The organism is Paludibacter sp. 221, from assembly GCF_010501035.1.
Taxonomy (GTDB): Bacteria; Bacteroidota; Bacteroidia; order Bacteroidales; family Paludibacteraceae; genus QVMH01.
Genome location: NZ_QVMH01000012.1, coordinates 1 through 47,308, shown reverse-complemented (window position 1 = coordinate 47,308; position 47,308 = coordinate 1). Strand labels below are relative to the sequence as shown.

34 protein-coding genes and 1 pseudogene are annotated in these 47,308 nt (G+C 38.2%); 24 read left to right on the top strand and 11 right to left on the bottom strand.

Translation table 11 applies throughout. The annotated features are described in order from the left end of the window. Positions 1-73 precede the first annotated feature (73 nt). Positions 74-883 carry a glucosamine-6-phosphate deaminase gene (nagB, locus tag D0T49_RS04645; RefSeq protein ID WP_163629423.1) on the bottom strand — a complete coding sequence of 270 codons (810 nt, stop codon included), beginning with the start codon at positions 881-883 and terminating at the stop codon, positions 74-76. Positions 884-1,110: 227 nt separating this feature from the next. Here nagB and D0T49_RS04640 point away from each other — a divergent pair, with 227 nt between their 5' ends. From D0T49_RS04640 to D0T49_RS04630, 3 genes are all read left to right on the top strand, one after another. Continuing rightward, positions 1,111-1,596, top strand: coding sequence for a pyridoxamine 5'-phosphate oxidase family protein (locus D0T49_RS04640; RefSeq protein WP_163629422.1), 486 nt, complete (start codon positions 1,111-1,113; stop codon positions 1,594-1,596). 176 nt (positions 1,597-1,772) lie between these two features. Then, complete coding sequence (lon, locus tag D0T49_RS04635; protein ID WP_163629421.1) at positions 1,773-4,199, top strand: endopeptidase La; 2,427 nt, start codon at positions 1,773-1,775, stop codon at positions 4,197-4,199. A 344-nt stretch (positions 4,200-4,543) separates the two neighbouring features. Beyond that, positions 4,544-5,821, top strand: coding sequence for a phage integrase SAM-like domain-containing protein (locus D0T49_RS04630; RefSeq protein ID WP_163629420.1), 1,278 nt, complete (start codon positions 4,544-4,546; stop codon positions 5,819-5,821). A gap of 269 nt (positions 5,822-6,090) precedes the next feature. Here D0T49_RS04630 and D0T49_RS04625 read toward each other — a convergent pair whose 3' ends face one another. From D0T49_RS04625 to D0T49_RS04610, 4 genes are read right to left on the bottom strand one after another with little or no spacing between them, the layout of a single operon-like run. After that, a complete protein-coding gene (locus D0T49_RS04625; protein WP_163629419.1) occupies positions 6,091-7,224 on the bottom strand; it encodes a Wadjet anti-phage system protein JetD domain-containing protein in 1,134 nt (377 codons plus the stop codon). Further along, positions 7,221-10,637: an ATP-binding protein gene (locus D0T49_RS04620; RefSeq protein WP_163629418.1), complete on the bottom strand. Its 3,417-nt coding sequence runs from the start codon at positions 10,635-10,637 to the stop codon at positions 7,221-7,223. The genes D0T49_RS04625 and D0T49_RS04620 overlap by 4 nt, the downstream gene beginning before the upstream one ends. Further along, positions 10,630-11,199, bottom strand: coding sequence for a DUF4194 domain-containing protein (locus D0T49_RS04615; protein ID WP_163629417.1), 570 nt, complete (start codon positions 11,197-11,199; stop codon positions 10,630-10,632). The genes D0T49_RS04620 and D0T49_RS04615 overlap by 8 nt, the downstream gene beginning before the upstream one ends. Continuing rightward, entirely contained in the window at positions 11,196-12,653 is a 1,458-nt protein-coding gene (locus D0T49_RS04610) for a DUF3375 domain-containing protein (RefSeq protein WP_163629416.1), read from the bottom strand. Before D0T49_RS04610 ends, D0T49_RS04615 begins: the two co-directional genes overlap by 4 nt. A 362-nt stretch (positions 12,654-13,015) precedes the next feature. Here D0T49_RS04610 and D0T49_RS04605 point away from each other — a divergent pair, with 362 nt between their 5' ends. The 3 genes from D0T49_RS04605 to D0T49_RS04595 all read left to right on the top strand — a co-directional run bounded on the left by D0T49_RS04605 (position 13,016) and on the right by D0T49_RS04595 (position 21,254). After that, positions 13,016-14,185, top strand: a complete 1,170-nt coding sequence (locus tag D0T49_RS04605) for an ATP-binding protein (protein ID WP_163629415.1) — start codon at positions 13,016-13,018, stop codon at positions 14,183-14,185. Between the two features lie 652 nt (positions 14,186-14,837). Beyond that, entirely contained in the window at positions 14,838-20,639 is a 5,802-nt protein-coding gene (locus D0T49_RS04600; RefSeq protein ID WP_163629414.1) for a hypothetical protein, read from the top strand. Positions 20,640-20,714: 75 nt separating this feature from the next. Then, entirely contained in the window at positions 20,715-21,254 is a 540-nt protein-coding gene (locus tag D0T49_RS04595) for a hypothetical protein (RefSeq protein ID WP_163629413.1), read from the top strand. A gap of 84 nt (positions 21,255-21,338) precedes the next feature. Here the strand turns inward: D0T49_RS04595 and D0T49_RS13050 are convergent, their stop codons facing one another. From D0T49_RS13050 to D0T49_RS04580, 4 genes and pseudogenes are all read right to left on the bottom strand, one after another. Beyond that, positions 21,339-22,130, bottom strand: coding sequence for a shikimate dehydrogenase (locus D0T49_RS13050; RefSeq protein ID WP_239057003.1), 792 nt, complete (start codon positions 22,128-22,130; stop codon positions 21,339-21,341). Positions 22,131-22,220: 90 nt separating this feature from the next. After that, positions 22,221-22,637 (bottom strand): annotated as a pseudogene (locus tag D0T49_RS13045) (DedA family protein); the annotation flags it as partial. A gap of 187 nt (positions 22,638-22,824) precedes the next feature. Then, on the bottom strand, positions 22,825-23,463 hold the full coding sequence (locus D0T49_RS04585) for a DedA family protein (protein ID WP_163629424.1): 639 nt from the start codon (positions 23,461-23,463) through the stop codon (positions 22,825-22,827). A gap of 183 nt (positions 23,464-23,646) precedes the next feature. Then, entirely contained in the window at positions 23,647-25,044 is a 1,398-nt protein-coding gene (locus tag D0T49_RS04580; protein ID WP_163629411.1) for a tetratricopeptide repeat protein, read from the bottom strand. Positions 25,045-25,306: 262 nt separating this feature from the next. On the opposite strand from D0T49_RS04580, the gene D0T49_RS04575 reads away from it, so the two are divergent. The 5 genes from D0T49_RS04575 to D0T49_RS04555 all read left to right on the top strand — a co-directional run bounded on the left by D0T49_RS04575 (position 25,307) and on the right by D0T49_RS04555 (position 33,246). Beyond that, a complete protein-coding gene (locus D0T49_RS04575; RefSeq protein WP_163629410.1) occupies positions 25,307-25,834 on the top strand; it encodes an NUDIX domain-containing protein in 528 nt (175 codons plus the stop codon). 972 nt (positions 25,835-26,806) lie between these two features. Further along, positions 26,807-29,842 (top strand): tetratricopeptide repeat protein, encoded by a 3,036-nt coding sequence (locus D0T49_RS04570; protein ID WP_163629409.1) that lies wholly within the window; start codon positions 26,807-26,809, stop codon positions 29,840-29,842. A 121-nt stretch (positions 29,843-29,963) separates the two neighbouring features. Beyond that, the gene (locus tag D0T49_RS04565) at positions 29,964-31,769 is read left to right on the top strand and encodes a TonB-dependent receptor (protein WP_163629408.1); all 1,806 of its coding nucleotides are present in this window, start codon (positions 29,964-29,966) and stop codon (positions 31,767-31,769) included. A 95-nt stretch (positions 31,770-31,864) separates the two neighbouring features. Continuing rightward, positions 31,865-32,458: a bifunctional phosphoribosyl-AMP cyclohydrolase/phosphoribosyl-ATP diphosphatase HisIE gene (gene hisIE, locus D0T49_RS04560; protein ID WP_163629407.1), complete on the top strand. Its 594-nt coding sequence runs from the start codon at positions 31,865-31,867 to the stop codon at positions 32,456-32,458. 74 nt (positions 32,459-32,532) lie between these two features. Next, positions 32,533-33,246: a cell division ATP-binding protein FtsE gene (locus D0T49_RS04555; RefSeq protein ID WP_163629406.1), complete on the top strand. Its 714-nt coding sequence runs from the start codon at positions 32,533-32,535 to the stop codon at positions 33,244-33,246. 22 nt (positions 33,247-33,268) lie between these two features. Here the strand turns inward: D0T49_RS04555 and queC are convergent, their stop codons facing one another. Beyond that, a complete protein-coding gene (gene queC / locus D0T49_RS04550) occupies positions 33,269-33,913 on the bottom strand; it encodes a 7-cyano-7-deazaguanine synthase QueC (protein WP_163629405.1) in 645 nt (214 codons plus the stop codon). Positions 33,914-34,288: 375 nt separating this feature from the next. Here queC and D0T49_RS04545 point away from each other — a divergent pair, with 375 nt between their 5' ends. From D0T49_RS04545 to tpiA, 13 genes are all read left to right on the top strand, one after another. Continuing rightward, positions 34,289-34,858 (top strand): serine protease, encoded by a 570-nt coding sequence (locus D0T49_RS04545; protein ID WP_163629404.1) that lies wholly within the window; start codon positions 34,289-34,291, stop codon positions 34,856-34,858. 19 nt (positions 34,859-34,877) lie between these two features. Beyond that, positions 34,878-36,398, top strand: coding sequence for a flotillin family protein (locus D0T49_RS04540; protein ID WP_163629403.1), 1,521 nt, complete (start codon positions 34,878-34,880; stop codon positions 36,396-36,398). Positions 36,399-36,551: 153 nt separating this feature from the next. Further along, positions 36,552-37,145, top strand: coding sequence for a flavin reductase family protein (locus D0T49_RS04535; protein WP_163629402.1), 594 nt, complete (start codon positions 36,552-36,554; stop codon positions 37,143-37,145). Positions 37,146-37,326: 181 nt separating this feature from the next. Beyond that, complete coding sequence (locus D0T49_RS04530; RefSeq protein ID WP_163629401.1) at positions 37,327-37,836, top strand: hypothetical protein; 510 nt, start codon at positions 37,327-37,329, stop codon at positions 37,834-37,836. Positions 37,837-37,878: 42 nt separating this feature from the next. Then, positions 37,879-38,733, top strand: coding sequence for a CPBP family intramembrane glutamic endopeptidase (locus D0T49_RS04525; protein ID WP_163629400.1), 855 nt, complete (start codon positions 37,879-37,881; stop codon positions 38,731-38,733). Between the two features lie 18 nt (positions 38,734-38,751). Beyond that, positions 38,752-40,032 carry a serine hydroxymethyltransferase gene (gene glyA / locus D0T49_RS04520; RefSeq protein WP_163629399.1) on the top strand — a complete coding sequence of 427 codons (1,281 nt, stop codon included), beginning with the start codon at positions 38,752-38,754 and terminating at the stop codon, positions 40,030-40,032. Between the two features lie 48 nt (positions 40,033-40,080). Beyond that, positions 40,081-40,449 carry a four helix bundle protein gene (locus tag D0T49_RS04515; RefSeq protein WP_163629398.1) on the top strand — a complete coding sequence of 123 codons (369 nt, stop codon included), beginning with the start codon at positions 40,081-40,083 and terminating at the stop codon, positions 40,447-40,449. 51 nt (positions 40,450-40,500) lie between these two features. Continuing rightward, complete coding sequence (locus D0T49_RS04510; protein WP_163629397.1) at positions 40,501-41,475, top strand: PhoH family protein; 975 nt, start codon at positions 40,501-40,503, stop codon at positions 41,473-41,475. A gap of 6 nt (positions 41,476-41,481) precedes the next feature. After that, complete coding sequence (locus D0T49_RS04505; protein ID WP_163629396.1) at positions 41,482-42,432, top strand: phosphoribosylaminoimidazolesuccinocarboxamide synthase; 951 nt, start codon at positions 41,482-41,484, stop codon at positions 42,430-42,432. A 221-nt stretch (positions 42,433-42,653) separates the two neighbouring features. Further along, positions 42,654-43,670, top strand: coding sequence for a phenylalanine--tRNA ligase subunit alpha (gene pheS / locus D0T49_RS04500; protein WP_163629395.1), 1,017 nt, complete (start codon positions 42,654-42,656; stop codon positions 43,668-43,670). Positions 43,671-43,892: 222 nt separating this feature from the next. Next, positions 43,893-44,444, top strand: a complete 552-nt coding sequence (locus D0T49_RS04495; protein ID WP_163629394.1) for a DUF1599 domain-containing protein — start codon at positions 43,893-43,895, stop codon at positions 44,442-44,444. A gap of 3 nt (positions 44,445-44,447) precedes the next feature. After that, a complete protein-coding gene (locus D0T49_RS04490) occupies positions 44,448-45,626 on the top strand; it encodes a BT_3928 family protein (RefSeq protein WP_163629393.1) in 1,179 nt (392 codons plus the stop codon). 59 nt (positions 45,627-45,685) lie between these two features. Continuing rightward, positions 45,686-46,441 (top strand): triose-phosphate isomerase, encoded by a 756-nt coding sequence (gene tpiA / locus D0T49_RS04485; protein ID WP_163629392.1) that lies wholly within the window; start codon positions 45,686-45,688, stop codon positions 46,439-46,441. A gap of 81 nt (positions 46,442-46,522) precedes the next feature. Here tpiA and D0T49_RS04480 read toward each other — a convergent pair. Continuing rightward, a partial coding sequence (locus D0T49_RS04480; protein ID WP_163629391.1) for a hypothetical protein occupies positions 46,523-47,308 on the bottom strand: 786 nt, incomplete at its 5' end.

The following is a 47,308-nucleotide window of genomic DNA, read 5'->3' as shown; positions in this document are numbered from 1 at the left end:
AAATTATTAATACTTTTGTCTAATCAAACCTGTAACGGTTTTTTAGGACTAGTCAAATAATATATGAGAGAATTTACAGTAAAGAATCTGGATTCAAAGTGTCTTTTTCAATGTCCAGAAAGTATTTGTAAGTTCCTACTTTCAGTTCGGCGCAAGCATCGTAATCACATACGATGATTCCTTTTTTGTGCATTTGCAGCGCGCTGATAGTCCACATGTGGTTTATAGGTTCTTCTACAACGTGGCGCAAAGCACGGGCTTTATTGTGTCCGTTTGCAATGATTAGCACTTCTTTAGCATCCATCACAGTGCCTACTCCAACAGTCAACGCTGTTTTTGGCACTTGGTTTACATCATTATTAAAGAAGCGTGAATTTGCTATAATAGTGTCGGTAGTTAATGTTTTCTGGCGTGTACGCGATGTTAAAGAAGATGCCGGTTCGTTGAACGCGATATGCCCATCGGGGCCTATGCCACCAAGAAACAGGTCGATACCGCCTACCTCTTTCATTTTAGCTTCGTATGCTGCACATTCTTTTTCCACATCTTTTGCATTTCCGTCCAGTAGGTGGGTATTTTCGGCCTTAATATCAATATGGCTAAAAAAGTTGTTCCACATAAAAGAGTAATAGCTTTCTTTATGGTCGCGTGGCAGTCCTACATACTCGTCCATATTGAAAGTAATCACGTTCTGAAAAGAAATGATTCCGCTTTTATTCAATTTTATCAATTCGCGATACATGCCCATAGGAGACGACCCTGTAGGAAGTCCTAAAACAAAAGGTTTTTCCGCTGTTGGTTTTGCCTGATTTATTTTTGCAGCCACATAATTTGCCGCCCACTTGGATACGTTTTCGTAATCGGGTTGAATGATAAGTCTCATAAGTGATATTTTTTAGTTTTAAAACCGCAAATGTACTATTTTTATTTCATTCAGGCTACATTATCTCAGGCAAGTTCTTCTAACGCTAAAATGTTACGTTTATTAGGTGTTTATGTTTTTTACTTTGTACAATTCGTTTTTATACCCGTAAAGCCATTTGTGATTGCTATCTGTTTATGTTGGCGTTTTTTTGTACCTTTGTGCTTCCAAAATTTAAGAGTTTGTCAATGAGAACATCTTTTGTTAACAATAGAGACGAAATAGATCAAATAATAGCTTCTTGCGATGTTTGTTTTGTAGGGATGGTAGATATTGACGGGATGCCATACGTTATCCCGATGAATTTTGGTTATGACGGAGAGAATATTATACTTCACTCAGGACCCGAAGGTAAGTATCTGGATTTATTAGGCAAAGATAACCGCGTTTGTATTACTTTCTGCTCGCAACGCGAACTTCGTTGCCAGCATCCTGATGTTGCTTGTAGTTACAGCATGGAGTCGAAAAGCGTTGTGTGCAAAGGGATGGTCTTTTTTATTGATGATAACGACCTTGTAACGAAAGAAAGGTATATGAATATAATCATGAAGAATTATTCGGAAAGGGAGTTCAAATATTCAGAACCCGCATTGCGAAATGTAAAAGTGTGGAAAGTAAGAATTGATAGCATTACCGGAAAAGCGTTTGGTCAAAACTTTAAATCTACATTCTAATTAAATTTCACTACGATAATTCCCTATTCTTTTGGCATAAGAATTGAATAAAAAAGAGCTTATTTTTCGGATTTTATTTAATCGTCTGAAAGGCAATGCTTTAAATGTATTTTGAAAATATCTGTATTACCGGTTTATGTCATTGTGGCATGAATGTAAAATAATAGAATGACAATATGAGCAAATCTTTTAATAAAATATTTCTTGAAGGTAGTGATGATTCGGAATTATATCCGATAATTTCGTTGGACGACCGTCCGGGTGAGGAGGAGATTGACTTGAAATCGGGCGAAGTGTTACCTATTTTGTCGTTGCGGAATATGGTTATTTTTCCTGGGGTGCTTTCGCCTGTGTCAGTGGCACGTCCTAAATCGATGAAGCTGATACGTGAAGCGCAGGAAAATGAATCGCTGATAGGTGTTTGTACCCAAATTGACACACGGATAGACGACCCTACTTACGAACAGCTTTACCCGCTGGGCACGATAGCGCAAATTGTGCGCATACTGGAAATGCCTGATGGTACTACTACGGTTATATTGGAGGGTAAAAAGCGTTTTCGTTTAGGTACGGTTGTAACCGAGAAACCCTATATAAAAGCACATGTCAATTTGTTTGATGATGTTAAGATTGATACAAAAGATAAGGTGTTTCAGGCTTTGGTATCGTCAATAAAGGATTTGACTATAAATATAGTATCCAAATCGGGGACTATGCCTCCCGAAACGGCTTTTGCTATCCGCAATATTGAAAATCCCGTGTTCATGATTAATTATATCTGCACTAATATGGGATTTGATGTGAAGGATAAACAGCGTTTACTCGAAATAGATAATCCGAGCGACCGTGGTTACAAACTGCTGGAACTGTTGGACAAGGAGTCGCAGTTGATTGATTTAAAATTGAGTATTCAAAATAAGGCTAAAGAGGGAATTGACCAGCAACAGCGCGAATACTTTCTTCAGCAACAAATGAGGACTATCCAAAGCGAGCTTGGCGATTTGTCGCCTGAGCAGGATTTGGATGAGTTGAGAGAACGTGCCGACAGCAAAAAATGGAGTGAGGCGGTAGCTAAAACATTCTATAAAGAGCTGAAAAAGCTGGAACGGATGCACCCTCATTCTCCGGATTATTCTACGCAGCTGAATTATATCGAAACTATGCTCGACCTGCCTTGGAATGAATATACCAAGGATAATTTTAACCTGAGAAATGCTAAAAAGGTGCTGGATAAAGACCATTTTGGCATGGATACGGTGAAAGAGCGTATATTGGAGCACCTTGCGGTGCTTAAACTGAAAGGTGATATGAAATCGCCTATTATATGCTTGTATGGCCCTCCGGGGGTGGGTAAAACATCGTTAGGACGCTCGATAGCTACTGCGCTTAACCGCAAGTATGTGCGTGTGTCGCTGGGTGGATTGCACGATGAAGCTGAGATACGCGGTCATCGCCGTACTTATATAGGTGCGCTTCCGGGGCGTATTATACAGAATGTTTTGAAGGCAGAATCGGCAAATCCGGTTTTTGTGCTCGACGAGATAGATAAAATCACTGCCGATTATAAAGGCGACCCGTCGTCGGCTTTGCTCGAGGTGCTGGACCCGGAGCAAAATATGGCATTCCACGACAACTATCTGGATGTTGATTTTGATTTGTCGAAGGTGATGTTTATCGCTACTGCCAATAACCTGAATACAATTCCGCGTCCGTTGTTAGACCGTATGGAATTGATAGAGGTAAGCGGCTATACGCAGGAAGAAAAAATAGAGATAGCATACCGCCATTTGGTACCGAAAGAACTTGAGAACCATGGGTTGAAAAGCGACGACTTTGTACTTACAAAACCTATAATACAACAGCTGATAGAAAAATATACCCGCGAATCGGGTGTACGTAGCCTCAACAGACAGATAGCTTCCCTGATGCGTAAGGTAGCCAAAAAGGTTGCATCGGGCGAGAAATACAATGTGGAACTGACCGAAGACGATTTGACGGAATACTTGGGTGCATCCCGCTATAGTTCGGATAAATATGAAGGCAACGAGTATGCCGGAGTCGTTACAGGCTTGGCATGGACGCAGGTAGGAGGAGAGATTTTATTTATAGAATCGAGCATTAGTAAAAGTAAGGCTCCTAAATTGACTTTAACGGGAAATTTGGGCGATGTGATGAAAGAATCGGCTGTTCTTGCGTTGGAATACATAAAATCGCATGCTGATAAGTTGGGGATAAGTAATGAGCAGCTTGATGAAAACAGCGTACATATACATGTGCCCGAAGGAGCTATCCCTAAAGACGGGCCTTCGGCGGGTATTACTATGGTAACGGCTTTGGTGTCGGCTTTCACCGGACGTAAAGTGAGAAAGAATATCGCCATGACGGGTGAAATTACGTTGCGCGGCAAGGTACTCCCTGTAGGAGGTATCAAAGAAAAGATATTAGCTGCAAAAAGAGCCGGTATTACAGATATTATACTATGTGCTGAAAACAAAAAGGATATCGACGAGATAAAGAAAGTTTACCTCAAAGGCTTGAAATTTCATTTCGTAACAGATATTATGGAGGTTGTTGATTTTGCATTGCTAAAGCAAAAGGCATAAGGATATTTTTGGTATTTAAATATTTGTTAAAAACAAGAAAAACTTCAAAAAAATGTTGTACAACATAAAATAGTACCTTATATTTGCACTGTGTTTTTCATGGTATTAGATTTAAGGTTAACAAGAAAGATTGGGTTGTCGTGATGACAACCTTTCTTTTTTTTGTATATATAGGGTTTAACAATATAATCTACTGATTATTTGTGTTTTACAAAAACTCAAAAACACAGTGAATTTGTTTTTTCACCCCGTTTTAACCCTAAAATAGTCAGATTTCCTATTCTTATGTACAGTCTGATATACACTAAATCAGAGTACATAATGGCAGTTAATAGGAATCTAACATGTATTCAATCAACTTCAAAGGGGTGCCAAATCCCAAAGACAAAAAGCTTGTAAAACTTACCGCAGTGTTCTTCCAAACGGGTTACAGTCGTGTAAAACGAATCATTGACGTAACCGGCGCTTACAAAGATTGGGACCTGGACAAGCAAAGTTTCAAAACAAAAAAATCCGAAAATCAAGTCAAAAACATCCTGCTTTCAGACTTAAAACTGAAATATTTGACCGTTGCCGACAAATGGGAATTGGACGGAAAGAATTGGTGTCCGACGGAATGGGCAGATTATTTTGAAGAAAAAGTACATACTCCGGAAAAAGTAAAAATAATGACCGTTTCGCAGGTTATTGATTATCAGATTGACTTTTTCGAAAAGAAAGAGCGCTTTAAAAACGGCAATGTCGTTTCAAGTTTTTCGAACATCAGGGAATATGGTTTCCTGAAATCTTCGCTGAATGCTTTTACCAAGCGGAAATACCACAAAGCTTTCTCCGGCTTTTATTTCAAAGACATCAACGAGCAGTTTCTGAATGATTATGCTTTGTTTCTACAACTCAGAGGAGCCGAAAACGGAAACAAAGGAGCTGTTGTTGCGCGGTTGAAAAAACTGCGTGCAGTCTGCAATCCTGCTTTCAAATTAAATATTCCTGAAGTTAATATCAGCGCTTTCAGATGCGTAGAATTGAAAATGAAGCAGAATAAATTCGTTCCGAAAACAATTCCGCACGAAACGATAAAGAAAATTGAAAGTATGGATCGTTCAGGGTTCACGAAAACAGAACAATTTCATATTGATATGTTTCTTTTTTGCTTTTATGCCGGTGGCATGGCAAATATTGACGCGATTTATCTTCGAAAAGAATCAATCAAAAAGAAAATGATTGTGTACGAAAGAATGAAAGTGTGCAAAGAAGCGAAAGTCCCGCTGATAAACAAGGCGGAGGAAATAATCAATAAATACAAAGACAAAAGCTACGGCGATTTTGTGTTTCCTGTTTTCACACACAAACACACGACCGAAGAAAAACGGAGAATCCGTCTGGAGCGTTTCAACTGGAAAGTGAACAAAACCCTCGAAAAAGTAAGAACGAAAATCCGCTACAAAGAAAAAATCACGTGGTATTCAGCGCGTGGTTCCTTTATCACGAAAATGATTAACGATGGATATAATCCTGCTCTTGTTGTGGAACAAGCTGGTAACAGTCCGAATATCATTTTTAAGCATTATTATAAGACAGTTAATTCGGAGGAATTGAGGAAGAATATGAATAAGGCGTTTTGAGAAAGTTAGAGTTTTTTTTCATTTTTTATTTGATAAATTTGAAAGTTTTTGTATCTTTACCATATCTTTTAGAGTGGATTTACCCCGATTTTGGCCACGAAACCTTTTTATCGGAGTTTTTTCTAAAGATAAAAAAATCCCAACTAATTAGCAATAATTTAGTTGGGATTAATTGTTTGATTTAGGAATAGGCCTAAAAAAACATTGAGTATATTGAGGACATATCTAAAACGACTAAAATCCACTGGAGAGTTTGAGTTGCTGACAAATTAAGGTCTAATTATTTTACTGACATATTCCAAAGGTACTTTCTCCTGTTCTAAACGCAAATTATTTTCTTTCAACAATTCATACAATTCTTGCTCTTCGATTGTCAGATTTAATTCTACCGAATTTGTGTTTGGTGTTCCTTTATCATCGTCATAATATTTGTCAAATGTCAATTTATCCATCAAAATGCTTTTTACATTTGGAAAATATCCTCTGAATTGTGACAAAATTTCAAAACCTTGTGCGTCTATATCTCCCCAATAATACAATTCCGTATGTTTTAACCATTCTACGTTTTTTAGTATTTCAACACCAAATCCACAGCCAAAAATAATAAGACTTTTTTCAATCAGCGGAAAAGTGAATATATTCATTTTGTTTTCAGCAACAAAGACTTTTTTTATCGGCAAATACAATTTTTCAAATTGACAAATTGGAATATTCAAGTCATTTATTTCTGAAAAATAATGCGAACTTATATTTTTATCCAATATACGAAAACGCACAGTTGACTCTGCATATTTCAAATTAAAGCGTTTTTCGAAATTTGTTTCGTTTTTGTCTATATATCCCGAAATCAAAATATCTAATAATTCCTTGATAATACCTTTATTCTTTTCAATAAATTTTGTGTGAATTTGTATCGGTAATTCACGAATATACAAATTCGGCTTGGGATTCTTTGTGAAATAATCACAGACTTTTAATAAATCATTCCATTGTAAATGATTTTCGATAATTTTCTTTGGATATTTGATTATCCATTCTTTCAATTCAGAAAATCTTGACAAAATCAATCTGTAATCAGTACGGAACTCTGCAACTTCTTTTTCTTTGTGTAAAAATTTCAAAAAGTCACTTTCTGTCTGAAAAGATATTTCGGACGGAATATCTTGCTTCCCGATTTCTTTTTTACTGATTGTGTGAAACTTAATTATATAACCATATCCTTTTTTCTCTTTTGATTGAGAAAGTAAAGCGGTAATTTCAGTTTGATATTCGGCGAGATTTCGGCTTGGTTTTTTATCGCCAAGTATAATGATTTTGTCAAAAGGAATATCCATTACAATGGATTGTAAATATGCCGAATATTTCTTTTCTGCTTTGAATTTTATTTCGGTAGGTGTAATCATTCGCTTACAAATTTTTCTCGTTCAGACTTAAATTGTTCTATAGGCATATCATAAAGCACTGATTCATTTCCTTTGCGTTCAACATAATGAACAAATGAAATGTCGTTTTCTACAATATGCACATCGTTACTCGGAGTAACCACTAAAAGTTGTAAATGAAGTTGTTTGCATAACGAAATAAGATAACGTGCTTTTTCCTCATCCTGTGCTTTAAATGCTTCATCAATAGCAATGAAACGGAATGATTTAGATTGCAAGCCATCTTTTGTTAGACCAAATTGATAAGCAATTGCTGAACCTAAAATTGTGTAGGTCAACTGGGCTTTTTCTCCACCCGATAGCTGTCCCATGCTTTCGTAAGTCTGTTTTTTTGCGTTGGTTTCTTTGTAAAACTCTTCGGCTTTATAGATAAACCACGCTCTGACTTCCATTACTTTTTTACGCCATTGTTCATTTTTTAGTTTTTCGATAAGAGGTTCAATATGATTGGTAAAATGATTTTTCCGACCTTCTATTGTAGCATCAACCTCTCGTATATTCGGAATAGCTTTATCCAATAAATTTCTGAAATCATTAGCCTCATCGCTCAATTTTTTCGGCGCAACGAGCTTAATGTAAGTTGTTGGATTATTATTGAAATCAATGCCTTTCAACGATTCGTTTAAGTGCCGAATATTTTCAGTTATAGAATCTTCCCAATTCTTAAAAAACATTCTGAAAGCACTGACTTTATTGGTAATGGTTTCACGAAGATAATTGTTGAATTTCTTCTCAAAACGAATTAAATCTTCTTCTATTAGCTTTTTGTAAAACGATTGGTATTCGGCAACCAACTCTAAATGTTCTGAATCAGGTAATTTGTTGACATCGGAACGCCAATCTCGATATTTTTCTGTAATTTCTTGCGAAGGGTTTTTAAACTGATTAATTAGACGAGTAATTTTCAGTTTATTCTCATTTTGTTGTATTTCTTGTTCGCCTGTTTCATTCTTGTTTTTTGTTTGAAACTCAGACAGTTTTATTTCAATATTTTCATAAGATAGATTTTGAAATTCGGCATTTCCCGTTTCAAAATTTGTTACATCAATTTCGCCAAGTTGTTCAAGTAAAATGGAGTTTTCGGAAAAGGCTTTGTTAATATTAATTAATTCATTTTTTTCTATTTGAAAAATCTCTCCATCTTTATTTTTTATTGTAACGTCGGTCAGGGTTTTCAACTCACTTTGAACTTGAGCTAACTGTTCTTGAAGTTTTTTTACCTTGTCGTTTGTTTTTCCTAATTCGTTTTTTTGTTCCTTTTTTTCTTGAATTGTATTAGCGTATGACTGCCAATCAATATCATCGTATTTGGTGTAAATTTTAAATAAATCGGATAAATCATCTTTTAGCGTATTTGTATCTTTTATCGTTTTTTCAATTATGCGAATTTGTTGAACAATTTGCTTTTGCTCTTCTTGCAATTTCAAAACTTCGTTTTTGATTAAAGCAATTTTCTCTTTATTGTCCCAACCAAGCACATAATTTTCTTTTTGCGAAATATGCGGACGATCGTCTTTTTCGTGCTTCCCTTTTACTGATTTTATCAATCCTTCCTGCGTTACGGCTCTCTCTTCGTAACGACTAAATTCATACAAATCATTCACACAAGCATAATTATATTGATTGTAGATTACATCTTCCAACCAATCTACATAAGTGTTTTTAGGTTTAAATTCAATCTTATTCAACAAACTGTTTGGCGAAATTTCTCGGTGTTCGAGTGTTTTCAACGAAGTAAAATCTCGATAACGTTGATACACAATGCGCCCTCTCAAATTATTTGCATTCACAAATTCGTTAACTTTCGTATAGTATTTTTCGGGAACAATCAATCGCAAAGCAAAATTATGAAGAATTTTTTCTATCGAAGACTCCCAATCTTTTTCGCTATCTCGTATTCGCATCAATTCGCCAATAAATGGAATTTCTTCTGCAGTTGCATCAACAGCAATTAAAATATCATTTCTGATTTCAGCAACTCGTCCCGAAATATTGTTTTTATTCTTTTGTAAGGATTGAATCGTTTCAATATTTATATCAATATTTTTTTGAATTTCATCTTCCTTATTCTTTTTTTGTCTTAATTCTTCGGCTTTCTTTTCAAGTAAAATTACTAATTCGCCTTTTTTCTCACTTGCCTTTTCCCTATTTTCTTTAAATGTTTCTTCAGTCGGATTTTCAGAAAAACCTACTTTTTGAGTGATTTTATTGTAATTATCTAGTTTGTCGCTTCGATTTTTTTTACTCGTTTCAAGTCGCCCTATTTCAGTTTTTAATTTTTCTATCTGATTCCCGACTGCATCGGTTTTTATCTGAACGGTTAAATCAGTTTCCTGATTCTTTAGCTCTTTTTCTTTTTCTTTCAATTTTGCCAAATCTTCTTTCAAAATTTCCAATTTAGCATTACATTTATCAAATTCTTTTTTGGCTAATTCTACTTTCTTTTTGGCAAAGAAATACACCGCCATTTCTTTCGAATGTTGCAATTTTCCTAATTCTGCTTGAATTTCGGTTAGTTTATCAGCTATTTCATCTATGGGTTGCAATAGTTTTATTTGCTCTTTTGTTTTGTCGATATTAATCTTAGCACTCATCAATTCATCAAAATTCTTGATTAAATCAATGTATTGGTCTTCTGCGTTTTTCTCCTCTTTATCTTTATATTCTTCGAGCATTTTATGACGAACGAAACCATCTAAATCGTCCAATACTTTCACACCTACAATCTGATTGAAAAGCCCTAACGCATTTATATCGCGCATGCCGAACAATCCGACAATTCTTTTCGCATATTCTGTCGGTCCATTAAAAAATTCTATGCGTTTTTTTGTTGCGTTTGCATTGTATTTCTTGTCCAACAATCTCTTCCACGCACCTTTTGGGTCAAAATTTGAAAAATCATTTTGTATGGTCAGTTGCTCTCTCGAAAGCCCAAATGCTGTTTTCAGTTCATTGTTTGCAAACCATCTAATCTGAAATAGCGTAACAATCCGTTGGTCGGAATTGAAGAAAGAGGTCAAAATGACTGAGTATGTTTTTTTATCTCTCAATTGCAGTTTGGTAGTATTTTTTTCTCCCTCTTGTTGTTGATTAGCGTAATTCCCAAGTACGTATGTTGTTTCATTGCGGTCGCCTTTTTTTTCTACACCCGAAGATTGATTGTAGAATCTGTCTTTGTGCAAAGGAACAAGCAAAGTAAGCAAAGCATCAATTAAAGTGCTTTTTCCCGACGCGTTGGCGCCCGTCAGAAGAGAATTATTACCTTGTGGATTTATTCGGACTATTTTTTTGTCAAAAGTACCCCAATTGTAAATTTCCATATAATGCAATCGAAAACCTGCTGTATCTGAACTCGTTGTAAATAAACTATACATATTCCTGCAGTTTGTTTTTGAACTCTTGTAAATCGTTCAACGTGATTTTTTCTTTGATAATTCGGTGAATTTGATATCTTGTTTCATTCTCCATTTTTTTGATCTCTTTCAAGAAACCTAATTTTTCCGCATTATTAATATAACTATCCAATTCTTTAATAAACTTCACTTTATTGTATTTTTCGGGCAAAAACAATTCTACTTCTTCTTTAATTTCCGTGTTGGTAATAAACTTTTCGAATGATTGCGTTTCAGTAGGATTGCTATCAAACTCTTCCAAAATCTGACGCAAAACCACTAAAACAATAGAAGTTTCAAAACCAATTTGTCGTCTCGAAACCAAGTTTAGCGTCATGCCATCTTCTTGCTCTACTTGTTTTACAAAAGCAAAACCTTCGTCTTTTTTTATTATTAACTCAAGTCCAACAATGCTGATATAATCCTGTATTTCATCTTGATACGTAATAACGTCAGCCCAAACAGGATTACTTCGTCCCACCGTACCTTTCAGCAAACGAACAATGGCTTTTGAATAGGTTTTTATATTATTATTTTCATTCATTTTGTCAATATTATTTCTGGAATTTGAATGGATTTTTTGTTTACCTCGTCAAACAAAATGGATTGTGTTTTATTGGTATTTACAGTATGCTTAAATTCTCTTGCCAAAGAAACATAACCAAATAGTTCGGGAAGTCCTTTGGACAGACCACCTTTATCTTCTATGATTTCATGGATAGTTGCTTGTGATTTTTTGTTCAAGACCTCTTTAATGTGCTTTCGCAATATTTTTTTATCTACAACGTAAGGATTAAACAATTTATGAAGGCTATCAAAATCTGTAATGTTCGCTTCTGCTAATAGTGGTTTATCCTTATAAACAATTTCTTCTGATTGTTCGTAAGTCAGTTTCCGTTCAAAAGGCAGACTGATTTCCATCTCTTCAATTTCAAGGGAAATATCAGGATTCTTTTTTGTTTTTGTTTTGCTTGTTTCAAGTAACAATTTTTTAATTTCTTGAATAAGATTTTTGGTAACTTCCGTTTTTGAAACTTCTGTTTCTCGAATAATCCGGCTCAATTTTTCTGCCATTTTATCATTCGTTTTGTAAACTTTCTGTCCCGAATCGAACAAATGGCGCTTCATGTCTTTCAAAAAAACATCACTAATTTCAATGTTTTTTTCGTCAAGCATTTGATACAATGTTTGTGTCAATTCGTCCCACTCTTGTTGTAATTCAGACGAAAGCAGGAACTCCCAAAAAGCATAAAAACTCTTGCCTTGCGAACTATCTTTTAATTGAGCTAATGCGTCGAAAGTATATTGTAGAATAGAGCCTTTGTTAAGAGAAGTGTCGCTTTGTTTTTGATAAATTTCTTTGATAATTATCTTGAAATTGTCGTCAACTTCCTTGAAATCAGAAAGTAATTCTTTGGCAATTTTGTTCAAATCTTTAAATCTCGGCACAATTTCATACTCTTCAAAAACCTTAATATCTTCACCCATTTTAAGGCGTTGAATTTGCTGTTCGAGTTCTAATTTTTTATCTTCAAGGAGTTGTAAACGCTTTTCTTTATCTTCGCTCGTAAATTCGACTAGTTCCTTGAGTTGATTAAAAAGTGCTTTGAATTTGGATTCTGTACCAATATATTCTTCTTTTTTTAGATTGCTCAACCAATCAAGCGTTTTACTCGAATAGGACGAAAGTTCATAAAAAATTTCTCCCGATTCATTTTGATAATTTGTCAAGAAACCACTGTCAGCCCATTTTTGAATATATTTTTTTGCTTTATCTTCATATGTGTCGCTAAATTTGCTTTCGTTTTCATCGTCAACTTCAATTCCTTTTTCTTCCAAATAGGACTCCAACTTATAATGAATATTCTCGGACGAAACAACACTTTCTTGCGCGAAAACTTCGACAAAAAACAGAAGAATAAACTCTCGGTTTCTTAATTTTAGCAATTCTACACTTGGTGAGTTTTTTAATATGTCCGACAATTTTATTTTATCCATAAATTATTTTCAAATATCATCTACAAAAATACCTTTTTTTTGTTTGATTTTAAGTGCTTTTGAATAGAATGGTTGTTTAAGAATCAACCTGATATTTAAGAGACCTACACAATTACCTTAAAACAACCACAATTACCTTAACAGGGTAATTGTTGTAAAAACAGGGTAATTATCCCTGTCCATCGCTGTTTACAAAACTTCACCCTTGCTATTACGAGGCACAAACTGCGATCATAAAGTAGTTCAGTGTCCAAGAAACTTTTTTCTAATTTGAATAGTATTTTGCATTTCCACAGTGCATTTTCACTCAGTATTTGCACTTTTATAGTGCAATTTGATTATCTTTGCAAAAAACAATTATTATGGATAAGTTATTAGAGTATTTTCAAAAACTATTGCGTGAAACAGACACGCAGTTTTTGCGGTATATTTACGATAAAATCAATTGGAAAAACCGCATGATTGGTCTTGTCGGACCGCGTGGAGTCGGAAAAACGACATTGGTATTGCAACATATCAAGACAAATCTGAATCCGAAGGAAACACTTTATGTTACTGCGGAAGATTTTTATTTCACGGATAATAAACTGTTAGATTTAGCAGATACTTTCGTAAAACAAGGCGGAAAATATCTGTTTATTGATGAAATCCATAAATATAAGGATTGGGCGAAGGAACTAAAACTGATTTACGATTATCATTCGGAATTGAATGTCGTTTTTACCGGCTCTTCCATTCTGGATATAAAGAAAGGAGCTTCAGATTTGAGCCGTCGCGCAGTAATGTATAACATGCAGGGATTATCGTTTAGGGAATACCTGCAATTATTTCACAATATTTCCACAGCGATTTATTCGTTGGAAGATATTATCGGAAATAAAGTGGAAATCGCAGAGTTAAAACACCCGCTTCCTTATTTCAGCGATTATCTCAAACGCGGTTATTATCCTTTTGCAAAAGATGATGATTTTGATATGCGCTTAATGCAGATAATCAATCAAACGCTGGAATCGGATATTCCCATGTTTGCCGATATGAACATGGCGACCGGACGGAAATTAAAGCAACTTCTTTCCATTATTGCTAAAAGTGCGCCGTTCAAGCCTAATATGAGTAAAATTGCCGAGATACTTTCCGCCAGCCGGAATAATATCGCGGATTACTGCCTGTATATAGAAGAAGCCGGATTAATCAGCCAGTTGCGCGATGATACAGGCGGAATCAGAGGATTGGGCAAAGTTGATAAAATCTATTTAGACAACACCAACTTGATATATAATTTGGCCGAAGAAAACGCCAATATCGGAAATATTCGCGAAACTTTCTTTCTGAACCAGACAAGAGTTATGGCGGATGTAATAAGTTCCCGTACTGCCGATTTCCAGATTGATGACATGACGTTTGAAATTGGCGGGAAGAATAAAAAACAAAAACAAATCCAGCAAGCGGAGAAAGGGTTTGTTGTGAAAGATGATATCGAATTTGGATACAACAATGTCATTCCACTTTGGACATTTGGAATGGGATATTAATGGGCTATTTCAGGATTTTCGAAACAAAAATTGAGTTATGTTCTCTACCATGTCCGTGTTTTTTCGAAGTCGTACATTGTATACGGCAACATTTCAAAAAGAATTAATATTTAGCTTGGTAGAACAAGACTTACCATATATATATTTGCAAAATAAATTTATGTCAAATTTTGCTATCTCATGTATACTTCGATGTACATTTTGATTGTCCGGAAAGAAAAAGAAGCTGATTTATAGCTGGTTAAAAGAAGAAGATTTATTGTCGTGATGACAACCTTTCTTTTTTTATATACTATTTTATTGTTATTTTTTATCCATCCTTTTATCTTTTCCCATTTTTTATTCAGTTTTGTTTTTATTCAGTTTCAACAAAACCTCAACAAGTTGAAAATAAAAACTCATTATAACTATACAAACTACCTGTTTTTAGTTAAAATAACTTCTCCCTTTTTTTATCTATTTCCTTTTTTTCTTCCTTTGAACAAAGTCATAATAAATATTTGTCATCAAAAATATTGAATATTTAGACTCTTCTTTCAGGTAATTTTAATTACAACACTGAGGCGGTTTTTAAATCAACAATATTTCATGAAACAGATATCTTGATTTCAATATCATTTTTTTAGTGAATCTATTTTTAAATCTATTATTTATGAAAAGAAACTTCTACTTTGCTTCTTTGCCGCTTTCTGTTTTAAAACGATTGGTGGCGTTGTGTTTCTCTTTTTTCTTTATATCGTTTTTATATGCTTCGGTACCTTCGCATGGCTCCATAAGGGGCGAAGGTATCGAATTGTACCAAACGTATGGTACGGGAGTGCTGAATCCTGACACCAAACGTGAAGGTGTTACTGTGGATTATAAAGTAGTAACCATCGGTTCGAAATCGTGGGCTTGGACAGACTTGAGTGGAGGAACTATAGGAGGTGCCGATTGGGAGTCGCAGCTTCGTTATAGAAGTGGGGAATCGTTCAATGACTTTACCGAAAACAAGCTTGAAAAAATAATCTCCGGCACACAACAAAGATATTCATCTACTATTGCTACAATTCCTAATCCGCTGAAAATATCAATATTCCAAAGCGTAGGCGGAAACAGCGAAACTGATAAAATCAGTTATGATATAACGAAACTTAATAGTGCTGACGAGGCTGATGAATCGGCTCCAAGTATTACGTCTGCTGCGGTATCGGAAGCAACCGAATTTACTGCTAAACTGGAATTAAGCGGAAATGATGACAGCGGACACTTTTTTTATTATATATACGGAGGAGGGGTAGGCGAGGTTTCTTTTGTGTCAAGTTTCGTATTGGAAAACTTAAAACCCAGTACAAGCTATTCTTTATCTATAACTCCGGTTGATTTTTCAGGAAACGAGGGACTGCCTCAAACAGTCACATTCACTACAAAAGATATTGAAGGGTTGACCTATCCTCAGGCAGGGAAACTTTATAAAATCAAGCATTATGATTCGGCTCCCGAAGTTTATATCGGTAGAGATAATTCGGACTGGCCTATTGCTCAGGATTTTACAGGAGAAGACCAATTATTCTTTATATTGAAGATGGATAATGATTCGGAAGAATATAATATACAGCAGTTCTCGACCGGAGATTATATGGCAAACCGTGGTGTGGCCTTGTGGGAAAGTAAATATACTAACTCGTACGAAGAAGATATTTCCAAGTTTTACTTCGAAGCCGACCTTACAGGATATATTTATATTAAATGTAAAACAATGCCTAATAATTACATAGGCATAAATAATAATGAAGATTCAAGGATATTTTTCAATAAGAACAAAGAAGCACTTTCCCGCTTTGTTTTTGAAGAAGTGCTTCTTACAAATACTCAGAAACAAGTAGTATTAGAATCGTTGCTGGAACAAGTGAATAATGTACTTGCCATTGACGCACAATTTGGGGCTGTAGAAACTCAGGAAATAAATGATATTAAAAGTGCTCTTGAATTATATTTAGGAGATTTGGATAGTTTACAGGAAGGGGATGCTTTAAACAACCTAATCAGAGATACAAATGCAAGTGTAAAGGCATATAAAGCCTCGATGACTAAGCCCGAAGTGGGGAAACTGTATAAAATAAGGCACGTAGATTCTCCAAATTCACAATATATAGGGCGTGATGGGGATAGAGCGGTTATCCAACCGTATGTGGACGATAATCAGGTTTTTGTGATATTGAAAATGAATCCGGAAGCGGAAGAATATAATTTACAACAGCTTTCAACTCAGGAATATGTAGCAAACGAAACTGCTGGTAGTTGGCAAAACAAATATAATAAAAACTTTGATGGCGATATTTCTAAATTCACATTCGTATATGACGATGCAGGGTATTATTATATCAAATGTAAAACAAATAACTACCTTGGAGCAGATAATACTAATTTAAATCAGAATATTTCTTTTGATAAGCCTAAGCAGGGAAATGGATATACTACTTTCCGTTTCGAAGAAGTAACTCCTACTAACGCTCAGAAACGTAAAGTCCTGCAACCTCTGTTAGATAAAGTTGATGCGGTGTTTACTAAAGGAGGAACTTCGGGCGAGTCTGAAACACTTAGCCTTACCAATGTAAAAGAAACTCTTGAATCGCATTTGGTAGCATTAAATTACTCTCCTGTGGGGGCTGCCCTGAACAATCTTATTGTTGATGTGTATGCAAAAATAGACGCTTACAATGACCTGTGGCAAGCTCCTGTTTTCAGTCCGGAAGCAACCGAACTGTATCGTATAACATCTCAGGCAGGTGGTTATCTGGACAATGAGGCGGATGATATTCAGAAAGTAGCAACGTCCGAATCCTCTACTCAATTATATGAATTTGTTTCGTCTGTAGTAGGCGAAAATCAGGTTTATTCTATCAAAACTCAAACAGGTAAATATATTTATGCTACAGTTTCGGATGTAAAGGCAAAAGATACTGTTGGCGATGATTGTTATTGGAGTATGGCTCACTCAGAAACTGCAAACGGAATAGATTATTACACATTCCTGAATGTTAGTCAGAACAAATATCTGGTATTCTACCTGAATGAAGAAAGAGCCGGTTGTGCTGATGCTATAGCTGATGCCTCGAAAATAGCTATTATAAAAGAAGGTACGGTATTTACAGAGGAGTTAGAATCGTCTATAGGTACAGCTCAGGCGTTTTATAACACAACCGTTGAAGGTACCGAAGGCGGGAAATATCCTGCTGAGGCACGTGCTGTGTTTGCAGCAGCTATACAGGATGCTGTAGATGTACTGAATGGCGAAGGATTGACGCAAACCATAGTGGATAACGCAAAGGTTGCGTTAGATGCCGCTTTATCTGCTTATAGAGCATCTATCATTGTTCCCGAATTTACTCCGGCAGCAGGGGAGAAATACCGTATAATGATGAATCTGCAAAAAAGATACATTGTGTACAATTCAGATGCAACTAATTTATTTACAGGGCAGTTGTACTCACAAGGCGACGACAAGCAATTCTGGGAGTTCCAAAGCGTAGAAGGCAAAGACGGCTTTTTCTATATTCATCAGGGAGATAAGTATTTGCAGCAATCGCATGCTATGGGTTTTGGTTTCAGCATGGAGGATAAAAATGAAGGTGAATTTAAACAGCATTTCACCATACGGTATGTAAAAACTACAGATGATAGCCGTCACCTATATGCTATTTATGGTAAAGAGGGCGAGGCTGATACAAGGAGTAACTACTTGTTTACATTACAGCAAAATAATGGAGACTACAGGCTTGCAATGGGTTTAAATACCATATATCCAAGCCAAAATGAATCGGAGTGGCTTGAGCTTATTAAGATAGACTTGCCTTACGACCCTAATAAGGTTTTGCTGGGCGAATCTATAAGCGAATCTAAAATAATGCTTAATAATGCTGTATTAGGAAATAGTATCGGACAGTATCAGGAGTATGATTATAACGCTTTCAAAACTATTTTGGACGGAACTGAGGTAATTTATAATAAAGACGGTTATTCTCAGGCAGAAGTAGACAACGCTTTGGAAAAATTGATAACTGCCAGAGAAGTGTTTGAAAATTCGGCAAATGATAATTACAGTGCATTCTGTACTCAGCTTCAGGCTGCCCGCGATAAGCTGGCTGCAACCTGTGTGGGAGAGCAAACGGGTGAGTGTTATCAAACAATAATAGATGATTTTATCGTAGCGCTAAAGGCGGCCGAGTTGGTAGAAAAACATGGAACTACAGTGACTAAAGCCGAGAGAAATGCACTAACACTTGCTGTGGCAACTTTCAACGTACGGATAAATACAAGTACTCAGTCTATCCAACAGGTATTGGACGACGCGATATTATCAGCCGAAAAATTAATAGCCTCGTCAGAAATAGGAGAAGATGGCGGACAATATTCTGAAGAGAACGTTGAACTTTTCCGTACAGCAATTAATGCAGCAAAAGCAGCTAATCCGGTTAGCAGAGCAGATTTAGATATTCTTACACAAGCACGGGCTACTTTTGAAAGTTCAGCTAATACGGTTTATAAGTCTGTTTGGGTAGGAGCAGATAATAATTGGAACAATCCGGCTAACTGGACATTAAATCAAGTACCCGATGCGGATACTGATGTTTACATTCCGGGTAATGTTTTGAACTATCCTATGTTGACTGGAGAAAAAGAGAATAACGTATGTCATAATATATACTTCATGCATGGAGGGGAGCTTGGACGCCCCGACTTGCTGACTTACGAAAAAGCGCACGTGCAGATAAACTTTGGATTGGAAAATCCGAACAGCATTCAGCAAAAAAGCAATACTTTGAGCGACCATTTGGCTTTCTCTGCTCAAAAGTCGGCATCGGCATTGAGCCGTAATAAATGGCATATGCTTTCTTTACCTCTGAAAAAAGTAGTAAGCGGAGACTTTTCTTTTGGTGGTTATCCCGGTACTTTCCTGCGAAAGTTCGATGCCTCGAAAGAAGCAAGCGGAACTATTTTCAGGGCAAATTGGAGTGATTATTTTACAAGCTCGGTGGAAGAATTTACAGCTGGCGAAGGAGTGATTGTCTGGATGAATAAATATCAGGCTAACAAACCATATTTTGAGTTTGGCGAAGGCATTGATTCTCCCATAAGTGACGAATCGCGCAAGTATGGCTTACAGCAAACTAACGGCATTATGGAATTGCCATATTTTGAGAATGAGGATATGAGCCGTGCACACCGTATTCATACATACGATAAGGGAGCAACAACAAGCACATTTAATGGTTTCCGTGGAGGCGATTCCTCTTATCCCGATTATTTGGAAGTAACCCGCAATACCGAAAGTTATAACAGGGGAAGTTCAAATGAGGCATACCGTTTTATTTTTGAAAACAGCGGCGGAAGTCCTAATGTAACATATCCTGTGAAATTTGGTACTACCGATGATAGTGAGATTGCCCTGATAGGTAATCCTTATATGTCGACCATCGATTTTGATAATTTATATCAGGATAACGAAGGTGTCATCAAGAAGTGCTATCATCTTTGGGTGGACAATGCTTTTGTAACTTATGGTGTAGGTGGTTTTTCGGGAGTTATAAATCAGGAAATCACTACCGATAAGTACATTGCGCCAATGCAGGCGTTTCTTGTAGAGAAAAGCTCACAAGCTATTGTAAGCGATGAGTATGACGTGGAATTTAATGTGGAAAATATATCAACTATTCGTCCTTCGGGCAGCAATAGCCGGTTGAGGAGTAATAGCTACGAGGTGGATAATGAATCGGATAAACTGGACATTATAGCTTCGAACGATGCAGGGGCGGTATTAACCTTTATAGCCCGCCGCGAGGGTGGACAAAGCGTATTTTCCGATTATGACAGCCGGAAAATTATTTCAGGAATAAAGTCGCTGCCCGAAGTATATTCGGTAAAAAATCATACCAACGGCAAAATAGGGGTTGGTAATAACATTATCGGTACCGACAGAATCACAATTCCTATCGGTTTGGCTACTTCGTGGAGTGGCGAGATAACTCTTACATTCAGAGGAATGGAGCGTTATGACGCGGATATAACTTTTATCGATACTCAGAAAAATAGTAGTATAAATCTGAGCAACTATTCTGAGTACGATTATAGTTTTGATTATCAGCCGGCGAGAGATGCTCAAAATGCGATTATCCCTTCGGAAGACAGGTTTTTCGTATTAATCTCTCCTAAAAGGGTAACTGCTGACGAAGATGCCCTTTCCGGTCAGTTGTCGGTATATACGGGTGCGGATGCGATACATGTAATCTCCAATGATTCAAACCCGATAAAGCAACTTTATATATACGATATGCAAGGACGCATAATGTACACGAGGGATAATGTGAACATGAGTTACTGTACTATTCCTATGCCTGACCGACTGTCGGCAGTAGGTTTGATAAAAGTAATAACTGAAAAAGAGGTGAAAAATATAAAGTTGTTGAACAAATAATGTGAGGTACTTTATATATTAAACAGAAGTAAAGAATAATCGCTTTTTTTTAACCATCTAAAAAAACAAACAGTAATGAATACACAACCGATATATATAAAATCATTGTTGATATTGATAATGAGTATCTTTTTTATGCAGAATGTACACGCCGACAAGAAAAGCAGGTACGACGAGGAGTGGAGAAAGAAACAGAAAGCGGAAAGATTGTTTCTTTTTGAAGAAGATATTGATAAACATGGTAAGATAATTTCTTATTGGGATAAAAAGATAATGGATGAAAATAACAGAAGGATAAGTAACAAGGTGCATACTGAACAGAAGTTACAGTATTCGAACGAATATAAAACCGTAGCTGTAGGGGCTAACAAATTGGTTAGTCAGCAACTGTACGAACCTTTTTCGGGAGTATCGCCTTCTTTGAGGATGACAATGCAAATGCTTGATGATACCACCGACCCGGACGATCCCAATTATAATGGAGGAAAACTTTCGGGCGAGGATGCAAAATTGCAAGCAGGTGCAGTTTCTGATGCCGTCTTTTTCCTGTTGTTTTTAGCCTTGTTGTATTTTGGTGTAAGATATAGACGAACCCATTTGGTTGAACGCTCCTAAATGCAGATTACTGATGAAACAAAATCCCTGCAAGCCAATGGCTTGCAGGGGTTTTGCTTTGACTATTCACTACTCACTATTAGCTCATATCTGTTCATTCCATATTTTCCACGCAGCTTCGGCCTGTCCTATCAGCATTTGCTCTCCATTGATTATTGTAGCTCCTTGCTCTTTCCCTTTTTTAAGAAATTGTGTCTCGGCAGGATTATATACCACGTCGAAAAGAAGGTGCTTGTCGGTGATATACAGATATGGAATATCGGGATAAGTATCTATGTTAGGATATGTGCCCAGTGGAGTTGCATTAACAATCACATTATATTCCGACATGATTTTTTCATCGAGTGATGAGTAAGTAATAACTCCTTCTTTTTCAGAGCGTGAAACGTACATAGTTTCAATACCAAGTTTCTCCAATACGTATTTAATCGCTTTGGAAGCACCGCCGGTTCCCAGTATTAGCGCTTTTTTGTGATATGGCTTGATGGATGGCTTGATGGACTCCTCGAAACCGATAGCATCGGTATTATAACCTTTTACTCTGAAATTTTTCTTGTTATGTGTTATTTTTAAAACATTGATTGCCCCAATGCTTTTGGCTGTTACATCCAAATCATCCACATAATCGAATACCTTTTCTTTATATGGAATAGTAACGTTCAGTCCGGCTACTTTCTGCTTTTTTATTATTCGGGTAACTTCACTAATATCCTTTATTTCAAACAGGTTATATCTTGCTTTTATCTTTTCTTTTTTGAATTTATCGGTAAAATAGCGTTTCGAAAATGAATGTTCCAATGGAAAACCGATTAACCCGTATATTTTTTCGCCTCGCAACCGTAGCAGGATGTAGCGTACTACAAAAAACAAAATCATTACTACACACAGGGCTACGGTAATAATACTAAATTCATAACTGTATTTGTGTATCAGGTCGGCTTGCCCGTGCAGAAAGTATCCGATAAGCGCCATTGCTGTGTTGTATACGGCAGACCCAAGAAAGGTAAAGAATATGAAATTAAAAATATTCATCTTTGCTAACCCAGCAGGGATGGAAATTACAAGCCGGATACCCGCAACGAAACGCCCGATGCTAATGGAAATTTTGCTTCGTTTTTTGAATACCTCTTCAGCATGTTTTATCGAATCGCTATCCAGCATTAGCGCACTCCCCATACGGCTGTCGGCAAATTTGTAAAGGGCTTTTCTTCCCAGCCATGCCGAGAGCCCATAAATAATTAATGCACCTATAACCGAGCCGATGGTAGCAAATAAAATGACGAGGAAAATATTCAAGTCGCTTTCGGGGTCGGAGGCAATATAAGCCGCCGGAGCTATGACTATTTCGGATGGGATAGGAATAAACGAACTTTCGAGTGCCATAAGGAACGTAATGGTACCGTAATTCATATTATTCTCGTACCATTGGGCTACTTTCATCACTCCCGATTGTATTTGAGGGATTGAATCTTGAGCAGCCTTTTCAGGTGACGAAAACAATGGCAATGTCACCATCAGGGTAAACACCGCCATTGTTATAATCTTTTTTAAATGAGAAATTCTCATATCTTTATTCTTCGGATAATTTGCTTTTTTTCTTTTTCTGAACTATTTTTTTGATAATGAAATAAGCAATTATCAGAATAACCACTCCTGCTATAATATAACCTATTTCGTGACTATATTTGTTGATTAAATCGGCTTGGCCATGCGCTGCATAGCCTAACAATGCTAATACACCATTCCAGATACCCGCACCTAACGCAGTATAGATAGAGAAGCTCACTAAATTCATTTTTGCAATTCCTGCCGGAATCGAAATTAACTGCCTGATGCCGGGAATAAGCCTGCCTACAAAGGTTGATACTTTGCCGTGGTTGTTGAAGTAGTTTTCGGCTTTTGTGATTTTTTCACTGCTTAGCAACAAGAGGTGTCCTACTTTACTGTCGGCAAATTTATGGATGATAGGTCGTCCGAGCCAGAGCGCCAGTCCGTAATTGATAAAAGCACCAAGCAAAGCACCTATTGTTCCGAATAATACAACGAGAAATATATTAAGATTACTCTCAGGCTTACTTGCTATGTATGCTGCCGGAGGGATAACTATTTCGGACGGAAAGGGGATAAAAGAACTTTCGACCGTCATCAAAGCGGTTATTGTAGCATAATTCATGTTGTTTTCGTACCATCGTTCCACTTTTTGCAACATGCTCAGGCTGTCTTTGGGTTGTGTGTTTTCTGCGCTCAGAAAGAAAACAGGTACAATAACAAGAATGATAAGGAATAAAATCTTTTTCTTCATGAATCAGGATGTTTTTTATTTAAACCACAATTCTTGACCTTTGCCAAGAATTGTGGTTCGGTATTATAATATAATTTTCAGATACTTATGTTATATGTTTTCATCAAAATCGGGATTGGTCAGTTGTTCTGCATCGGGGCATAATTCCAAAAATAAAGCCACTGCATTTTCGTCGGCATCAACAGCTTCCTGCAGATACTTTAACGACAATTCAATATTCCCTGTTTTGTAGTAACAGATAGCAAAAAACAAGTAAATGTGTTCCAGATTTTCATCTTGTTGGTACGCCTGCATGTAGTAATACAAAGCAGATTGGTAATCCGAACTTTCGAGATAAAGATTTCCCACTGCCATTAAGGTTTCGGGCTGGGCAGGGTCGCGCTCAAGTGCATTCAGATAAGCACGGAGAGCATTACCCGATTCATCGAGCCCTATATATGCTTCGCCCAGATATACCCATGCGTCGGGAAGTTCCGGGTGTATTTTTATTGCCTCTTTGATGTAGTCTATACTATCCAGATACATCTCTTGCTCGAGCAGGCAAACACTCACTCCTGTGAGTGCTTCATAGTTATTGGGTTCGGACTGTAATGTCTCCTTGTAATGTACAATAGCTTTATCGTATTGTTCCATTTTTTCATAACACTCAGCTATATAATTGTTCACCAGCTTATTGTCCGAAACCATTAATTCGTAATCAAAGTAACAGTCGATGGCTTCCTGATAACGTTCAAGCTGCGTTAGTATATGTGCTTTTTGGTAACAGGCAAATGAGTCGTTCGGGTCGATAGCAAGTACATAATCGTATGCTTCGAGCGCTTGGGTATAATTCTGCATACCTAAGTGAATCTGCCCTAAGTTAAACCATGCCTCTGAAACAAAGGGGTCGATTGCAACAATGCTTTGTTGAGCGGCTATAGCCTCGTTCAAATTGTCCGATTGCTCGTAGCAATAGGCCAATTCAAATAATAAGTCGATGTTGCGGGGATTATGTTTTTTTCCTTCCTTCAAAACTTTTATGGCTGCGTTGTATTTCCTGTGATTCATGAAAACATGTGCTACATCTAAATGAATAAAATCCATTTCAGACGAATCTAACTGTTCAAATATCATTGCACACGTTTCATTCGCTTCATTATCGCGTTCCAGCTTCAGTAAAGCATCTAATTTTAACAGAAAAATTTCAGGTTCGTTTCTTTCCGGAATAGTTTCTAATATCCTGTATGCTTTTAACGCATCCCCGGTCATCAGATATATTTTAGCTCTTTTGATACATAAAGTATTGCTGTTAGGATGTTGTTTAAGTCCCATTTCCAAAGCAGTAGAGCTTTCGGCTGTATTTCCTTTGCGCAGATAATACTCTATTATAGTTTCAAATTCCTCCACGTCGAAATAGCCGGAATTGCTTGAGCCGGAAATAAACTGCTCATAGCGTATCACAGTCATATCAGGGTCGTCATCTGAAGGAAAAGAAAATTTGCGGCTCATGATAGCATATTTTGTACAAAAATAAACTTTAAATGTAAATAAATAAATTCTTTAGTTGAAATGTTATTAACATTTATCTTTTTTTATAGTGTTGATTTCTGTTGTCGGAATCGGGATTAGCTGATTTTACCGGAGTTTTGTTTAATTTTGCCTCAATATTGGGAATAAAGGAACAAAATGAGATAAAAGTACATGGTTCTTTTGGTTTATGTCTTTTTGTTCTAATTTGCTCTATTTTGTTCCATCTTATAACTATTTGACAATGAAGTTTTCCGGTTTATTTAAATATTGTCCGGTTTGCGGTTCGGATGAGTTTATTTTAAACAACGAGAAGTCGATGCGGTGCGAAATGTGCGGTTTTGTTTATTACGTTAACGCTTCGGCTGCTACAGCAGCTTTTATTCACAACGAAAGAGGAGAGCTGTTGGTATGTAAAAGGGCAAAGGAGCCGCAGAAAGGTACGCTCGATCTTCCAGGTGGATTTGTAGACGGTGACGAAACGGCGGAAGAAGCTATAACGCGCGAAATAAAAGAGGAGTTGAATGGCGATGTTTCCGGGTTGGAGTACTTGTTTTCATTGCCCAACGAGTACGAATATAGCGGGATGACGATTCCTACATTAGATATGTTTTTTGCTTGCAGGTTGGTTTCGGTAGATGGGTTGCAGGCTTCGGACGATGTAGAAAGTTATGAGTTTGTACCCGTAGAAAATATCCGCCCTGAGCTTTTCGGGTTAAAGTCAATCCGAAAAGCGGTAGGCATGTACATCGAAAATAATAGCTTTTCATAGTTACCCTGTGCTGCCGCACGATTGCATCGTGTGGCAATTCACCTTATCACGCGAAAGATTCGCGCGGTAGCAATGGGATTTGTAGTCTGTCGTGATCGGAAGATTTCAAGTGTTAGAATAATCATGATATTAAGGGCTGTAAGCCCGTTTTAATTTAGCCCAATGGCAGAGCGAAGCGTCGCCTTGGGTTAGTTTGCAATAGCAAATTTGGCGGGCTGTAAGCCCAAGTTAAAGTTTAACCTGCGCTTTCAGCGCCTGTGTTGCCGCACGATTGTATCGTGTGGCAATTTACCTTACCACGCGAAAGATTCGCGCGGTAGCAATGGGATTTGTAGTCTGTCGTGATCGGAAGATTTCAAGTGTTAGAATAATCATGATATTAAGGGCTGTAAGCCCGTTTTAATTTAGCCCAATGGCAGAGCGAAGCGTCGCCTTGGGTTAGTTTGCAATAGCAAATTTGGCGGGCTGTAAGCCCAAGTTAAAGTTTAACCTGCGCTTTCAGCGCCTGTGTTGCCGCACGATTGTATCGTGTGGCAATTTACCTTACCACGCGAAAGATTCGCGCGGTAGCGATGAATAGTTTTTTCATAGTTTAAAACTTTTCCCCCGTTTCACGGGATTTGTAATCCCGTGATTTATTAACTGCGGATTTAAAATCCGCAGTTAGGGTAGATTTCGCATAGTTCAAAACTTTTCCTATTCTCCTTCGTATATTAAAATATATTCGTGTAAATTTGCAAAAAATAAAACAAACTATAAGAATCACCGTTATAACTATGTTTTTGCCACATAGGCTCACATAGCTTTTCGCATAGTCTGCTGTAGAAAATGGATTTCTTATGTGTTTCTACTGTTGTGTTTACGTCGGTGTTCTATGCGAACAGAGTTTTGTGAGATATACCTAACTGCATTAATTTCATATATTTGTTACTTTAAAAATACGGTGTCGGAACATACAAACAATCTGAATAAATGAAAAAAACAATTGTTTTTAGTTTGCTTCTCTGTTTAGGCTTATTCGGGCTTTCTGCTCAAAACACACATATATTCACCTCTTCCGATAATAGTTTTGATACAGGAAAAGAACTTTTCAACCAAGGCAAATATGCTGCGGCCAACCGCTATTTCGAAGATTTCCTGAAAGATGCAAAACCCACGCAGGCCGGAAAAATACAAGAAGCCGAGTATTATGTGATAGCAGCCGCTTATGAGCTTAGGGTAAAAGATGCTGATGAACAAATTACCCGCTATCTACAGAAACATCCTTATTCCCCGTTTGCCGATCAGGCTAATTTTATGTTGGGGATGATTATGTTTGAGCAGAAAAAATATCAGAGGACGCTGAATTATTTTAAAAAGGTAAACGAGAAGAAACTCAATTCTCACGACTTGACCGAGAAGATATATTGTGAGGCGTATGCGCTGCTTCAAACTAAGAGCTATACTCGTGCATCGGCTTTGTTTAAAAGCCTGAAAGAAAAAAACACCCGTTATAATACTTCGGCCAACTATTATTATGCATATTCAGAATATGTTCAAGGTAATTTTGACGTTGCGTTACCTGTCTTCCTCGAATTGGAAAACTTAACTGCTTATAAGCAGATTGTACCATATTATATCATTCAGATATATTACAATAAAGGGGAGTATGATAAGGTGGGCAGCCGGGCCGAAACGCTTCTGAGCAATGACCCTGATAACCCCAATAATGCCGAAATATACCGCATTGTGGGGGAAATAGCATATAAACAAGGTAACTATGAAAAAACGATAACATCGTTGAAAAAGTACGAGAGCATTTCGCCGCAAGTGCTGCGCAACGATATTTATTTGCTCGGATTGTCGTATTACCAAACACGCGATTATGCAAATGCCATTTTATACCTTTCCAGAGTAACTACGCTGCAAGACCAAATGACCGAGAATGCTTATCTGCATATCGGAAATTCGTATATAAAGCAAAAGGACATACCTAATGCCCGCATGGCTTATGAGGCTGCACTAAGCACCAATTTTGATAAAACGGTACGCGAAGAAGCCTTGTATAATTATGCCTTAACTACTTACGAGTCGAACTCGGCATTCGGTGAATCTATAAAAGCGTTCGAGAGCTTATTGCGAGAATTTCCCGAATCGAAGTATGCCGATAGTGCTTATGATTACCTGTCGGCAGTATACGTGACTACACAGAACTATCAGGCAGCTTACGAGTCTATCAAGAAAATAAAAAAGCCAACTTCTAAGTTAATCGAAACACAACAATACCTGCTTAACCAAATGGGGGCTGAGGATTTTTCGCGTAAGAATTATGATTCCGCAGTCGAAAAATTTACATTGGCATTGGAGCAAACCCCTAATAAAAAATATGCTGCCGAAAGCCTTTTTTGGCGGGCAGAATCTTACTACAGGTTAGGCAAACCGGAACATACCATAACTGATTTAAATGCGTTTTATCAGAATCCGTTTTCAAATGCAAGCCCTAATCTGAAATCATCCTATTATTTGTCGGGCTACGCTTATTTTGCTACCAAGCAATATGAAACAGCGTTGAACTGGTTTCAGAAATACGCATCGGGCAGGCTTTCGGCAAAAGACCCTACCTATGCCGATGCTATGAACCGCATGGGCGATTGTTATTTTTACGAACGTGATTTTACCAATGCCGAAAAAAGCTATAACAAAGCAATTGTAGCTTCGCCCCAAACCGGCGATTATCCCATGTTTCAGGTGGCTTACGTAAATGGCTTGCAAAAGAAATATACTACGAAAATCACCAATCTGGAGAAACTAATAACCCAGTATCCACGCTCGCAGTATGCTGACGATGCCATGTATGAGATAGGGCGCGCCTATCTGATGCTTGAAAATAACGACAGGACATTAGCCACTTACCAACGCCTATTGGATAATTACCCAAACAGCAACCTTGCACCTAAAGCGGCATTGGAAAGGGGAATGATATATTCGAACAAAAATGATTTGAATCAGGCGATAGAATCGTTTAAATATGTAATATCGCGCTATCCCGGAAGCGAAGAATCACGTACTGCACTCGAAAGCCTTGAAACGGCCTATATTGAGAAAAACAATGTGGCATCGTACATTGAATATACAAAATCGCTGGGTGGCAATGTGCAGACTGTAGCTGTGAGCAAAGAGGATTCGCTTACCTTTATTGCAGCCGAAAAGCAGTACCTGTACAAGCATTACGACCATGCTATCGAAGGGCTTACGGCTTATATCAGTAAGTATTGCGATAACGGAAGCCCTGTGTGTACAACAGCACGTTATTACCTTGCCGACAGTTATTATCAAACTAATGAGAAAGACAAGGCACTGACCGAGTACGAACTGTTAGCTGCTATAGCAGGTAATAAATACATGGAAGAAGCTGTAATGCGTACAGCCGAAATATCATACGATAAGCAAGAGTACGACATAGCCCTGAATTATTTCTCGCAGTTGCAAGAAATAGCTCATAATACAGAAAATAAAAACATAGGGCGCCTTGGAGTATTGCGTTGCAGCTATTTTCTTCACAATCATCAACAGACTATTGATATTGCTACCGAAATAGTGGATGATACATATACCAACGACGATGTGAAACTTGAAGCACGTTATAACAGGGCGAAAGCGTACATAGCCCTGAATAAAAAAAGCGGGGCAATAGCCGATTTGCAGGTGTTGAGCAACAATGCACGTACACGGAATGGGGCCGAAGCCAAATACCTGTTGTCAGAGATTTATTATGAGCAAGGTAAACTGGACGAATCAGAAAATGTAATTTTGGATTTTGCCCAGAAAAATACGCCCTACCAGTACTGGCTGGCACGTAGTTTTGTTGTGCTTGCCGACATATACATTAAGAAAGGTGATGATTTTCAGGCAAAACAGTATTTGCTGAGTTTGCAAAAGAACTATACTACGCAAGATGATATTCAGGAGATGATAAAAGAGCGTTTGGATAGTATAGGCTTACGTGAACAGGAAAATATAATCAATTAAGTTACAAGTAAACGAGTAGACGGGTGGATAAGTAAACGGGAATACATATAATGATATTCAATTGTAAATCTGTAGATTGTCAATCGTAAATCATTCTGGTTTTTTCAAATTTCAAAAAAAAATGAAGGCATTACAATATTCTTTTTTTCTATTGATGTTTTTGGGTGGAACGTTTCTTTCTTTAAAGGCACAGACCGTACCGGAAGACAGCGTTGTACACCGCAATGTGACTGTGGAGCGCGAATACCGTCCGGTTATTCAGGATGCAGGTAAAATAAATTCGTTGCCTTACTTTATAGAACCTAAGGTAGTGAAAATGAATCCTAATTATACTACCGATTTCAGCAAACCCCTGAATGTAGACCAAAATATACATTACCTGTCGTCGGCCGAACTAACTTATAATAAAAAGAAAAATAAAGAAGGTTTTGCACGATTAGGAATTGGTACAGGCTTTAATTCATTGGCCGATTTTGCGTTTCCTCTTTTCAAGAAGCCGGATATGAAACTGGATTTCATTCTGAGTCATTATGGCTTATTCAATTCCAAGGCACACTCTACCACACAGGCGGGGCTGGCTTTCGATAAAAAGTTCAGGACGCTTGATTTCTATGCGGGGATAAGCGGAAGCCACGAGTGGTTTAAGTATTATGGCGATTTTTTTAATGGCAGCAATATGGCTCTGGATTTGACAGATGAAGCATCGTTGCTCCAAAGTTATCCTCCGAACTATATGGATGGTGGTTATGCCAGTTCTATGCAATATCTTATTAATGACCCTTCTCTTTTTTCTGTAGATGAATTGTTGCACATGCCTGCTCACAACACTATTTGGCGTATGAACGCTTATGCCGGAATCGCATCGTCGCCTACAACAGACAACCTTCGTTATTCCGTCGATGTAGGCTATAATCTTTTCAATGCCCGGCTCGGTATGACCGAACAACAGCTTGATTTGAAAGCAGTATTTGATACGGAACTTTTCGATAACCGTTTTGGAGTGATTGTAGGCTCTCAAAACCAGTTTTATAGTACGAAAAATGATGAGTTGACTGATGTTTTGAAAAATTATTATGTCTTTTCATTGAATCCGTATTATAGCATAGAGAGGGAGAACTGGGATTTGCGCTTGGGAGTGAAATCATCGTTTTCGTTTGCTCATGGGCGTGGGTTCAGCCCTTCGCCCGACGTCTATTTTGAGTGGCGGGCAGTTCCCCGTTTCCTGTCGGTATATGCAGGTGTTACAGGCGATTACCAAATCAATACATTGAATCGGATGTATGCAGAAAATTGCTTTCTGAATCCCGATGTTTCGGTTGACGACACCTATACTCCGGTTGATTTTTATGCGGGAGTGAAACTGAAACCAGTTACAGGCTTATTGTTGGATGCGTATATTCAGTATAAAATAATTAACAACCAATACTTTTATGTAAATAAGGAGTGCGAACTAACAGGTAGTCTTTCGTTGCCTTATGGTTCGATGGTATATACCAACCGTTTTGATGTGGTTTACAGCAATGCAACGCAGTTGCGGGTTGGTGGGCGTATAAGCTACAATTACCACAATAAATTCAATGTGCAGTTCAGTGCTGCGTATAATAACTGGAATGTTGCCGATTTTAACTATGCATGGCATAAACCTGCGTTCGAAGCCGATTTCAGTACGAATGTCCGTATCACTCCCGAACTGAATGTATACGGCAATGTATATCTGGCAGGCAAGCGTTATGCTAAAATAGGCGATGTAGTAGTAGCTCCGATGGATGCTAAGGTAGATATTAACCTTGGTGCGTCGTATGCTGTAAGGGAATGGCTGTCGGCATTTTTAAGGGTGAATAATTTAATAAACAGCAAATACGAACAATGGCATGGGTACGAGGCACAGGGCTTCAATGTCATGGGCGGTGTTTCGTTTAATTTTTAAGATGAAGGAATCGGTTAAAATTTTTTCATAGTTGATTTTCATAACTTGTAACTTGTAACTCGTAACTCGTAACTATACATTATAATAAAAACACAATGAATATTGATTTTCAAAAAATGGGAGGATTGGTTCCTGCCATCATTCAGGACGAACTGACATCGAAAGTACTTATGCTGGGTTTCATGAACGAGGAGGCACTGGCTAAAACACAGGAGACAAAAATGGTTACTTTTTTCAGTCGTACCAAAAACCGCCTGTGGACAAAGGGAGAGGAGAGTGGTAACTTTCTGAATGTGGTTTCCATCCTTCCCGATTGCGATAACGATACGCTATTAATTAAAGTACGCCCTGTAGGCCCTGTATGCCATACGGGCGATGATACCTGTTGGGGTGAGAAAAACGAGGCGGATATCACGTTTCTTAAATATCTTCAGGATTTTATCACGGTACGTTATAAAGAAATGCCCGAAGGCTCGTACACTACTTCGCTGTTTAAAAAAGGAGTGAACCGCATGGCGCAGAAGGTAGGCGAAGAAGCAGTAGAAACAGTGATTGAAGCCACCAACGGAACGGACGAAGGCTTTCTGTACGAAGCATCGGACTTGATTTATCATCTCATCGTATTGCTTACCTCAAAAGGTTACGCCTTGGACGACTTAGCCCGCGAATTGAAGAAAAGGCATAAGTAAAAGGGGAATTAAAAAAATAGAAGGAGTAAAGGAAGTAAAAGGGAGCCGGTTTTTAAAATAACACCAAATGAAATATGGAAAAACGGACACTGATAAAGTACGAAGGAGTTGATATATGCCAGCAGGAGCTGGTTATATTGAAGGATATAAATCTCGAAATTCATGGCGGCGAGTTTATATACCTTTTGGGAAAGGTGGGAAGTGGTAAAAGCTCGTTGTTGAAGTCATTTTATCGTGAAGCTCCTGTACTATCAGGCTCGGCCCGTGTGTTTGATTACAATATACGCAAGATGAAGCGGTCTGAAATACCTTACCTGCGTCGTAAGTTCGGCATTGTTTTTCAGGACTTTCAGTTGCTTATTGACCGTAGTGTACACGAGAATCTTGAATTTGTGTTGCGTGCTACGGGCTGGAAAGATAAAAATGCAATCGAATCGCAAATAGATAGCGTACTGCATCAGGTTGGTATGGCTACCAAAGGCTATAAAATGCCTCACCAGTTATCAGGGGGCGAGCAACAGCGTATTGTCATAGCGCGTGCCCTGCTTAATTCTCCAGACATCATCCTGGCTGATGAGCCCACCGGAAACCTCGACCCAGAAACGGGCGGTGGGTTGGTCGATTTGCTATATCAAATCAGCCTGGCAGGTACAACCGTTATTATGGCAACTCACAATTTAGGCTGGCTCGACTTGTATCGTGGCAGAATCATTCGTTGCGAGGACGAGAAGCTATACGAGATTTCGAGTACTGCATACGAAGAAGACCCCGCAATAAACCTTGTTTAGAGTGCTGTAGCGGCGAAAAAAGTTATGTTTGGTATACAGTATTATCAAAACCGTTTAGTGCCTCTTTGCGCTCGGTACAGGTGCCACAAGTACCGCAATGCGTCTCTTGTCCTTTGTAGCATGAGTATGTTCTTTCGAATGGCACATTCAATTCTTTTCCTATAAGGGCTATTTCACGTTTCGTTAAGTTGGTGAAAGGGGCGAAAATCTCTGCCTGATTATATGTCCCCGATTTGATTGCGTTATTCATGTTCAGAATAAACTCTTCGCGGCAATCGGGATAAATAGCGTGGTCGCCTGCATGATTCGAGATGATTATTTTTTTGCAATCCATGCTTTCAGCTATTCCTGCGGCAATACTTAACATTATTCCGTTTCGGAAAGGCACAACCGTCTTTTTCATATTATCCTCTTCGTAATGTCCTTCGGGGATTTCTCCGCCTGAGGTTAGCAAATCAGATACGAATCCCATTTTATTCAAATCCAGCTCGATTATACGATGCTCTATACCAAGTGATTGGCAGTTTGATGCGGCCTTTTTGATCTCTATCGCGTTGTGCTTAGAACCATAATTGAATGATAAAGCTAGTTGTATTTGTTTTGCATATTTATACAGTGCTACGGTGCTGTCAAGACCTCCAGAGTAGAGGATAATTGAATCTCTCATAATTGAATTATATTTTTTTTGAAAGTGCAAAGGTACTTTCTTTTTACGAAATGTTAGTTTGTATGCGCCGAAGTTTTATTTTCAGAGATCAACCTTAGTAATATCAATGCCTCATAAGCCTAACCTTATTAGCTTGTTTTTTCAGTCAGCTTAATAAGCTAATAAGGTTGAGCTTGCAATTTTATCGTTATTACTAAGGTTTAATACAAAAATAAGGTTTTCACATTATCAGTCAAGTATTTATAGTGGTATGCTTTTTTAAGATACCGGCTTTGTTAAACTATTTTTACTATTCATAACACATCTATTTTGCATTTGATTCCTATTTTATTATATTTGCTCAAAAATATATAAATTAAAAAAAACTTATACACCATGATTGAAGCATACAACAACTTAGATTCTGTGTTGAAAGTATATTGGGCTGTTGCACTCTTCGCAAGTTTGATTTTTATTATTCAAGCTATCATGACTTTTGTTGGTTCAGGGAGTGACGATGGAATGGGAGCCGACTTCGACGGAGATTTGGATGGTATGGAAGCACCATTCCAATTATTTTCATTTCGCAATCTAATACATTTTTTGTTAGGTTTCGGGTGGACTGGTATTTCATTGTATAACGTGGTTCCCAATAAGGTTGTATTAAGCCTTCTTTCTGTTGCAGTCGGGCTTGTTTTTATATTTCTATTTTTTATTATTATAAAACAATTAATGAAACTGGCAGAAAACAACAGTTTTAATATTCAAGATACAATTGGAAAAACGGCAGATGTGTATCTGTCGATTCCGGCTCAAAAAGCAGGGAAAGGAAAAATTCACGTCAGTGTAAAAGGAGCTATTCGTGAATTAAATGCAATATCCGGTAGTGATGAAATAATAACGACAGGTAGTGTTGTTGAAATAATCGGGATATCCGATAATTATGTAATAGTAAACAAAGTATAACCAATAAAAATTAAAATTTATGCCAATGGAGTTTATTGTAATAATTGTTGCTGTTGTTGTAACAATTATTCTTATTGCCGCTTTAGTCTCAAGATATAAGCGTTGTCCTTCTGATAAAATCTTAGTTGTATATGGAAAAACCGGAGGTACATCAGCCAAATGCGTTCAGGGTGGTGGTGCGTTTATTTGGCCTGTTATTCAGGATTTTGCTTATCTTGACCTGAAACCTATTTCGATAGAAGCAAATCTAACTAGTGCGTTGAGTAAACAAAATATCCGCGTTGATGTTCCGTGTCGCTTTACAATTGCTATTTCTACCGAAAAAGAAAATATGAATAATGCTGCAGAAAGGCTGTTGGGATTATCTACTTCTCAGATTCAGGAGTTGTCAAAAGATATTTTATTTGGACAGCTTCGTTTGGTCATTGCTACTATGATGATTGAAGAGATTAACTCCGACCGTGATAAATTTTTGGACAACATATCAAAAAACGTTGATACCGAACTTCGTAAAATAGGTTTAAAACTAATAAATGTAAACGTAACCGATATTAACGATGAATCGGGATACATTGATGCGCTGGGAAAAGAGGCTGCCGCTAAAGCAATTAACGAAGCTAAAGTAAGCGTTGCCGAACAAGAAAAAATGGGGGAAATGGGAAAAGCTGTTGCCGATAGGGAGCGCGATGTGAAAATAGCAGAAACCCATAGGGATAGAGACGTAAGTATTGCCATTACCCAAAAAGATAAAGAAGTAAGTATTGCTGCAGCATTCAGAGATGAAGCTATTGGAAAAGCCGAAGCAGAAAGGGATACACGTGTAAAGACAGCCGAGGCCAATGCCATTGCTATAAAAGGAGAAAATGAAGCAAAAATAAACATTGCAGCATCAGATGCGATAAGACGAGAGAAAGAAGCAGAAGCACTGCGCATAGCTATTGCTGCCGAAAAAGTGCAAGAGGCTAAAGCTATGGAAGAAGCATATTTGGCAGAGAAAAAAGCCGAGTTGGCGCGTGCCGAAAGAGAACGTTCAACTCAAATTGCCAATATGGTTGTTCCTGCCGAAATGGAAAAAGAACGTACGATTATCGAAGCACAGGCAGAAGCCGAACGTATGCGCGAAAAAGCTAAGGGTGAGGCTGACGCTATTTTTGCAAAAATGGATGCGGAAGCGCGTGGATTATACGAGATATTAATAAAACAAGCTGAAGGTTATAAAGAAGTAGTTGCAGCAGCAGGAGGAGATTCAACAAATGCATTCCAATTGTTGCTACTCGAAAAACTACCCGAATTGGTTAAAACACAAGTTGAAGCTGTTAAAAATATCAAGATTGATAAAATTACGGTTTGGGATTCGGCCGGAAATAACTCGGAAAATGGAAATACCACTACTGCGAACTTTGTATCGGGTATGATGAAAACAGTACCTCCGTTGAATGACCTTTTCAATTTGGCGGGATTAAATTTACCATCATATCTCGTAAAAGAAAAAGACCCTGAAGCAGCTACAATAATAGAAGAACCCCAAAAAGGGGAGTAGTTTATCAAGCTCTTATATAACACAATAAGCTGAGGTGCAATACGATTATACATTCCGTACTGCACCTCTGTTGTTACATTTATACATTATATTTACATACTTTTTCCAAAAAGAACATACTGCTTCAAAACAGCTTCTTAATTATAAATAACGATGTCAAAAGAATCACATGTTTCGTGGAAACCGGGTAATATGATTTATCCGCTTCCGGCGGTGTTAATTTCTTGCGGAAGTACCCCCGAAGAGTATAACCTGTTTACGGTTTCGTGGGTCGGAACTATCTGTACCAATCCGCCTATGTGCTATATCTCAGTTCGTCCTGAGCGTCATTCATACGACATAATAAAACGGAATATGGAGTTTGTAATTAACCTTACTAACGAGGATATGGCTCATGCTACGGATTGGTGTGGGGTGCGTAGCGGGCGAGATTATAATAAATTTGAAGAAACAAAATTGCAACCATGTGTCTCGCAAGTGGTTAATGCCCCATATGTAAAGCAAGCCCCTGTAAGTATTGAGTGCAGGGTGAAGGAGATAATCGCGCTTGGCTCGCACGATATGTTTATAGCCGAGGTTGTAAATGTGTTGGCCGACAGCAAATATATTGACCCCGAAACAGGCGAATTTAAATTGAGGGATGCTAAACTTATAGCCTATTCGCACGGGCGATATCAAAAACTGGGAGAGGAAATCGGTAAATTTGGCTGGTCGGTGGCAAAGAAGAAAAAAGCGAAAAGAAAATAATTTATTTTCGGGGGGGAAACTATAAAAAAAGAATTGAAAAGTATTACCTTTGGACAATCAAAAAGAATAGGAAAAGAAAGTTGCGAGTAACTTAGTCCTGTTCGAGGTAAATATGGTGATTCAACAGTCTCTCTCGTGGTGAATTCAGGGAGGGGCTTAGTGTTTAAAAACAATTTTTACTATGATTGTTTGGTCGGGTCGGGGGATATTAATCCCATTAGTCTTTTTGTTATTAGCCATTGCATCGTATAAACTTTTTGAAGAAGGAATTTATCTTCAGTACGCGTTTATATTCTCGTATTTTATAACCGGAGGGCTTTCGTGGTATGCTGGCGACCGATGGAATAAGGAAAAAATATTGTTGGACACAACCGAGAATAAATTGCTGCTGTCGAAAAATATTCACCGTCTGTTTTGGATACCCATGCAGTATTGGGGAATGGCTATTGTTGCGTTTGGGTTTTATCGGTCGTTGTCGTTTTTTCCAGTTTGGCTTATTTGCATCGAAGTAGTGGTACTCACAGCTATTGTTTTTTATTTTGTTAAAAACAAACTGACACTAAAAAAAGAGGCGGAAGAATTAAGACAAAAAGCTCTCGAAGCAGAAGCACAGAAGGTAATGAGGGATGAAAAAGAACGAGAACAGCAGAGGATAGAAAAAGAAGACCATAGCCGATTTATGCCAAAGTGAGATGTTTGTTCTTTATAGAATATATTTTGTAATACAGTTTATATGGAAATTCAGAAAGATTATTATCCCAGTATAGCTCAAAGTTGGGGCATGTTGGGAATTATTATACTAATATCGTTGTTTGTATCGCCCATTGTTTTGCTGTCGGATGTGCTGCCGGTTCAGGGTTTAGCTGCTTTTTTATCGTATGCATTGTCGATGGGGCTTCCTTTTCTTGTTTTTCATTTGGTAAGGAAAAAACGAACGGGCGAGTTTAGCTATGCTTTCAAACCATCTTCGGCTAAAGTGTTCGTTTTGATAATTGTAGCTACAGCGGCAATTCAATATGGAATAACAGGGCCTCTCTCGAACTTAATTCCGATGCCGGAGTTTTTCATGAAAATATTTATGGATTCGACACTTAACGCACAGGGATTTCTCCCATTTATAACAGTGGTTGTAGCGGAACCGGTGTTGGAAGAGCTTATATTCAGGGGGATTATTTTGGATGGATTGCTGAAAAAATACTCTCCCACTAAAGCTATAATTGTATCAGCTTTGCTGTTCGGAATAGTGCATCTGAACCCATGGCAATTTGTAGGGGCTACTATATTGGGGCTTTTTATTGGTTGGGTATATTACCGTACCCGCAATTTGAGTTTGGCTATACTGATACATTTTGTAAATAACCTTATTCCGGCTATTATAATGAATGTGTCTGACGCATATAAGTCGGGCGACGTGCAGGCTTTGATGAATGAAACTTTGGTTGAATCGTATGGCGGGCTTGTGAGTATGATTCTGATTATATCAGGGTGTATTGTTGTAGCCGGAGCTTGTATTTACTTGCTATGGAAAGAGTTTAACGAAAATAAAAATAATAATCATACAATATCCTCAAGCGAATTGAGCGAATAAAGGGAAAAATTATCGTTTATGAAAAGAGATCAAGAAATTTTTGACATTATTGTACGCGAAAAACAGCGTCAGATGAAAGGTATCGAACTGATTGCTTCGGAAAATTTTGTAAGTGATCAGGTTATGGAAGCTATGGGCTCAGTGCTGACCAATAAATACGCTGAAGGTTATCCCGGAAAACGTTATTACGGAGGATGCGAAATAGTGGATTTGAGCGAGCAACTGGCTATCGACCGTTTGAAAGAAATTTTTGGCGCAGAATGGGCTAACGTTCAGCCACACTCGGGTGCTCAGGCTAATGCAGCAGTGTTTTTGGCTTGTCTCAATCCGGGCGATAAGTTTTTAGGCCTGAATCTGGCACATGGAGGCCACTTGTCGCATGGTTCGCCTGTGAATAGCTCAGGTATTTTATACCATGCTTTAGAGTATAATGTGCGTCAGGATACAGGCATGGTAGATTACGACCAGATGGAAGAAGTGGCATTGCGCGAACGTCCTAAACTGATTGTTGGCGGTGGCTCTGCTTATTGCCGCGAGTGGGATTATAAACGTATGCGCGCGCTGGCTGATAAAATAGGGGCTATCTTTATGGTAGATATGGCGCACCCTGCGGGACTGATTGCTGCCGGATTGCTTGAAAATCCTGTTAAATATGCCCATATTGTAACTTCTACTACTCACAAAACACTTCGCGGCCCTCGTGGTGGCGTTATCCTTGTGGGAAAAGATTTTCCGAATCCTTGGGGCAAAACTACTCCTAAAGGCGAAGTGAAAATGATGTCGGCTCTGCTGGATTCGGCTGTATTTCCGGGAATACAAGGTGGCCCGCTTGAACACGTTATCGCTGCTAAGGCAGTGTCATTTTACGAATGTTTGCAGCCCGAATATAAAACTTATCAAACTCAGGTGAAGAAGAATGCAGCTGCTTTGGCAGATGCGCTGATTAAGAGAGGATTTGATATAGTGTCGGGGGGGACAGACAACCACTTAATGTTGGTTGACTTACGCTCTAAATATCCAGACCTGACAGGTAAGGTTGCCGAAAAAGCATTGGTCGAAGCTGATATTACCGTGAATAAAAACATGGTTCCGTTTGATAGCCGTTCGGCATTCCAAACATCGGGTATTCGTTTGGGAACTCCTGCTATTACTACACGTGGCGCGAAAGAGGACTTGATGGAAGAAATAGCCGAAATGATAGAAACAGTTTTGTCTAACGTGGGTAACGAGGAAGTTATAAAATCGGTACGCGAACGTGTGAACAAAACAATGGAAAAATATCCATTATTCGGATATTAAGCAGCGCCTTCAAAATTGAAAATTGAAAAATGAAAAATGAAAACATAAATGGGTGAAGTACTAAATTTTAATGATGTATTTCAAACAAGGACTAAAAAATTTGCTATTGCCATAATTCATTTCTACGCTGAAAATTGTAAAAAGTCAGAGGAATTAAGAATTATAGGAAAACAACTTCTTCGTTCAGGTACTTCAGTTGCAGCTAACTTTCGAGCGTATATTCGTGGGCGTTCGGATGCAGAAAGATTTGCAAAAATGTGCATCGTGGTAGAAGAAACTGATGAAACCTTTTTTGGGCTTGAATTGTTAGAAGAATCAGAGCTGATTGACCAAAATTTGGTGAGTAACTTGAAAAACGAATCTTTTGAATTATTAAAAGTGTTTTCGTCGGTACGAGCTAAAATGAAAAGTAAATAATCTAATTATTCTCATTTTTCAATTTTCATTTTTCAATTTTCATTTAAATTTATGCACGAGAAGATATTTGAACTATCAGAACATGCCGATATTACTATTTTTTACGGAGTAAACAATAAAAATATCCAGTTATTAAAAAACTTGTTCCCAAGTGTCAAATTAATGGCACGAGGGCATGTTGTGAAAGTTTCGGGCAACGAAGAAAACGTTGACCAACTATTGGGCTTTCTGAAAAAACTGGAGCAATATGTTCTTCAGAATAATTCTCTGTCGGAAGAAAATATAATAGAAATAGTAAAAAAAGGCAGCCAGCCGGATGGAATCAAGTTTGACCATTTGATTCTGCACGGGGTAAACGGAAAGTCTATAACGGCACGCACCGAAAACCAACGCAAGCTGGTAAAAGATTTTGAAACCAACGACCTGCTTTTTGCCATAGGGCCTGCGGGGTCGGGAAAAACATATACAGCTATTGCGTTAGCAGTTCGTTCGCTGAAAAATAAGGAGATAAAAAAAATCATTTTGAGTCGCCCCGCGGTAGAAGCAGGGGAGAAGCTCGGATTTCTTCCGGGCGATATGAAAGAAAAGATAGACCCGTATTTGCAGCCTTTGTACGATGCTTTGCAGGATATGATTAGCCCGGCAAAGCTGAAAGACTACCTCGAAAACGGAACGATTCAGATAGCTCCTCTCGCGTTTATGCGTGGACGTACATTGAGCGATGCGGTGGTGATACTGGACGAGGCACAAAACACGACAGCACCACAAATAAAGATGTTCCTTACCCGTATGGGGCTGAATACAAAGATGATTGTGACAGGCGATGTTACCCAGATAGATTTACCGCTGTCGCAAAAATCGGGGTTGATAGATGCACTTGAAACCTTGAAGGGAATTAAGGGGATTGCAACGATACAGTTTGATGTAAAGGATATTGTACGCCATAAGCTGGTGCAGCGTATAGTGGAAGCCTACGAGAAAAGGGCAAAGAAACAACAGGAAAAAAGGATTGAGAATAAAAATTAGAACATTATGAATAAAGCGTTAACAAAAACCGATTTCCATTTCGAAGGACAAACTAATGTATATCATGGTAAAGTACGCGATGTGTACACCGTAAAGAATGATTTACTGGTAATGGTGGCTACCGACCGTATTTCTGCTTTCGATGTGGTTTTGCCTGAAGGTATTCCTTACAAGGGACAAATGTTGAATCAGATAGCAGCTAAATTTCTGGATGCAACGGCCGATATTGTTCCGAACTGGAAACTGGCAAGTCCTGACCCTATGGTAACTGTGGGCTTACGTTGCGAAGGTTTTCCGGTAGAAATGATTGTTCGTGCTTATCTTTGCGGTAGTGCGTGGAGAACTTATAAGAGTGGTGTACGTGAAATTTGCGGTGTGAAAATACCTGACGGAATGAAAGAAAACCAACGCTTCGAAACTCCTATTATCACTCCTACCACTAAAGCTGAGCTGGGTTTGCATGATGAGGATATTTCGAAAGAAGAAATTTTGGCTCGTGGACTGGTATCGAAAGAAGACTACGAGATGCTTGAAAAATATACACTGGCATTGTTCCAACGTGGAACTGAAATAGCTGCGAAAAGAGGCTTGATTTTGGTTGATACAAAGTATGAATTTGGCAAAAGGGATGGCAAAATCTACCTGATAGATGAAATACATACACCCGACTCGTCAAGATATTTTTATGCCGAAGGCTACAAAGAACGCTTTGATAAAGGTGAGGCTCAAAAACAACTGTCGAAAGAGTTTGTACGTGAGTGGCTGATGGAAAACGGATTTCAAGGGAAAGAAGGACAAAAAGTGCCTGAAATGACTGACGAAATTGTGAACAGCATTAGCGAGCGTTATATCGAACTGTTCGAAAATATTACAGGAGAGAAATTCCAAAAAGCGAGCGTGGAAAATATCAGCGCACGTATAGAAAAGAACGTGGGTGATTATCTGAAAACGGTATAAAATTTATCGACAATCTTTTAAAATCATAGAAATCCACCGGAATTAATTTTTTGGTGGATTTTTTGTGATATGTTTTGAGATGAACTGCAAATAAAACTATCTTGTTATTTTGAATAATATATTGGATGTTGTTTTGATAAATTTTGTGTACTTTTGTGGTTCGATTTTGGCAAGGCACAAACGTGTAGAATTGCAGGTTGAGAATAAAGAAAATAGTCTATATGAAAGAACGGATTAATCATTTGCAGAAGGAAATAGATTTGATGACGGCTTCGAACTTGGATGAACTGGAAGCGTTACGCATCAAGTATTTAAGTAAAAAAGGAGAAATATCTCTGCTTTTTAATGATTTCAGAAATGTTCCGAACGAAGATAAAAAAGAAGTGGGGCAACTTCTGAATGACTTAAAAAACAATGCACAGAATAAGATAAATGAGTTGAAAGAGCATTTTGATTCATTACAAAATACAACGCAGGAAAATGACCTGACCCGTACTGCCGAGCCTATCAAGTTGGGAACGCGTCATCCTATATCGCTTGTGCGCGAAGAGATTATTGATATCTTTTCGAGAATGGGATTTACTGTTGCCGACGGCCCTGAGATAGAGGACGATTGGCATGTTTTCAGCGCGCTCAACTTTGCTCCGGAGCATCCGGCACGCGACATGCAGGATACTTTCTTTATCGAAAGGCTGCCTGATGTATTGCTTCGTACCCATACATCGTCGGTACAAGTGCGTGTGATGAATGAGCAGAAACCTCCTATACGTATGATTTTTCCGGGACGTGTGTACCGTAACGAGGCTATTTCGTATCGTGCCCACTGTTTTTTTCATCAGGTAGAAGGTTTGTATATTGATAAAGATATCTCATTTGCCGACCTGAAACAGGCTTTACTTTATTTTGCAAAAGAGCTTTTTGGTGCTGAAACGCAAATACGCTTGCGTCCTTCTTATTTTCCATTTACAGAGCCAAGTGCCGAGATGGATATTTCTTGTTTCCTTTGTGGCGGCGAGGGATGCCCGTTTTGTAAGCATACAGGCTGGGTAGAGATACTTGGTTGCGGCATGGTCGACCCTAACGTGCTGAGAAGTTGTGGCATCGACCCTGAAGTGTATTCGGGCTATGCTTTTGGAATGGGAGTAGAGCGCATTACCAATCTGAAATTTCAGGTAAAAGATTTACGGATGTTCTCGGAGAATGATGTTAAGTTCCTTGAACAATTTGAATCTGTTTAAGAATAGATGTAATTTGATAATATAAGAATGGGCTGCTTGTGTTTGTGCAACAAGTAGCCTTTTTTCTTTCGTACGAAAGTGGAAAAGAGGTGAAATAATGGTATTTAACTATTTATAACAATTTTTATTTTAAGGCTTCGAAATGGGTGATTTTAAAATTATAAATATTCTGATAAATATTGTACATTTGCATCCATATTTAAACTCAGTTGGATTATTTTTATGAACCGCACACCCCAAGAGTTCGATAAAGCAATAGAAGATTGCCGTAGTATTTTTACAAAAAAAATGAAAGATTACGGTGCTTCATGGCGTATAATGCGTCCCCAATCGGTTACCGACCAGATTTTTATAAAAGCAAACCGCATACGGAGTATTGAAACAAAAGGAGTTTCGAAAGTTGACGAAGGTATTCGCCCCGAATTAATCGCAATTATTAATTACGGAATTATAGGGTTGATACAACTTGAACTGGGCGTTTCAGATACCGTCGATTTGAGTCAGGACAAAGCATTGGAACTTTATAATAAGTATGCCGGCGAAGCCAAGAGTTTGATGATGGATAAGAATCATGATTACGACGAGGCTTGGCGCCTGATGCGGATGGAATCGTATACGGATTTGATTTTAATGAAAATATACCGGACTAAGCAGATAGAAAGTAACGAGGGCAAAACATTGATTTCGGAAGGGATAGATGCCAATTATTTCGACATGATAAACTATGCTGTGTTCGGGTTGATAAAAATAGATGAATCTACAGAAAATGCTTGACCTATGAGACGAACACATCGCTATAATACTAAATACCGTACTAAAAATCCGCCCTTAAGTAAGACTACCAGTACTATATTGACTATTATACGAGTGATATTCGGTGCGGTATTCACATTTTCCGGCTTTGTAAAGGTGATAGACCCGCTTGGGTCGGCATATAAAATTCAGGACTACCTGATAGCGTTTGGAGAGAGTTTTGGTACCACTCTTTTTGATGCCTTTATACCTCTTGCGCTTGTACTTGGCATTATCCAGTCGGTACTCGAATTGATAATTGGCTTAAACCTTATATTCAAAATCCGCTTCAGATTAACCGTTGTTCTGGCATTGTTGTTTATGCTGGTAATGACACCGTTAACCCTGTATATTGCTATTGCCAATCCGGTAAGCGATTGCGGCTGTTTTGGCGATGCGTTGGTTATAAGCAATACTGCTACTTTTATCAAGAATGTATTTTTGTTGGCTATAATCATTACCCTGTTTATTTACCGAAAAAAGATTCATCCAGTGTTTACTCCGGCTACCGAATGGCTTGTGCTGTTATTGTTTGTTGTAGCGGGCACATGGTTGTCGGTACATAGTTACAGGCATCTTCCGATGTTCGATTTTCGTTCGTACAAAGTAGGGGTTAACATCCCCGAAGCAATGGAAATTCCCGACGGGTATCCGCAAGATGTGTATGAAACTACATTTGTGTATGAGAAAGATGGTGTGAAAAAAGATTTTACACACAACGATTATCCTAAAAACGATTCTACATGGGTGTTTGTGGAGCAAAAAACAACATTGGTAAGCAAAGGGTACGAGCCACCTATTCACGACTTTACGATAGAGGATGAGTATTTCGAAGATATTACGGAAGATGTGTTGAGCTACGAGGGTTATACGTATTTAGTAATTGCGTATGATATAAATTCGGCTCCGCAAAAAGAGTTGATAAAAGTTCAACGCTTGTATAACAAAGCTGTGCTTTCCGCCGACACTAAAGTATATGTGCTTACCGCTTCTTCGGATGATGATATAGAGGTTTTGAGAGGAAATACGGGGATAACGTACCCCTTTTACAAGACAGACCCTATAACGCTGAAAACCATTGTCAGAGCCAATCCGGGTATTGTATTGCTGGAAAATGGTACTATCAAAGGAAAATGGCATTGGCGCGATTTTGAATGGGAATAATTTAAATTGAACTTATCAAACTATATTGAAATATATAAATTAAAAAAAAGGAAAATAAAATGAGAAAGAACATTGTTGCCGGAAACTGGAAAATGAACAAAACGCTGGAAGAAGGTATAGCGTTGGCTAAAGAAATAAACGAGCTGCTGAAAGGTGCTGAACTGAAATGTGATGTAGTGATTGGTACGCCTTTTATTCATTTGGCAAGTGTAGCAGGTGTGGTGGATGCGAAAAAAATCGGAATTTCGGCTCAAAACTGTGCAGATAAAGAATCGGGAGCATATACCGGGGAGGTAAGTGCAGCTATGGTGAAATCGACCGGAGCTTCTTACGTAATTTTAGGACACTCGGAACGTCGTGCTTACTATGGCGAAACTGCTGAGATATTGAAAACTAAAGTGGAATTGGCTTTGAAAAATGAGTTGAGACCAATTTTCTGTATAGGTGAAGTGTTGGAAGAGCGTGAAAATAACATTTTCTTCGAAGTTGTAAAATCTCAGATAGTAGAATCTTTATTCGGACTTTCGGCCGACGATTTTTCTAAAATTGTGTTGGCTTACGAGCCTGTTTGGGCTATCGGTACAGGCAAAACTGCTACTCCTGCACAAGCACAGGAAATGCACGCATTTATCCGTAAAACGATTGCAGAAAAGTATGGCAATGAAATAGCAGATAACACTACAATATTGTACGGTGGTAGCGCAAATCCGGGAAATGCAAAAGAACTGTTCTCGAACCCAGATGTGGACGGAGGACTGATAGGTGGTGCATCTCTGAAAGCTGCCGATTTCAAAGCTATTATTGATTCGTTTTAAACTGCCCATTTCAGAATACAAAAAAAATCACGGAGCAACGCGTTCCGTGATTTTTTTATTTTTCGAAGTAATGGTTGTTTGTTATTCAAGTTTTACTGTTTTCCAACCGGTACCATCATGAAACTGGAGTTTTCCATTGTTCATTTTTAGTGTGTACTTGTCTTTGCCTAAATTTTCATCTCCCCAAGGTATACCTACTTGTATGCCATTGGTAAAGTTTGTTTTACCTGTAAAGTGGCTTCTTTTGCCTCCTCCCCACACAACAATACCATAATGTTGTGTAGTATTTTCATCAAAAGTGTCGACACCAGACTGACATAAAATATCGTACATGGTCTTGATGTTTCCACTGTTTTTATACCCCCGTACGTATATACCCTGAGCTGTGTTTACAGTACCATGTGCATTGACGTTACCAATACCGTAATATAATTCTACCCCTCTTAATTCGTTAAGTGTTCCTTCACCCTTACCTGTATTAGTAGATTCTCCCGAATAATACCCATATACACCTATAGCAGTAGCTCTACCTGCCTGAGTTTTTCCACCGGCAACCTTAGTTTCCATTCGTACTCTAAATGATGCCTGTGCTACATTTCCTCCTTGAGACTCAGGAGTTATGGTGTAAACATTGGCAGCGGAGTTGCCATCAAAAACGCTTCGTCTTACTTCCAAGTGTTTCTCCCTGATTCTCACTGTGCCATATCGCTCAATAGTAGCAGTTTTATTTCCTCCTGCGTCCGTTGTAGTCCCGGAAAGATACCATGCAGTAGTAGCCTGAGTAGGAGGAGCTGTATAGGTGACATAGCTACTTCCATTGTAACTCCAGATAGAACCATCCAAAGCGATGTAAAGTACTCCGGTTTT

Excerpts from the sequence above, each read along its gene's own strand:
- nagB (WP_163629423.1), bottom strand. The coding sequence starts at position 883 with ATGAGACTTATCATTCAACCCGATTACGAAAACGTATCCAAGTGGGCG.
- D0T49_RS04640 (WP_163629422.1), top strand. The coding sequence starts at position 1,111 with ATGAGAACATCTTTTGTTAACAATAGAGACGAAATAGATCAAATAATA.
- lon (WP_163629421.1), top strand. The coding sequence starts at position 1,773 with ATGAGCAAATCTTTTAATAAAATATTTCTTGAAGGTAGTGATGATTCG.
- D0T49_RS04630 (WP_163629420.1), top strand. The coding sequence starts at position 4,544 with ATGTATTCAATCAACTTCAAAGGGGTGCCAAATCCCAAAGACAAAAAG.
- D0T49_RS04625 (WP_163629419.1), bottom strand. The coding sequence starts at position 7,224 with ATGATTACACCTACCGAAATAAAATTCAAAGCAGAAAAGAAATATTCG.
- D0T49_RS04620 (WP_163629418.1), bottom strand. The coding sequence starts at position 10,637 with ATGTATAGTTTATTTACAACGAGTTCAGATACAGCAGGTTTTCGATTG.
- D0T49_RS04615 (WP_163629417.1), bottom strand. The coding sequence starts at position 11,199 with ATGAATGAAAATAATAATATAAAAACCTATTCAAAAGCCATTGTTCGT.
- D0T49_RS04610 (WP_163629416.1), bottom strand. The coding sequence starts at position 12,653 with ATGGATAAAATAAAATTGTCGGACATATTAAAAAACTCACCAAGTGTA.
- D0T49_RS04605 (WP_163629415.1), top strand. The coding sequence starts at position 13,016 with ATGGATAAGTTATTAGAGTATTTTCAAAAACTATTGCGTGAAACAGAC.
- D0T49_RS04600 (WP_163629414.1), top strand. The coding sequence starts at position 14,838 with ATGAAAAGAAACTTCTACTTTGCTTCTTTGCCGCTTTCTGTTTTAAAA.
- D0T49_RS04595 (WP_163629413.1), top strand. The coding sequence starts at position 20,715 with ATGAATACACAACCGATATATATAAAATCATTGTTGATATTGATAATG.
- D0T49_RS13050 (WP_239057003.1), bottom strand. The coding sequence starts at position 22,130 with ATGATTTTGTTTTTTGTAGTACGCTACATCCTGCTACGGTTGCGAGGC.
- D0T49_RS04585 (WP_163629424.1), bottom strand. The coding sequence starts at position 23,463 with ATGTTGCAAAAAGTGGAACGATGGTACGAAAACAACATGAATTATGCT.
- D0T49_RS04580 (WP_163629411.1), bottom strand. The coding sequence starts at position 25,044 with ATGAGCCGCAAATTTTCTTTTCCTTCAGATGACGACCCTGATATGACT.
- D0T49_RS04575 (WP_163629410.1), top strand. The coding sequence starts at position 25,307 with ATGAAGTTTTCCGGTTTATTTAAATATTGTCCGGTTTGCGGTTCGGAT.
- D0T49_RS04570 (WP_163629409.1), top strand. The coding sequence starts at position 26,807 with ATGAAAAAAACAATTGTTTTTAGTTTGCTTCTCTGTTTAGGCTTATTC.
- D0T49_RS04565 (WP_163629408.1), top strand. The coding sequence starts at position 29,964 with ATGAAGGCATTACAATATTCTTTTTTTCTATTGATGTTTTTGGGTGGA.
- hisIE (WP_163629407.1), top strand. The coding sequence starts at position 31,865 with ATGAATATTGATTTTCAAAAAATGGGAGGATTGGTTCCTGCCATCATT.
- D0T49_RS04555 (WP_163629406.1), top strand. The coding sequence starts at position 32,533 with ATGGAAAAACGGACACTGATAAAGTACGAAGGAGTTGATATATGCCAG.
- queC (WP_163629405.1), bottom strand. The coding sequence starts at position 33,913 with ATGAGAGATTCAATTATCCTCTACTCTGGAGGTCTTGACAGCACCGTA.
- D0T49_RS04545 (WP_163629404.1), top strand. The coding sequence starts at position 34,289 with ATGATTGAAGCATACAACAACTTAGATTCTGTGTTGAAAGTATATTGG.
- D0T49_RS04540 (WP_163629403.1), top strand. The coding sequence starts at position 34,878 with ATGCCAATGGAGTTTATTGTAATAATTGTTGCTGTTGTTGTAACAATT.
- D0T49_RS04535 (WP_163629402.1), top strand. The coding sequence starts at position 36,552 with ATGTCAAAAGAATCACATGTTTCGTGGAAACCGGGTAATATGATTTAT.
- D0T49_RS04530 (WP_163629401.1), top strand. The coding sequence starts at position 37,327 with ATGATTGTTTGGTCGGGTCGGGGGATATTAATCCCATTAGTCTTTTTG.
- D0T49_RS04525 (WP_163629400.1), top strand. The coding sequence starts at position 37,879 with ATGGAAATTCAGAAAGATTATTATCCCAGTATAGCTCAAAGTTGGGGC.
- glyA (WP_163629399.1), top strand. The coding sequence starts at position 38,752 with ATGAAAAGAGATCAAGAAATTTTTGACATTATTGTACGCGAAAAACAG.
- D0T49_RS04515 (WP_163629398.1), top strand. The coding sequence starts at position 40,081 with ATGGGTGAAGTACTAAATTTTAATGATGTATTTCAAACAAGGACTAAA.
- D0T49_RS04510 (WP_163629397.1), top strand. The coding sequence starts at position 40,501 with ATGCACGAGAAGATATTTGAACTATCAGAACATGCCGATATTACTATT.
- D0T49_RS04505 (WP_163629396.1), top strand. The coding sequence starts at position 41,482 with ATGAATAAAGCGTTAACAAAAACCGATTTCCATTTCGAAGGACAAACT.
- pheS (WP_163629395.1), top strand. The coding sequence starts at position 42,654 with ATGAAAGAACGGATTAATCATTTGCAGAAGGAAATAGATTTGATGACG.
- D0T49_RS04495 (WP_163629394.1), top strand. The coding sequence starts at position 43,893 with ATGAACCGCACACCCCAAGAGTTCGATAAAGCAATAGAAGATTGCCGT.
- D0T49_RS04490 (WP_163629393.1), top strand. The coding sequence starts at position 44,448 with ATGAGACGAACACATCGCTATAATACTAAATACCGTACTAAAAATCCG.
- tpiA (WP_163629392.1), top strand. The coding sequence starts at position 45,686 with ATGAGAAAGAACATTGTTGCCGGAAACTGGAAAATGAACAAAACGCTG.